Raw genomic sequence first — 49,366 nt, forward strand, 5'->3', positions numbered from 1 at the left:
ATCATCACCCGACCCGGCGCCCACCGCTCCACCACATCCGGCGGACACGCCTCAGCAGCCACCATCAACGCCGACACCGAGGTCAACTCCGCTGGATCCAAAACACCCACCGCAGAAGGTGTCTGACTGAGCACCGTCACCCGCTCAGCAACAACCAACGCCTGTAGCTCCCCAGGCGAACGCGTCACCGACTCGGGCACCACCACCAGCCGCCCACCATGCAGCAGCGCACCCCAGATCTCCCACACCGAATAATCGAACGCCAACGACGAACACGCCGCCCACACCTGCCGCGGCCCCAACCCGACACCCACATCCAAACCATCGAACAACCGCGTCACGTTCTGATGCGTAACCGCAACCCCTTTGGGCGTCCCCGTCGTCCCCGACGTATAAATAATGTGCGCCACATCATCAGGAGCCGGCACCGGCAACGCAGCACACGACTGCGCCCCGATACGAGGATCATCAACCTCCACCACCGGAACACCCGATCCAGCCAACCGCTCACCGAACGCACCCATGGTGACCACCACCACCGGCCGGGCATCAGCCAGCATGAACTCAACCCGAGTATCAGGATGCGCAGGATCAATCGGCAAATACGCCGCGCCAGACTTGAACACACCCAAGATCGCCACCACAGCCTGCGCCGAGCGCTCCAGCATCAACGCAACACACTCACCAGGCCCCGCACCATACTCGGACAGCAAGTGCGCCAACCGATTCGACGCCTCATCCAACTCCCGATACGACAGTGCACAGCCAGCAAAACAGACCGCCACCGCCTCCGGAGCACGAGCAACCTGGGCTGCAAACAACTCAGGAATCGAAGACTCCACCACCGACTCCGACAGCACCCCCCGATGACCAACCTCATCCAGACGCGCACAATCAGCCGCATCCACCACATCCACGGTCGCCAACGAGCCGTCCGGGGCGGCGGCCATACCGGTCAGTACCCGCTCCAACCGCGCCGCCAGATCGGCGACTTCAAAATTGGAGAACGGCTGAGCGCGGCCCATGGTGCTGAGGAACACCTGGTCTCCGGTGACGGAGAACACGAACCCGAAACCGCCCACTACGCCGGCGTTCGTCAATGATGCCGAAGCTTCCGCGCCGCCGAAGTCCAACGTGAACGATGACGGGAGGAAGTTGACACTCACCCGGTTCGCCATCTGCCCCGCTGCCCGCGGGTTGACCTTGCGCTCGAGCGCGTGCACTGGGAACCGTTGATGCGCCAGGGCTTCCTGTATACGAGTCTCGACGTGGTCGATGAACTCTGAGACCGACGATGCCGGTGAGACTTTCAGCACCAGCGGAACAACCCCCGCGACCATCCCGGGCAGGGTCCGCGACTCCGGGCTGACTCGCCTGCTGACGGGGAAGTCGAGGACTACGTCCGAACTCTCCGCACACCATCCATGGACGAGAAGGGCACAGGCTGCGGTGATCACCACCGATCGAGGAACGTTCTTCGAGTCTGCCAGTGCGTCAACATGACCGAGCACATCCGGGTCCAAGCCCACTGACTCAGAGTGTCCGTGGGCGTGCGGGCGGTCCGCCGGCTCCGCCGGCCAGTAGCTAGGTCCGTTCTCCGGTGGCAGGTTTTCATTCCAGTACGCCTGGTCGTCGAGATAGTCGGTGGAGGCTTCGTAATCCGCCTCGCACCCGATCAGATCGGACAGCGACCCGAAGATCGCGGCCGGAACCGGAGCACCCGTGACCGTGGCGGAGTAGACCGACGCCAGCCGTGCACCGAGCAGCGCAATCCCGGTACCGTCCAGCACGATGTGGTGGCAGCATGCGATCAGGAAGTGCTCATCGTTTCGCGTCTGAAACAGCGCAAAACGAAACAGTGGCCCGTCGAAAGGCATCGGCGTCTGCTGGATCGACGATGCCAGCGCACGGGCCTCCCGCACAGGATCGGCCGCGCCGCGCACATCGTGGAACGCGAGCTCCACGTCGGGATCGTCGACCGGCTTCTGGAAGACCTGTCCCTCTTCCTCGAAAAAGGTCGCCCTGACCGGCTCGGCTTCCCGCATCACTCGGCGGATTGCCCACTCGAGTGCGTCCCGGTCGATCGCGCCGGTGATTCTCACCCATAACCCGAGCAGCCACTCCGCATCGGATTTGGCAACGTCATGCGCGAGCCATATGTCGAGCTGTGTGCGTGTTACCGGCAGCGATTGCTCGTCCAGCTGCATCGGACTCTCCCACCGCGAGATGTACTAGCTAGCCCCCCGGGCGTTGGATCTGTCAGAGCCCTCAGCCCTGCGCCAGCCTGTCGCGCAGGCTCTTCGGCCGGATATCCGGCCAGTTCTGTTCGATGTAGTCCAGACACGAAGCGCGGTCCGCTTCGCCGAATGCCACCTTCCACCCGGCAGGAACGTCGGCGAAGGTCGGCCAGAGACTGTGTTGCTCCTCGTCGTTGATCAAAACAAGAAAGCGGCCATTGTCGTCGTCAAACGGGTTGATGCTCACCTGGTTCTCCCCACCTCGAGTTGACCAGTGAAAATCGTTCAACGATACGGATACGAAAGCACTCCCCCGGCAGTTATCGCGTCCGCGTTGTCTCTCTCCTGTGGCCCACTCCAGCTATGTCGTGACTAGTTGCAGGGCGTCAGCATATCCACTTCTTCTTGACGGGGGTGCAGAAATCGACAATACCCGCATAATCTGTTGCTGCGTCCCCGCCATTCGACTTCTCCATCCAGCCACCGGTCACAGCTGAGCAAATCGATACCGGATTTGGCGAAGTCCGGTACCGGCCGGCCCGGCGCACAAGTTTCCAGTGGTGCCGACGCGTGGGATTCACCGACGGTCGATGCGGCAGCACCCGCCCCGGCCCGGAACGGCCCATCGCGCAGATGCACAGCGGTAGTGGAATGTGAAGTGCCGCCGGCCGCAGTCCAGATTGCGAACCTGACAGGCCTCCCATCTGCGCAGAATATCTCCGCCATACGCGACTTCACCGCGGATTGGATCAACGAGCACGCCTGATCGAGGGCCCACCTTCCAGGGGCATCGGCAGCGATGACGGTCCGACGCAGACCCCGCTCGCCGGCCAGGAATACCACATCGGTGTAGTTCCATCTAGCGAAGCGGTGCGCCTCCAGCTGCCGGTCGCCGACGGCATCATCGCAGGCGATCCGAGCGACCTCGCCACGGACAGCCGCCAGTCAGCAAACTCAACTGGACATAGGATGCGACGCTGGATGCGGATAGCACGGCTTATTTGAAGACTGTTTGAGTTAGCCATGTGCGAGCCGCATCGTCAGGAATACTTGCAATCAAGATCGCCTTGACCAAAGCTTGCGGATGCAAACAATAGCGACTTTTTGACGACAGCGAACACCCAGTAACTTCACAACTCTGTCAAAAGTATCCGGGAAGCCGGACGCTGGTACTTGACTAGAGAAATAAACGGGCCCCTACGGATTTCGTCGTGCAATTGTTGAGCGCTTGCTTGAAATTCTCCAAACAGAGCGTAAACCTTCAGCTCACGCTTGCCAGAACAAACGGCAAAACCTCGCTCGCACCGGCGTCGCGCAGCGTTCTGGCGGCCATCGTCAACGTCCAGCCGGTGTCGGTCATGTCGTCGACCAGCAGCACCGGCCCCTTCGAATCGAGTTGCGGACTTTCCCACGCACCGTCCAACGCCGCCACCCGATAGGCCGAATTCGCCGCGGTCACCGGGCGGTGCGCTGCGCTGTAGGCCAGGATTCCCAGATTCGTGAGCCGCCCGATCTCGGCCAACCGCTGCACCGTCGACGAGATCAGCCGTGGATGCGTGCACGAGTCCAAACCCATCACCGCGACCGGGCGCTGATCCCAATCCCAGGCCTTGAGCACCTCGACAGCCGCAGCCACCACCTCGTCAGGTACGTCGCCGTCAGGTTCGGCCAGCAGACGCCGTAGCCGCGCTCCCCAACCCAGGTCGGTCAGCCGGCCGATCGCCCGCCCCGGCGCGGCTCCGTCAGCGATCCGCCCGGACAGGGCCACACCCAGGGCGGCCAGCCCGGACGGCCACTGCTTGCGTGGCGCCACCAGCACACCGGGCCTGGACAGTCGTCGCGCGGTGTCGGTGAGAACATCGTGCGCCACCGCGCCCGATAACCGTTGCCCGGTGCAATTGTCACAACGCCCGCAACGCGCATCGGGGGCCAGCTCAGGATCGTCGAGTTGGCCGCGCAGGAACGCCATCCGGCAGCCTTCGGTGACCTGATAATCCAGCATGGCCTGCTGCTCGCGGCGGCGAGCCTGGTCCAGTGCCCGGTACCGTGCTTCGTCGTAGTCCCACGGCACCCCGGTGGCGATCCAGCCGCCTTTCACCCGGCGCACCGCCCCGTCGACGTCGAGCACCTTGAGCACCATCTCCAAGCGGGATCGGTTGAGATCGACCAGAGGTTCCAACGCCTGCGTGGACTGCGCGCGGTCGGTCTCCAACGCACCAATGACGTTGCGCACCATGGATTCCGACGGGAATGCCACCGACGCGAAGTAGCGCCAGACATCCTGGTCTTCGGTGCCGGGCAGCAGGATCACCTCGGCACTCTCGGTGGCGCGACCGGCACGCCCCACCTGCTGGTAGTACGCGATCGGTGACGAGGGCGCCCCGAGATGCACGACGAAGCCCAGGTCCGGTTTGTCGAAGCCCATGCCCAACGCCGACGTCGCCACGAGCGCCTTGACCTGGTTACCGAGGAGGTCGGCCTCCAACTGTTCCCGTTCGCCTGCGTCGGTGGTTCCGGTGTAGGCCGCCACCTTGTGGCCGCGGTCGGCCAGCAATGCCGCCACGTCGTGAGCCTGGGCAACGGTCAACGTATAGATGATGCCCGAGCCGGGCAGCGAGTCGAGATGCGCGGCGATCCAGGCCGCCCGCTGCGCCGGCGTGCCCACCTCGACGACCGACAGCCGCAGCGACTCACGATCCAAACCGCCGCGCAGCACCAAGGTGTCGGTACCACCGACCCCCAATTGCGCTGCGACGTCGCCGACCACCCGGTCATTGGCAGTCGCGGTGGTGGCGAGAACCGGTACCTGCGAACCCAATTCGCCGATCAAGGTACGGATGCGCCGGTAGTCCGGCCGGAAATCGTGCCCCCAGTCGGAGACGCAGTGCGCCTCGTCGACCACCACCAGACCCGCATCGGCGGCCAGGGCAGGCAGCACCTGGTCACGAAAGTCGGGATTGTTGAGGCGTTCGGGGCTGACCAACAGCACGTCGAGCTCCCCGTCGGCGACCTGTCGGTGAATCCCGTCCCACTCCGTGACGTTGCCGGAGTTGATCGTGGCCGCCCGTACGCCGGCACGCTCGGCAGCGGCCACCTGGTTGCGCATCAAGGCCAGCAGCGGGGAAACGATGACCGTCGGCCCACGGCGGGAGGCCCGCAGCAACTTGGCCGCGATGAAATAGACGGCGGACTTCCCCCACCCGGTTCGTTGCACCACCAGGGCCCGCCGCCGCTGGACCACGAGCGCCTCGATGGCCGCCCATTGGTCATCGCGCAACCTCGCGGCGGGCCCGGCCAGCTGTTCGAGGATTGTCTGGGCCTGTTCGCGGGTTGCCATGATCCCCATGATGCCCGGCCCGACCGACACGGCTCGTCACGGCAATCTGCTAATCACGTCGCTTAACGGCCACGGGCAGGTACTCGATCCGGTACACGTTGTTCCATGCAAACTGGGGGGTATGTAGGGCGCGTCGGCCGTTTGGCGGTAGCCCTGGGTGTGGGATCTGCGGTGGCCATGGGACTCGGATGCGGGGTGGCCGTAGCCGACCCGACGAACTCGTCGACGTCGTCGAATTCGTCGACGTCGTCCGGCTCGGCGGCGAAGGGCAGCACGGGCTCGAAAGTGCCCAAGAATTCGAAAGCGGCCAAGGCCCGAATCAAGACGCCGCGGCGAGCGAAATCGAAGTCCGCGAATCACGAGACCGCGGACGACCACGAAACCACAGACGACACCGCGCTGACACCGCGCGAAGGTGTCGACAAATTGGGGGCCACACTCCGCACCGCCGTACAGGATGCAATGGGTGCGGTCGGCATCGATCGTCGCGAAGCCAAGGTTTCGACGCAGCACGAAACCAAACGCGAAACCGATCCTGTCCGGCGTCTGCTCCCGAAACCGGTCACACCACCACCGACGGATATCGACGACGCGCCCCAACCCGACATTCAGCAGGAGACGCCCGAACGCCCTGACCCGGCAGCCCTCGACATCCAGGCGATCACCGCCGTCCCGAAGTCCGCGCTCACCTCCGGGATGCGCACGGTATCGGCGGTGATGACGGCCGCGCGCCCCCAGCCCGCGGCGCCGGAACCCATCGAGGTCGGCCAGGACACCGTGACCGACGCGGTCTCCACGGTGATCAACACCGTGCTCAATCCCTTTTCGCTGAATTCCACGCCCGACGCTCCGACCGAACCGCCCACAGCATGGGCCATGCTGGCCTTCGCCCGCCGCGAGTTCGAGCGTGCGTTCCGTCAGCCCCAGGATCTCTTGACCCAGGTGAGCACGCTGAGCTCCGCTGTCACCCAGGCGGGTCCAGTGGCGTTGGCGCCCGGCATCGTCGTGCCCCCGGAACTCGCCGACCACGTGATCGCCACGCCCGGCCCGTCGCTGACCGACCAGATCACGGTCTTTGGGATGGAGGCGCTCAAGCAGGTCTCCCAGGCCATCGGCGTCAACATCACGATGAAGCTGGGCGAGCTCATCACCACGCCCACCCCGCCCTGGTTCACCACCATCGGACTGGATGTCACCAAGGACACCTATGCGGGCGGTGATGTCTGGGTGATCACCCCGCCCAATCCCACGGACGAGGTGGTCATCGCGGTACACGGCAGTGGATTCGTCTACGACCCCAACATCATTCACTGGATGGACTACACCCAGATGGCCCGCGAGACCGGTGCCACCGTCGTGGTACCCCGCTACCCGCTGATCCCCGACGGCGGCACCGCGGAGAACTCGGTACCGCAGCTGGCCGATTTCATCGCGGCGCAGGTCCAGGAGCATGGCGCCGAGAACGTCAGCATCTACGCGGATTCGGCCGGCGGCACGCTCTCGACTCTGGCCGTGCAGAAGATCGTCCGCGGTTGCAATGGCGATTCGAATTGCCTGGCGGACAAAGTGCCGTCGCGCATGGTGCTGCTGTCGCCCGGTCTCAGCGGCCCGGACATCTATACCGATCCCAACGTGGAGTTGGTGAACGACCCGGTCGCGTGGCTCACCGAGGAAGACAAGGAGTACTACGCGCAGTGGTCCACCGGGCCCGAAGAGCTTTGGAATGCCATGCTCGGCCCGACCGAGGGGATGCCCCCGACCACGATCTACATCGGCTCGCGCGAATCATCGGCACCGGGCGTGTTGCTCTACGCACAGCGGATGGTCGACGCCGGCGGCGACGTCGACGTGGTGATCGGGATGGGCCAGATCCATGATTGGGCGCAGGGCGGCCCGATCTCGATCAACTCACAGTCGGCCAACTACCGCGACGACATCTACCATCAACTCGGCATCGTCGAGGACACAACCGAGACCGCGACCGTCGCAGCGGTGAGCCAACCGGCGGGGACCCCCGGCGCGATCGCCCTCGCACCAGGCATCGTCCTGCCGGGCAGCCTCGTCGACAACGTCGACGTGACCGACGGCCCGTCCTTGTTCGACCAGGTGACCGTGATGGCGTTGACAGCATTGCGGGAGATCTCCGCGGTCATCGGTGTCGACATCACGACGAGCCTCGGTGGCGGGATCGCCGTGCCCGATCCGCCGCGGATCCTGACCCTCGGCCTGGATGTGCAGCCGACGGAATACACCGCCCGCGACGCCGATGGTGTCGAGCAGACCTGGCAGGTCTGGGAGATTTCGAACCCCGGAGCTGACTCCGACGAGCACGTCATCGCGTTTCACGGAGGCGGATTGGTTACCCCACCCACCATCTTTCATTGGCTGGACTACGCCCAGATGTCACGCAAGACCGGCGCGACGGTGATCGTGCCGCGCTACCCGCTCATCCCTGACGGCGGGACCGCCGACAACACCATCCCGCCGGCGGCAGATCTCATCGCTGCTTACGTCACCGAGCACGGCGCGGAGAACGTCAGCGTGTACGGGGAATCCTCCGGTGGAATGATCGCCATGCTCGCGGTACAGAAGATCGCGCGCGACTGCGCGGGCGACACCCAGTGCCTCAGCAGCCGGATGCCGTCGCACATGGTGCTCAGCTCACCTGCCTTGGCCGATCCCGACTTCTCCACCGACCCGAATGTGGTCCTGGTGAACGATCCGCTCTACGGGGTCCCGATGTCTGACAACGGCTTCGCGCAGTGGCAATCGCAGCAGCATCCTGAACTGTCCGACACATTCCTCGGGCCGGTCGAGGGCCTGCCACCGACCACGATCTACATCGGGACGCGCGAGGTCATCGCGCCCGGCGCGTTGAAGTTCGCCAAGCTGATGGACGATGCCGACAGCGACGTGAGTGTCGTGATCGGGATGGGCCAGATGCACGGCTGGGCCACCCTCCCGATCAACTCGCAGTACGCCAACTACCGCGACGGCATCTACCAACAGCTCGGCGTCGTCTCCGAGGGAGACGACGCCGAGACCGTCAGTGTTTAGGCCTTCGCCTTTTCGGCTTCCTGCTCGCGCTTGATCTCCAGAGCGATGTCGATCAGCTGGTCTTCCTGACCACCGATCAGCTTGCGCTGGCCGACGCGCAGCAACAGTTCGTGGGCGGGCACCCCGTAGCGTTCGCCCTGGCGCACGGCGTGCTTGAGGAAGCTGGAGTACACCCCCGCATAACCCATCACCAGCGCGTTGCGGTCCAGCAGGCACTCGGCCGGCATCGCCGGGGCGACGACTTCTTCGGCGGCATCGGCGATGTCGAAGAAGTCGATGCCGGTCTTCACACCGATCTTGTCGAACACCCCGACCAGCGCCTCCACCGGTGCGTTGCCCGCGCCCGCACCGAACCGACGACACGACCCGTCGATCTGCTTGGCACCGGCGCGCACGGCCTCGACCGAGTTGGCCACACCCAGCCCGAGATTCTCGTGGCCATGAAAGCCAACTTGGGCATCCGATCCTAATTCAGCGACCAGCGCCGAGACCCGGTCAGCGACACCTTCGAGCACCAGGGCGCCCGCCGAATCCACCACATAGACGCACTGGCAGCCGGCATCAGCCATGATGCGGGCCTGCTTGGCCAGCTTCTCCGCAGAGATGGTGTGGCTCATCATCAAAAACCCGACGGTCTCCAGGCCCAGCTCACGGGCGAGCCCGAAATGCTGGATCGACACATCGGCCTCGGTGCAGTGGGTCGCGATGCGGCAGATCGAGCCACCGTTGTTCTGGGCTTCCTTGATGTCTTCCTTGGTGCCCACACCGGGCAGCATCAGGAAGGCGATCTTGGCTTCCTTGGCCGTCTCGGCCGCCAGCTTGATCAGCTCCTGCTCCGGAGTCTTGGAAAACCCGTAGTTGAAGCTCGACCCGCCCAGGCCGTCGCCGTGGGTCACCTCGATGACCGGGACACCGGCGGTGTCCAGGGCCGCGACGATCGCGCCGACCTCGTCCTTGGTGAACTGGTGCCGCTTGTGGTGCGAGCCGTCGCGCAACGACGTGTCGGTCATCCGCACGTCCCAGGCGGGATTGAAGAAAACGTCTTGGATGCTCATGCTTGCGCACCTCCCGTAACCGCTGAAGCCAGGTCTTTGGCGATTTCCTCGCCGACCTTGGTCGCCGCCGCGGTCATGATGTCCAGATTTCCAGCGTAGGGCGGCAGGTAGTCGCCTGCACCCTCCACTTCCACGAACACGGTGACCAGGTGGTTTCCACCGTTGACCACGGACGGTTCGTCGAACTGCGGTTCGTTGAGCAGCCGGTAGCCCGGCACGTAGGTCTGTACCTCGGCCACCACATCCTTGATCGAGGCGGTGATCGCGGCGTGATCGGCATCCTCGGGGATCGCGCAGAAGATCGTGTCGCGCATGATCATCGGCGGCTCGGCCGGGTTCAAGATGATGATCGCCTTGCCGTTCTTCGCCCCACCGATGTTGCGCACACCCGCGCTGGTGGTCTTGGTGAACTCGTCGATGTTGGCGCGGGTACCCGGACCGGCCGAAGCCGACGACACCGACGCCACGATCTCGGCGTAGGGCACGTCCACCACCCGCGACACCGCGTACACCATCGGGATGGTGGCCTGGCCACCGCAGGTGACCATGTTGACGTTGGGGGCGTCGAGGTGCGCGCGCAGGTTGGCCGGCGGGATGACGCCGGGGCCGACGGCAGCGGGGGTCAGGTCGATCGCCCGGATGCCGGCCTCTTCGTAGCGCGGGGCCGCATCGCGGTGCACATAGGCGCTGGTGGCCTCGAACACCAGATCCGGCTTCTCGGCCTGGGCCAGCAGCCAGTCCACACCCTCATGGCTGGTTTCCAGACCGAGCTTGCGCGCCCGGGCCAGACCCTCGGATTCCGGATCGATGCCGATCATCCAACGTGGCTCGAGCCACTCCGAACGCAGCAACTTGTACAGCAGGTCGGTGCTGATGTTGCCCGACCCGACGATGGCGACTGATGCCTTTTCAGCCATATTCGGCTCCCTAAACTCGAAACATCATTCGAAAGAAAGATGCACTGAACCTAACCCGGCGAAGTCAGCGACGAAATCGCTGCCCGGAGGTGCATCTATCGCACGCGTGCACGAGCCCGGCAACACGATGTCACCGGCCTTCAGACGCACTCCGAAGCTCTCCACCTTGCGGGCCAACCAGGCCACCGCGGTGACCGGATTTCCCAACACCGCATCGCTGCGTCCCTCGGCCACGACCTTGCCGTGGTTGGTCAGGACGGCATCGATGTTGCGAATGTCGATGTCCTTGGGCGAGACGCGCGCCTCACCGAGCACCCAACCGGCGCTGCTGGCGTTGTCGGCGATGGTGTCGCACAACTTGATCTGCCAATTGGTGATACGCGTGTCGATCAACTCGATCGCCGGGGCGAACGCGGCCGTCGCGGCCAGCACATCCTCCTCGGTGCACCCGGCGCCGGGCAGATCGTCGGCCAGGATGAACCCGACCTCGACCTCGACGCGGGGGTACAGGAACCTCGACGACGGCACCGGCACGTTCTCGAACACCTCCATCTCGTCGAGGAGATGGCCGTAATCCGGCTCGTCGACACCCATCATGTCCTGCATGGCCTTGCTGGACAGACCCACCTTGTGACCGATGACGCGTGCCCCTTCGGCGACCCGCTGACGGATGTTGATCAGCTGGATCTCGTAAGCATCCACCACATCGATGTCGGCGTACCGATCCGTCAACGGCGTCATCGGGACCCGGCTCCGCTCGGCCTGGGCGAGATCGGCCGCGAGCTCGTCGCGCACCTCGACACTAAGCATTCTGGTGAATTCCCCTCGCTTCTTTGACCGGGGCGGTTGTTGGATTGCCCGGCAATTCTATAACGTGTTCTACATGACTGGACAGGAGTACGGTGCGTTCGACGTAGTCGTGGTAGGAAGCGGGGCTGCCGGCATGGTCGCCGCCCTCACCGCTGCCCACCAGGGCCTCTCGACAGTAGTCGTAGAAAAGGCCCCGCACTATGGAGGTTCCACTGCGCGGTCAGGTGGCGGGGTGTGGATCCCGAACAACGAGATCCTCAAGCGTGACGGGGTCAAAGACACCGCCGACGCCGCCCGCACCTACCTGCACAAAATCATCGGTGACGTGGTGCCCGCCGAGAAGATCGACACCTATCTCGACCGCTCGCCCGAGATGCTGTCGTTCGTCTTGAAGAACTCGCCGCTGAAGCTGTGCTGGGTGCCCGGGTACTCCGACTACTACCCCGAGACGCCCGGTGGCAAGCCCACCGGCCGCTCGGTGGAGCCCAAGCCGTTCAACGCCAAGAAGCTCGGGGTTGACGAGAAGGGCCTGGAGCCGCCGTACGGCAAGGTGCCGATGAACATGGTGGTGATGCAGCAGGACTACGTCCGGCTCAACCAGCTCAAGCGCCATCCCCGCGGCGTGCTGCGCAGTATCAAGGTCGGCGTCCGCTCCGTCTGGGCCAACGCCACCGGCAAGAACCTGGTCGGCATGGGCCGCGCGCTCATCGCACCGCTGCGCATCGGCCTGCAGAAGGCCGGTGTCCCCGTGCTGTTGAACACCGCCCTCACCGACCTCTATATCGAGGACGGCGTGGTCCGTGGCATCTACGTTGCCGACCCCCGCGACAGTTCCGCTGAGCCGAAACTGATCCGGGCCCGCCGTGGCGTGATCCTGGGTTCGGGTGGCTTCGAGCACAACGAGCAGATGCGGGTGAAGTACCAGCGCGCCCCGATCACCACCGAGTGGACCGTGGGTGCGGCCGCCAACACCGGCGACGGCATCCTGGCCGCCGAGAAGCTTGGTGCCGCACTCGAATTCATGGAGGACTCATGGTGGGGCCCGACCGTCCCACTGGTCGATTCACCGTGGTTCGCCCTGTCGGAACGGAACTCCCCCGGCTCCATCATCGTCAACATGGCCGGCAAGCGGTTCATGAACGAGTCGATGCCCTATGTCGAGGCCTGCCACCACATGTACGGCGGCGAGTACGGTCAGGGCCCCGGCCCGGGTGAGAACATCCCGGCTTGGCTGATCTTCGACCAGCAGTACCGCGACCGGTTCATCTTCGCGGGCCTGCAACCCGGACAGCGCATTCCGAAGAAGTGGCTGGAGTCCGGCGTCATCGTCAAGGCCGACACCCTGGCCGAGCTGGCCACCAAGACCGGCCTGCCCGCCGAGGCGTTCGCCGCCACCGTCGACCGGTTCAACGGCTTCGCCCGCTCCGGGGTGGACGAGGACTTCCACCGCGGCGAGAGCGCCTACGACCGCTACTACGGCGATCCGACCAACAAGCCCAACCCCAACCTCGGCGAGATCAAGCACGGCCCGTTCTACGCGGCCAAGATGGTGCCGGGCGACCTGGGCACCAAGGGCGGCATCCGCACCGATGTGCGCGGCCGGGCACTGCGGGACGACAACTCGGTGATCGAGGGGCTCTACGCCGCAGGTAACGTCAGCTCACCGGTGATGGGTCACACCTATCCCGGCCCCGGTGGCACCATTGGTCCCGCCATGACGTTCGGGTACCTCGCGGCCCTCGATATTGCCTCTGCTGGAAAGGCCTGATATGCCGATCGACGTGGACAAGGCGCTCGCCGCCGACCTCGAACCCATCGAATTCTCGTGGACCAGTAGCGATATTCAGCTCTACCACCTGGGCCTGGGTGCCGGCGCCGATCCGATGGATGAGCGAGAGTTGCGCTACCTGACTGACAACACCCCGCAGGTGCTACCCACCTTCGGCAATGTCGGGGTCAGTTTCCACATGACCGAGGCGCCGACAGTGCAGTTCCCCGGCATCGACATCGAGCTGTCCAAGGTGCTGCACGCCAGCGAGGCGGTCAGTGTGCCGGGCCCGATCCCGACCAGTGGTACCGCGTCGTCCAAACAGCGATTCACCGAGATCTGGGACAAGGGCAAGGCCGCCGTCATCGTCAGCGAATCCACGGTGACCGACGAGTCCGGCACAGTGCTGTGGACCACCAAGCGGTCGATCTTCGCCCGCGGCGAGGGCGGTTTCGGCGGCGAGCGCGGACCGGCGACCTCGACCGAATTGCCCGACCGCGCACCGGATATCGAGATCGCATTGCCGACTCTGCCGCAGCAGGCTCTGCTCTACCGGCTGTGCGGTGACCGCAATCCGCTGCACTCCGACCCGGCCTTCGCTGCGGCGGCGGGTTTCGACCGGCCGATCCTGCACGGGTTGTGCACCTACGGCATCGGCTGCAAGGCGATCGTGGACAACCTGCTCGACGGCGACGTCGCCCAGGTGGCGTCCTACGGTGCGCGTTTCGCCGGCGTGGTGTTCCCCGGCGAAACCTTGCAGGCCAACATCTGGAAAGAGGACGGCAAATTCATCGGCGTGCTCACCGCACCGTCGCGCGACAACGCCGTCGTGCTCTCGGGCGTGGAGCTCGTCCCGGCTTAGCCGTCGTCTCGCCCGCTCTATCTCCACCAGGCTGGTCTCCACCAGGTTTGTCTCCACCCGGTTTGTCACGCTGGAGTGGCTGTCGACCTCGACAGCCACTCCAGCGTTGCATTGACGGGCCATTTTTCGGCAATGCCCTTGGCGGCCACCGTCTTTGTCACGCCAGAGTGGCCCTCGTCGTCAAGAGCCACTCTGGCGTGACAAAGTGAAGCCAAGGCGCCTGACCAAACCCCCATTACCACAGACACGCAGCACCGTCACCTGTCACGCCAGTGTGGCTGTGGACAACGAGCGTCACGCCAGCGCCTGTGGATAACTGATGTGACAGCGATCGCGTTGCGCTGCACACTCTGTCGCCATGGGGGAACCATTTGTCGGCAGTAAGGCCGTCGCCAACGGCGAGGTACGCAAGAGCGCACTACGCACCAAGTACACCAGGGTGTTTCGGGATGTCTACGTCAGCCCAGGCACTGAACTGACGCCGCTCATCCGCGCCCGGGCCGGCTGGTTGTGGTCCCGCGAACGCGGCATCGTTGCCGGGAACTCGGCCGCGGCAGTTCACGGCGCGAAGTGGGTCGACCTCGACGCCCCCTTTGAGCTTCTCCATTCAAACCGCAATCCGCTTGCCGGACTGCAGGTTCGGACCGAGGCGATAGAGGACGACGAAATTGTCTGGGTCGACGGGATCCCGATCACCTCGGTAGCGCGCACGGCACTCGACATCGGCTGTTGGTATCCACGCGACGACGCCGTCGCCGCGCTCGACGCCCTGGCCCGCGCAACCGATCTCAAAGCCGCCGACGTTGAGCTGTTGACGCACCGCTACGCCCGTCGCAGAGGCGTCCAGCGGGCCCGCAGCGCCGTGGCCCTGATGGACGCCGGCGCCCAGTCTCCCCAAGAAACCTGGTTGCGGCTGGTCCTCATCGATGGGGGTTTGCCCCGACCACAGACGCAGATCCCGGTTTTCGACGGCCCCGGTGACCCGTTCGCCTACCTCGACATGGGTTGGGAGGACATCAAAGTCGCAGCCGAGTACGACGGAGAGCAGCATCGGGCCAGCAGTTGGCAGTATGGCTGGGATCTCAGACGAGCCGAGCGGATCCAACGCCAAGGTTGGATCAATGTCCGGGTCTCCGCCGGGGAACGCAGAGACAATGTCCTGCGTCGGGTTCTCGCCGCGCGGGCCAGTCGACTGTCACGCTAGCGCGACCGTCGAACGCGGCCGCCACTCTCGCGTGACAATGGTGACAGCCTGCACCCGACGTCCACGCCCAATGTCACGCTGGAGTGCCTGTCGGAATCGACAGCCACTCCAGCGGGACAAAGTGGGGCACAAGGCCGACAAAGTGGGGCGTAAGACCTGGCGAGTGCGGCACTCAAGGCACTCAAGGCACTCAAGGCCTGACAACCAGGGCCACAAGGCGTGACCGAGCACGACAAGTCGGCGCAAAGCCTGGTGTGAAGGCCTACATCCGCTTCCAGAGATCGTCCCCACCGGAATGCCGCGGCGCCTCGGGTGCCACCGGAACCGGGCCGGGAGCCGGCTGGCTCGGCGCGGGCGCAGCGGGCGGCGCGGCCGCAGCCGGCGGAGCCGACGAGGCCGGGGGCGCCGAATGCGGAGCCGACGACGCAGCCCCATCGGTGCGGTTGTTCAGCTGGGACTCACGCTGATCCAGGCCCGCGTCGCGGCGATCCTGGGCTGCCTGGCGGTCGTTCTGCTGCGTCTCGCGATCGTCCTGCTGCTTGTCGCGTTCGTCGAGCTTGGCCTCACGTTCCCCTTGCTGCTGTTGCGCATTCGGAGCGCCGGGACCACCAGGGCCATTCGCACCGCCGGGACCGCCGGCGCCGGGGGCACCGCCCTTTTCCGCGCCGCCACCCTGGGCGCCCTCCATGGCCTTCATCAACGGCTCCATCAACGAGCTGAACTGCCCGCCCATCTGGCCCGCCATCTGCGCCGGCTGACCGGCCATCTGGCCCATCTGGCCCATCTGGCCCATCATCTGACTGAGCTGCCCGATGCCCTGGCCGCCGGCATCGTCGGCCTTCTCGTAGGCGCCCTGCGCGTCGGAGAGCTTGCCGTTGAACATCTCTTCCTTGGCCTTCAACGCCGTGATGTTCGTGGTCAACGACGCGGCCAACGTTGGCAGGAGCCCGGAGACGAACGTGCTCATCGCATCTTCGCCGGCCTGAATCGATGGCATCTCCGGCATCTCGACCTGGGCGGAGTTCCACCCGAGGCTGCCGGGCGTCTGGAACAGGTCACCACCCATCGATGCGCCCTCTCTCCCGCGGAGACACATCACCAATCGTCATCGTCTTCGCCCTCCCCCATGTCGTATTCCAGCCCGGCCGGCACGACCAGCCCGGACGTGGTGCCCCCGCCACCGCCGGCGCGTTGACCGCCGCCCATCATGCCCATACCGCCGCCCATGCCACCGCCCATCGCGTTGGCAGCGGCCACCGGCGCGACTCCACCGACCACCGCGGCGCTGGCGCCAGGGTCAACCGATACCGGAGCGGTACCGCCGACCATCTTCGCCAACAACGGGGTCTGCGGGCTGCCGCCGCCCGACCCGCCGGGCAGGCCGGCGGCCTTCATCAGGCCGGCTCCACTGCTGGGGCCGGACCCGCCGGCCAGGGGATGGTTGGAGAACGCCGAGAACGGGCTGGGACCGCCACCGGTTCCCTTGCCGCCCGACCCCAGCATCGACGTCAACTGCTGCAGGGGCTGAGTAAGCTGCTGCAGCGGCTGGGAGAGCTGCTGCGGAATCTGACTCGCCATCTGTGGCAGCTGGCTCAACATCTGCGGCAGCTGGCTGACCAGCTGCAACATCTGATCGGCCCCCTTCTGCGCGGCCTGCTGCGCCTGGGCCGTCGGCGGCGTGCCGACCTGCGGCAGGTTGGCGATCGTGCTCAGGCTGCTGGCCGCCTCCGTGGAGGCAGCCGACACCGTCGCGATGTTCTGTGACAGCCCGGCCTTGATCCGGCTCTCGATCAGCTGCTGCGCATTGGGGAACAGCGCCGCCACCTGCTGCAACATGGTGACCTCTTGCTGCACCTCTTCGGCAACCGCGTTGACCGCGGTCTTCGTGCTCACCACCGTTGCGGCGATGGTGTGCAGCGCGGTGGCGATGGCCGTGGCCTGCAGGCCGTTGGCCTCGTGGCCACCGATCATCGTCGTGGCCTCACCCGATGCGGCCAGCGAGGCCGGGCCCAGCCACTCACCGGTCAGCTTCGAGAGCTGGCTGGTTTGCTGCGGGACGACGTTTCCGCTGATGTTGGTGCCCAGCTTCGTGTACGACGCGGCAGCCGCGGTGAGCTGGTCCTCATCGAGATTCGGCCATGCCGGACCCTGCAACGTCTGAGACCCGTACGGGCTACTGTCGCGCGGCATCCCCATGCCACGGCCCCCTTCTACGCGTGGTGCACATCCGGAGCAAACATTACCGTGCCGATCAGCGGTGGCAATGCACCATTTATCCCAAGATCAATCCGGATGTCGGCACGCCGGTGCCCGCGGTCACCAGAACGTGCTCGACGCCGTCCACCTGGTTTACCGATGTCTCGCGTAATTGACGCACACCTTCGGCGATGCCGTTCATGCCGTGGATGTAGGCCTCCCCGAGCTGACCACCGTGGGTGTTGATCGGCAGCCGACCCCCGATTTCGATGGCACCGCCGGCGATGAAGTCCTTGGCCTCGCCCTTGCCGCAGAACCCGAGTTCCTCGAGCTGGATCAGGGTGTAGGGGGTGAAGTGGTCGTAGAGGACCGCCGTCTGGATGTCTTCCGGCGACAGACCACTCTGCTGCCAGAGCTGACGGCCGACCAGGCCCATCTCCGGCAGGCCGAGTTCATCGCGGTAGTAGGAGTACATGGTGAACTGATCGGCGCCGGCACCCTGGGCGGCGGCCTCGATGATCGCCGGCCGGTGCTTGAGGTCCTTGGCCCGCTCGGGGGTGGTCACCACGATGGCCACCCCGCCGTCGGTCTCCTGGCAGCAGTCCAGCAGACGCAGCGGCTCGGCGATCCACCGGGAGTTCTGGTGGTCCTCGATGGTGATCGGCTTGCCGTAGAAGTGCGCCTTTGGATTGTTCGCGGCATGCTTGCGGTCGGCCACCGACACCGCACCGAAATCCGCACTGGTGGCGCCATATTCGTGCATATAGCGCTGGGCGATCATGGCCACCGACGCGGCCGGGGTGCTCAGCCCGTGCGGGTAGGACCAGCTGTACTCCACCCCACGCGAGTCGGCGTTGACGGTCAGACCGGTCATCACCTGGCCGAACCGGAACTCCGAGCGCTCATTAAAGGCCCTGTAGGCGACGACCACCTCCGCGACACCGGTGGCCACCGCGAGCGCGGCCTGCTGCACGGTCGCGGCCGCGGCACCGCCGCCATAACCGATCTGGCTGAAGAACTTCAGGTCCCCGATGCCGGTGGACCTGGCCACGGCGGTCTCCAGGTTGGAGTCCATCGTGAACGTCACCAGGCCGTCGACGTCGGAGGGCGCCAAGCCGGCGTCGTCGAGGGCGTCGAGCACCGCCTCGGCGGCCAGCCGCAACTCACTGCGGCCGGAGTTCTTGGAGAAGTCGGTCGCGCCGATACCGGCGATCGCCGCTTTGCCGGACAAGCCGCTCATGCCTTTTCTCCCAAAGTCAGTGTGGCAGTGGCGATGACGTGATCACCGAGGCTGTTGGATCCGGTCACCTTGACCGTCACGACATCGTCCTCGATCGCGGTCACCTCACCGCGGAAGGTGACGGTGTCATACGCGTACCACGGCACGCCGAGACGCAGACCGATCGAGCGGATCCGCGACGACGGCCCGGCCCAGTCGGTCAGATAGCGCTGCACCAGGCCGGTATCGGTCAGGATGTTGACGAAGATGTCCTTGGATCCCTTGGCCTGCGCCTTGTCCCGGTCGTGGTGCACGTCCTGGTAATCGCGCGTCGCGATCGCCGTGGACACGATGAACGTCGGATCACCGTAGAAGGACAGTTCGGGCAGCTTCTGGCCGACCGCTGCGACGGGGGCGCTCACTTGACTGATCCTTCAGCGGCCGACCACGCGTAAAGGGTCCATGCCGGGCTGACATCGCTGTCCGGGAAGTCGATAAAGGTTGCGCGCACAGGCATTCCGATCTGCACCTCGTCGATGTCCACGTTGCGCAGCTCGCCGAGCATGCGCACACCTTCTTCCAGTTCCACCAGCGCGATGACGAACGGCAGGGTGCGGCCGGGCACCTTCGGTGCGTGGTGCACGACGTAGCTGAACACCGTGCCGTTGCCGGAGGCGACGACATAGTCGTCCGGCGTGACCGGGTCCTGGTAGTTCTTCCACACCGCGGGCACCGGCGGATGCTGCAACGAACCGTCGGGCCGCTTCTGGATGCGCAGCTCGTGGGCATTCACGCCGTCCCAGAAGAACTGGGTGTCGCGCGACGAGGACGGACGCATCAGCTTGTCCGGATCGAGATCCGCCGGAACCTCGGCGGCCGCATCCTGATTGCCCTTGTCAGCCGGCTTGAACTTCATGATCCGCCAGGCCATCTCGGCGACTTCTTCATCGCCGACAGTCCAGGTGATCTTCTGGTTGACGAAGTACCCCTCGCCCAGTGCGGTCTGCTTGGGGCCGACGACGTCGGTCACCTCCGCGCTGATCGACACCTCCTCACCCGGTTCCAGGTAGCGGTGGTAGGTCTGCTCACAGTTGGTGGCGACCACACCGACGTACCCGGCGCTGTCGAACAGTTCCATGATCGCGCCGAGGGGATCGTCGTCGGGCCGTTCCCCGCTCAACCCCAGCATGGTCCACACCTGGATCATCGCCGGCGGGGCGACGATGCCGGGATGCCCGGCTTCCTTCGCGGCGACCTCGTCGACGTAGATCGGGTTCTTGTCGCCGATGGCATCGACCCAGTGGTGAATCATCGGCTGGTTCACCGGATCCCGGCCCTGCCGCGGCTTGCTGCGGCCCAAAGAGGTGAGCCGGTCGATACCGGCCTGCAGATCTGTCATCGGGTCACCCTCGGCACCTTCAGTCCGGATGCGGCGATCATTTCGCGCATCACCTCGTTGACACCGCCGCCGAACGTGATGACCAGGTTGCGCTTGGTCATCTTGTCCAGCCAGACGAGCAATTCCGCGGTTTCGGGATCGGCTGGGTTGCCGTAACCACCGACGATCTCCTCGGCCAGGCGGCCGACCTCTTGCAGACGCTCGGTGGAGAAGACCTTGGTCGCCGCGGCGTCGGCCACCGCGATGGTCTCGCCCGAGGCCGCGACCTGCCAGTTGAGCAGCTCATTGATCCGCCAGATCGACTTGATCTGTCCCAGAAGCCGTTTCACGGCGTCCTGCTCGATCGGGGTGACGCCATCCGAACCCGGCTTCGACGCCCAGGAGTGCACCTGGTCGTAGATGCCGCCGATCCGGCCGGCCGGCCCCAGCCCCACCCGCTCATGGTTGAGCTGGGTGGTGATCAGCTTCCAGCCGCCGTTCTCCTCGCCGACCAGCATGTCGGCCGGTACCCGAACATCGTTGAAGTAGGTCGCGTTCGTGTGGTGGGCACCGTCGGACAGGATGATCGGCGTCCACGAGTAGCCGGGGTCCTTGGTGTCGACGATCAGGATCGAGATGCCCTTGTGCTTGGCGGCATTCGGGTCGGTACGGCAGGCCAGCCAGATGTAGTCGGCGTCATGGGCGCCGGTGGTCCACATCTTCTGCCCGTTCACGATGTATTCGTCACCATGGCGTACCGCAGTGGTGCGCAGCGAGGCCAGATCGGTGCCGGCGTCGGGCTCGGAGTAGCCGATGGCGAAATGCACGTCGCCGGAGAGGATGCCGGGCAGGAACTTCTTCTTCTGTTCCTCGGTGCCCAGGGCTTGCAGGGTGGGCCCCACGGTCTGCAGCGTCACCATCGGCAGCGGGATGTCGGCGCGGTTGGCCTCGTTGATGAAGATCTGCTGTTCGACCGGGCCGAAACCGAGGCCGCCGTACTCCTTGGGCCAGCCGACACCGAGCTTGCCGTCGCTGCCCATCCGCTTGATCACCGCACGGTAGGCCTCGTTGTGCCGGTCGGACTCCATCGCCTTCGCCTCTTCGGGCGTGATGAGAGTCGAGAAGTATTCCCGCAGTTCGGCTTGCAGCGCCCGCTGTTCGGGGGTCAGATCGATGAACATTAGGCTCCCACCAGGTCGAGACGATACGACGGACCGCCCAGCAGCCGGGTCAGGTCCTTGATCGAGGAGTAGTAGCGGTCCATCGGGTAGGTGATGTCCATACCCATACCGCCGTGCAGGTGGTGGCACAGCCGCATGGCCGGCGCCGCCTGCGAGGTCGCCCAGTAGCCCAGGATGGCCAGGTCCTCGTCGGCGTCAAGGCCTTCGGACAGCCGCCATGAAACCGAGGTGGCGACCAATGAGATTGTCCGCGAGGCGATATAGATCTCGGCCAGCTGCGCGGCCACGGTCTGGAACGTCGACAGCGGACGGCCGAACTGTTCGCGGGTGGCCACGTAGTCGGCGGTCAGCCGCAGCGCGCCGGCGACCAGGCCGGCCACGAATGCTCCGGTGGTCGCCAGCACCAGTTCGTTGACGCGGTGGGCGGTGGCGCCGTCAAGGACGTCGTCGGCACTCACCGCGACATCGGCGAATGTCACCGCGTATTCGTCGGAACCGTTGGCGGTCGGGGTCTTGGTGATCGTCACGCCGGCGGCGTCCGGTGCCACCACGACGACGCCGGTGTTGGTGCTGACCACCAACCACTTGGCGGTTTCGGCATACGGCACACCGATTTTGGTGCCGTTGAGCTTGCCGTCGGCAAGGCTGGTCTCGGGCCGCTCGGGCAGGGAGTGTCCCGGCTCGTTCAGCGCCGCCGAGAGCACCGCACCCGTCGCGACCCCGGACAGATACCGGTCCTGCTGAGCATCGGAGGCCAGGTCGAGCAACGGCACCAGGCCCAGCCCCAGGGTGGCCAGCGCCGGGCCGGTGGTGCCGTGTCGACCGATCTCGGTCAGCGCGGTCGACACCTCGGGCAGGCCCAGCCCGTCACCACCTAGGCGCTCGGGCACTCCCAGTGCTGCCACACCCCCGGAAACCAGTGCGTCCCAAGTGTTGTCACGGTCCAGAACAGAGGTCACCACATCGGCGACGGCCTGCTGTTCCGGGTTCGGTGTGAAATCCACCCGAATCCTCCTTGATCCGTTAGGCGGTCAGTAGCTCAGTGTGCGACCGGGCACTTGCCGGTGAAGTCGACCTCCCAGTGCTTGATGCCGTTGAGCCAGCCGGACTTCAGCCGCTCGGGATCGCCGATCGGCTTGAGGTCGGGCATGTGGTCGGCGACGGCGTTGAAGATCAGGTTGATCGTCAGGCGGGCCAGGTTCGCCCCGATGCAGTAGTGCGCACCGGTGCCGCCGAAGCCCACGTGCGGGTTGGGATCACGCAGGATGTTGAACGTGTAGGGGTCCTCGAACACGGTCTCGTCGAAGTTCGCCGACCGGTAGGACATCACCACACGCTCGCCGGCCTTGATCTTGACGCCGGCGATCTCGGTGTCCTCGCTGGCGGTGCGCTGGAAGGCCGAAACCGGGGTGGCCCAACGGATGATCTCGTCGACCGCGGTCTTCGGGCGTTCCTTCTTGAACAGCTCCCACTGATCGGGGTTCTGCGAGAACGCGATCATGCCGTGGGTGATCGAGTTGCGGCTGGTCTCGTTGCCGGCCACCGCGAGCATGATGACGAAGAAACCGAACTCGTCGTCGCTGAGCTTCTCACCGTCGATGTCGGCCTGGATCAGCTTGGTGACGATGTCGTCGGTCGGGTTCTTGCCCCGCTCCTCGGCCATCTTCATGGCGTAGCTGATGACCTCGAACGAGGACATGGCCGGGTCGACGTCGGCGTATTCGGGATCGTCACCGGCGGTCATCTCGTTGGACCAGCGGAACAGCTTGTCGCGATCGTCCTGGGGCACGCCGAGCAGCTCGGCGATGGCCTGCAGCGGCAGCTCGCAGGACACCTGCTCGACGAAGTCGCCCGAGTTGGAGGCCGCGGCGTTCTTGGCGATCTGCTGGGCCCGGTTGTTCAGCTCGTCCTCGAGGCGCGAGAGCGCGCGCGGGGTGAAGCCGCGCGAGATGATCTTGCGCAGCCGGGTGTGGTGCGGGGCGTCCATGTTGAGCAGGACGGCGCGCTGCAGGTCGACGGCTTCGCGGGTCATCTCCTGCGGCCAGACCGGGATCGCACCGTTCATCGCGCTGGAGAACACATCGCTGCGCAGGGAGACGTCCTTGACGTCCTCGTGCCGGGTCACCAGCCAGTAGCCCTTGTCGCCGAAGCCTCCGGTGCCGCCGGGCACGTCGACCCAGCGAACCGGCTCGGCCTTACGCAGCTCGGCGAGCTCCTTGACCGGCAGACCCTTGAGGTTGAGGTCGGAATCGAGGAAGTCGAAGTCCTGGGGGATGTTGGGGCAGCCCATGTCTGTCACTCCTTGGTGTCTGTAGCAAGCCGTGCGGGTAGCCAGCAATGCTTGAAACAACGTGGTCTAGTACCAATTGAGACCATTGAAACACGGCTTGACCGCAGATCAAAGGCAGTGATACATCGCCGCTTGTCAGAGTAATGAAACGTGTTCTAGCCTGGCTCCATGGGTAACCCTGTCATCGTTGAAGCCACCCGCAGTCCCATCGGCAAGCGCAATGGCTGGCTGTCCGGCCTGCACGCCACCGAACTGCTGGGCGCGGTCCAGAAGGCCCTCGTCGAGAAGGCCGGCATCGACGCGGGGAGCGTCGAGCAGGTCATCGGCGGCTGCGTCACCCAGTATGGCGAGCAGGCCAACAATGTCACCCGGCAGTCCTGGTTGATCGCCGGTCTGCCCGAACACGTCGGCGCCACCAGCATCGACTGCCAGTGCGGCAGCGCCCAGCAGGCCAACCATCTGGTCGCCGGCCTGATCGCCACCGGCGCCATCGACATCGGCATCGCCTGCGGCATCGAGGCCATGAGCCGGGTCGGTCTGGGCGCCAACGGCGGCGGCGCCCGTGCCGCCTCCTGGGACATCGACCTGCCCAATCAGTTCGAGGCCGCCGAGCGGATCGCCAAGCGCCGGGGAATCACCCGCGCCGACGTGGACGCCCTGGGCCTGGCCTCGCAGGCACGCGCCAAGCAGGCCTGGGCCGAGGGCCGCTTCGATCGGGAGATCTCCCCGATCGAGGCGCCGGTCATCGACGAGAACAAGCAGCCGACCGCCGATTGGAACACCGTCAGCCGGGACCAGGGTCTGCGCGACACCACCGCCGACGGCCTGGCCGCACTGAAGCCGGTGATCGAGGGCGGTATTCACACCGCGGGTACGTCCTCGCAGATCTCCGACGGTGCGGCCGCGGTGCTGTGGATGGACGAGGACAAGGCGAAAGCGCTGGGTCTCAAGCCGCGCGCCCGCATCGTGGCGCAGGCCAACGTCGGCGCCGAGACGTACTACCACCTCGACGGCCCGGTGCAGTCCACCGCCAGGGTGCTGGAGAAGGCCGGGATGAAGCTCGGCGACATCGACCTGGTCGAGATCAACGAGGCGTTCGCCTCGGTCGTGCTGTCCTGGGCCCAGGTACACGGCGCCGACATGGACAAGGTCAACGTCAACGGCGGCGCCATCGCCCTGGGCCACCCGGTCGGGTCCACCGGCTCGCGGCTGATCACCACCGCGCTGCACGAGTTGGAGCGCACCGGCAAGTCCACGGCGCTGATCACCATGTGTGCCGGCGGCGCGTTGTCCACCGGCACGATCATCGAGCGGATCTGAGCCGTTCGGATGGCTTTCTCCGAAGCACAGCGCATCGCGGCGGCCCAGGCCTACATCGACGCGCTGGCCAGTCACGACGCCAGCGCGGTGCCGTTCGCCCCGCACTGCACCCGCACCGAGATCGGGCTCAAGACCGGATTTTCCGGTAAGCAGATGCGCCGCGACCTGGATCGGGGCCCGCAATACCGGGTGATCAAATCGATCTCGGCACCAGAGTTCACCGTCAACGGCGACGAGATCCGGGCCCGGTTCGAGCTGGTGACCAAGCCGTCGCTGGCCGGACGGCGCGTCGGCGCCCGCATCGACGAGACGTTCGTCATCCCGGAATCCGATGGTCAGATCCATCGGATCACCGCCAGCATCCGGCCCTTCCTGGCACGTTAAGGTCCAGCCATGCCCGAGACTCCCCGCCCGCTGTCCCCCAAGCAGATCGACCGCCTCAACGCGAAATCGACCGGCACCGCCATCAAGTGGATGTCGCGCGCCCAGACCTGGATCTTCAAGAAGACCGGCGGCCGCTTCGGTGACAAGTTCCTGCGCGGCGCCCAGGTCGGAATCCTGACGACGATCGGGCGCAAGTCGGGCGAGGCGCGCGACAGCCCGCTGCTGTATCTGCAGGAGGGTAAGCGCATCGTGCTGGTCGCCTCGCAGGGCGGCCGGGCCACCAACCCGATGTGGTACCTGAACCTGGTCGCCAATCCGAAGGTGAAATTCCAGACCAAGCGCGAGACGCTGGAACTCACCGCACGCGAAGCCACCGACGCCGAGCGTGACGAGTACTGGCCCAAGCTGGATGCCATGTACGCCGACTTCGCGAACTACCGGTCCTACACCGACCGCAAGATCCCGATCGTCATCTGCGATCCGGCCTGATCCTCCACGACGCGAGCGCCCCCTGGACTTTGCCCCGGGGGCGCTTTCCGTTTGCCGGGCGCCGCGGAGCTGGGTAATTACGCAACTGTCGGTAGCTGAATTGACGAGTGAACAGTTCTTTGATTATGTTCTGTGAGCCCGCACACAATCTGCGCCGGGTGAGCGTCAGCCCACATTTTCTGTATCCGATGGAGACCCTATGCAACGACCCAACCGACGCCGGGTTGCCGGTGCCGCGGCGACCACTCTGACGGCATGTTCCCTGTTCGCCGCCGCCACCCTCCCCGCCGCGGCAATGACCGTGACGTTCATCCGGCATGGTGAGTCCTACGGCAACTCCACCGGCCACATCGACACGTCGGTGCCCGGCCCGAACCTGACAGCGACCGGCGAGGCCCAGGCCGACGCCGTTGCCACTTATCTGCAATCGGAGGAATACACCGAGAAGTACGGGCCCGTCGACGCGATCTACGCCTCGACGATGATCCGCACCCAGCAGACGGCGAAGCCGCTCCATGACGCAACGGGAATGGACGTCACCATCCTCGGCTTCCCCAAGAACGACAACGCCGGGCAGAACATCGGAGTTCAGGAGATCAGTGCCGGCATCTTCGAGGGCCTGCCCGAAAGCGAAGGGATCGGCCGCATCGGCTACATCCTCGCCCCGCTGGCCTGGACTATGGGGCTACAGTTCGTCCCGGTCCCGGGCGGCGAGACCGGCCTGGAGTTCAACGAGCGCATGACCAACGCGTTGACCCAAGTCGCGGAGAACACGCCTGAAGGCGACGACCAGAATCAGAACGCCGCGGTGTTCTCGCACGGCGCCACCATCATGATGTGGACGATGATGAACGTCGACAACCCGAACCTGTTGTTGATCGTGCAGCATCCGTTGAGCAACACAGATGTCGTGGTCGTGGAAAGCAACGGCGAGGGTGGTTGGACCCTGAAGAGCTGGGACGGTCAAGAGGTCGGCGACGCCGACTATGCGACCAAGATGTTCGTCAACTTCCGGGACCTGATCGTGGCGCCGCAGAAGGCGGTGTACGACATGCGCATCCCGGTGCTGTCGTTCGACGCTCAGGCCATTGCCGAAGCCGGGGCACAAGGCGTGCAGGATGTCGGTGCGGCGACGGTGAAGTTCGTGAAGGACTCGATCACCGACACCGTCGACGCCATCACCGGCATCCCGGGCTCGCTGAAGCAGCCCGCCACCTCGCAGACTTCGAAGCAGGTGTCCACGCTCGCCGCCGCCGCGCCCGCACCCGCAGCCAAGGTTGCCGAAGATGCTGAAGGGGCCGACCTAGCGGCGACGGACGAGACCCATGTCCAGACACCGGCCGAGGGCACCGACAAGGACACCGGCAAGGTCGTCAGTCTCGCAAAGACCGATGCCGCAACGGATCTCACCGCCGGCAAGGAGTCCGGACCCGAAGCTCCGCGGGCCGTGGCACGCCAGACGGTCAGGGATGCCGTCTCGGATGCCCGCGACCAGGTGTCGTCCTCGGTGCACAAGCTCCGGGACACGGCCAAGAAGGTGACCGGTCAGGACAAGAAGGCCGGCACCGAGGCGTCGGACAACGATTCCACCCACAAGAAGGCGACGCCCAAGAAGGCCAACGCCCACAAGAAGCCCGCGAAGAAGGAGAGCAAGAAGAACGCCGCCTGACCCGCGAGCAGACGCAAAACTGCCCCAAATCAAGCGATTTGGGGCAGTTTTGTTGAGGCACCTCCCGCTTGCGGGGGACTGCTCGGCGGAAGAACTCGGCGGGAAAAGTCAGGCGCCGTAGACCGGTACCGCGGGGCGCGCCTTGGCCAGCAGGTCGGTGACGACCGGGCCCAGCTCGGCCGGATCCCACTTCGCGCCCTTGTCGATCTCGGGGCCGTGGGCCCAGCCCTCGGCGACGCGGATCTTGCCGCCCTCGACCTCGAAGACCTTGCCGGTGACGTCCTTCGACTCCGCGCTGCCCAGCCACACCACCAACGGCGAGACGTTTTCCGGCGCCATGGCATCGAAGGCCTGGCCCTGGGTGGCCATCATGTCGGCGAACACGGTTTCGGTCATCCGCGTCCGGGCCGACGGTGCGATGGCGTTGACGCTGACGCCGTAGCGGCCCATCTCGGCAGCGGCCACCAGGGTCAGTGCCGCGATGCCGGCCTTGGAGGCACTGTAGTTGGCCTGGCCGACACTGCCCTGCAGGCCGGCACCGGAGCTGGTGTTGATGATGCGGGCGTCAACAGTGTTGCCCGCCTTGGACTGTGCGCGCCAGTAGGCGGCAGCATGCTTCATGGTGGCGAAGTGCCCCTTGAGGTGCACCGCGGTGACGGCGTCGAACTCCTCCTCGGAGGTGTTGGCGAACATCCGGTCCCGCACGATGCCGGCGTTGTTCACCAACACGTCGAGCCCGCCGAACGTATCGACCGCGGTCTGGATCAGGGCCTCGGCCTGCGCCCAGTCGGCGACGTTGGAGCCGTTGGCGACGGCTTCGCCTCCGGCCGCGACGATCTCGTCGACCACGCCCTGGGCCGCGCTCCCACCACCGGCCGGCGAACCGTCCAGGCCCACCCCGATGTCGTTGACCACGACGCGCGCGCCCTCGGCGGCGAACGCCAGCGCATGTGCGCGTCCGATGCCGCCCCCGGCACCCGTCACGATGACCACCCGGCCGTCGAGAAGTCCCATGTGAGTGTGTCTCCTTCTATTTGATATCTGCAGTAGTGGTCGACAGGTAATGCGGCGGCTCGCCGCCACCGTGCACCTCGAGCGTGGCGCCGGAGATATAGGAAGCCGCGGCAGACGACAAGAATGCAGTGGCCCAGCCGATATCGGCCGGCTTGGCCAGCCGGCCGAGCGGCACGTTGCGCGAGATAGCCGCGATGGAATCGGCGTCGCCGTAGAACAGCTCGGACTGTTCGGTCTCGACCATGCCCACCACGACCGAGTTGACCCGGACCTTCGGCGCCCATTCCACGGCGAGCGTCGAGGTGAGGTTGTCGATGCCGGCCTTGGCGGCACCGTAGGCCGCGGTCCCCGGCGTGGGCCGGTGGCCGCTGACGCTGGAGATGTTGACGATGGAACCGCCGGTGTCCTGGGTCTGCATCACGGCATTGGCGTGGGTGGACACCGACAGTGCACCGATCAGGTTGAGCTCGATGATCTTGGTGCTGAACTTCGCCGACGCGTCGGCGGCGAGCACGTACGGCGAGCCACCGGCGTTGTTGACGACCACATCCAACCGGCCGTGCTTGGCCACGACGGCCTCGATCAGCCCGGCCACCGAGGCGTCGTCACGGATGTCACAGCTGTGGAATTCGTACGGCGATCCTTCTACCGGGCGGCGTGCGCAGGTCACCACGGTGGCGCCCTGACCGGCGAAAACCGCACTGATTCCAGCGCCAACCCCTCGCACTCCGCCGGTTACCAGGACCACCTTGCCGGCCAAACTCAAATTGATCGCACCGGCTTCTGGCGTATCGGTCACTGTGCTAGCGTACCAAGCAAGTGCTTGCTTAGGTAGCGACCCCTCCAGGAAGTGGATTGATGACGATCACCACCAAGACAGTCGAGCCGGGCATCGTCTCGGTCACCGTCAACTACCCGCCGGTCAACGCCATCCCGTCACGCGGCTGGTTCGAACTCGGCGACGCGATCACCGCCGCCGGCCGGGACCGCAGCACCCACGTGGTGATCCTGCGGGCCGAGGGCCGCGGCTTCAACGCCGGCGTGGACATCAAAGAAATGCAGAACACCGAGGGCTTCACCGCCCTGATCGACGCCAACCGCGGCTGCTACCACGCGTTCAAGGCCGTGTACGAGTGCGAGGTCCCGGTGGTCGCTGCCGTCAACGGCTTCTGCGTGGGCGGCGGGATCGGCCTGGTCGGCAACTCCGACGTGATCGTGGCCTCCGACGACGCCAAGTTCGGGCTGCCCGAGGTGGAACGCGGTGCGCTGGGTGCCGCCACCCACCTGTCCCGGCTGGTCCCCCAGCACCTGATGCGCCGGCTGTTCTTCACCGCCGCCACCGTCGACGCCGAGACCCTGCACCACTTCGGCTCGGTGCACGAGGTGGTGCCGCGCGCGGAGCTCGACGAGGCCGCCCTGCGCGTGGCCCGCGACATCGCCAGCAAGGACACCCGGGTGATCCGGGCTGCCAAGGAAGCGCTGAACTTCATCGACGTGCAGCCCGTCACCGCGCGGTACCGCATGGAGCAGGGCTTCACCTTCGAACTCAACCTGTCCGGTGTGTCCGACGAGCACCGTGATGCGTTCGCCGGCACTGAGAAGGGATCCAAGTGAGCGACAAGAGAACAACTCTCGACGAGGCCGTCGCCTCGATCGAAAGCGGGATGACCATCGGCATCGGTGGCTGGGGCTCGCGACGCAAGCCGATGGCGTTCGTGCGCGCTCTGCTGCGCACCGACGTCAAGGACCTGACCGTGGTCACCTATGGCGGGCCTGATCTGGGCCTGCTGTGTTCGGCCGGCAAGGTCAAGCGCGTCTACTACGGTTTCGTGTCGCTGGACTCGCCGCCGTTCTACGACCCGTGGTTCGCCAAGGCCCGCACCACCGGTGCGATCGAGGCCCGCGAGATGGACGAGGGCATGCTGCGCTGCGGCCTGCAGGCTGCCGCCCAGCGGCTGCCGTTCCTGCCGATCCGCGCCGGTCTGGGCAGCGACGTCCGCGCGTTCTGGGGCGACGAGCTCAAGACCGTGCGCTCGCCGTATGAGACCGACAATGCCTACGAGGAACTGATCGCGATGCCCGCGCTGAACCTCGACGCGGCCTTCGTGCACATGAATCTCGGTGACGCCCAGGGCAATGCGGCCTACACCGGTATCGACCCGTACTTCGACGACCTGTTCCTCATGTCAGCTCAGCGCCGCTTCCTGTCGGTCGAGCGCGTGGTGTCCACCGAGGAACTGGTCAAGGCCGTGCCGACGCAGGCCCTGCTGATCAACCGGATGATGGTCGATTCGGTGGTGGAGGCACCCAACGGCGCGCACTTCACCACCAACGAGCCCGATTACCGACGCGACGAGAAGTTCCAGCGCCATTACGCAGAGGCCGCCGGTTCCGACGAGACCTGGGCCGAGTTCGTCAAGACATACCTGTCGGGCAGCGAGGCCGATTATCAAGCCGCCGTTCGGAAGTTCGCCGAGGCACAGAAGGAGGCCGCCAAGTGATTGCCGTGACCCGCGCCGAGGTGTGTGCCGTCGCCTGCGCCGAACTGTTCCGCGATGCCGGCGAGATCATGGCCAGCCCCATGACCACCGTCGTCCAGATCGGTGCCCGACTGGCCCGGCTGACCTTCTCCCCCGACATCGTGCTGACCGACGGTGAGGCCCGGATCCTGGCCGACACCCCGGCGATCGGCGCCCCGTTCACCGTCGAGGGCTGGATGCCGTTCAACCGGGTCTTCGAGACCCTGGCCTGGGGCAAGCGCCACGTGGTGATGGGCGCCAACCAGATCGACCGCTACGGCAACCAGAACCTGTCGGCGTTCGGGCCGATTCAGCACCCGACCCGACAGATGTTCGGCGTCCGCGGCGCGCCCGGTAACAGCATCAACCACGCCACCAGCTACTTCGTGGGCAACCACTCCAAGCGGGTGTTCTGCGAGTCGGTTGACATCGTGTCCGGAATCGGTTGGGACAAGGTCGATCCGGCGAATCCCGCCTTCCGGTTCGCCAACATCTACCGGGTGGTGTCCAACCTGGGCGTGTTCGATTTCAACGGCCCCGACCACCAGATGCGCGCGGTGTCGCTGCACCCCGGCGTCGAAGCTCAGCAGGTGGCCGACAACACCTCGTTCGAGGTACACGGCCTGCAGGAGGCCGAGACCACCCGGCTGGCCACCGACGAGGAGCTCAAGCTGCTGCGTGAGATCATCGATCCGAAGTCGCTGCGCGACAAAGAGGTCAAGGTCTAGAGAATGGGCAAGCTCAAGACTCCGCTGACCGAGCTGGTCGGCATCGAGCATCCCGTCGTGCAGACGGGGATGGGCTGGGTGGCCGGTGCACGGCTGGTCGCGGCCACCTCCAATGCCGGCGGACTCGGCATCCTGGCGTCGGCGACCATGACGCTGGAGGAACTGCAGACCGCCGTCACCAAGGTCAAGGCCGCCACCGACAAGCCCTTCGGCATCAACATGCGTGCCGATGCGGGCGATGCCGGTGCGCGCGTCGACCTCCTGATCCGCGAAGGAGTCAAAGTCGCCTCCTTCGCCCTGGCCCCCAAGCCCGAGCTGATCGCCAAGCTCAAAGACGCCGGTGTCGTGGTGATCCCGTCGGTCGGCGCGGCCAAGCACGCCAAGAAGGTGGCCGGCTGGGGCGCCGACGCGGTGATCGTGCAGGGCGGCGAGGGCGGTGGCCACACCGGTCCGGTCGCCACCACGCTGCTGCTGCCGTCGGTGCTCGACGCAGTCAAGGACACCGGCATGCCGGTGATCGCCGCCGGCGGCTTCTTCGACGGCCGCGGCCTGGCCGCCGCCCTGTCCTACGGTGCGGCCGGTGTTGCGATGGGCACCCGGTTCCTGCTGACCTCGGATTCCACCGTGCCCGACGCGGTCAAGGAGCGGTACCTGCAGGCGGCGCTCGACGGCACCGTGGTGTCCACCCGGGTGGACGGCATGCCGCACCGGGTGCTGCGCACCGGCCTGGTGGAGAAGCTCGAGAGCGGTTCGCGGGCGCGCGGATTCGCTGCCGCGGTCGGCAACGCCCAGAAGTTCAAGAAGCTCTCCGGAATGACCTGGCTGTCGATGGCCAAGGACGGCTTGGCCATGCGGCACGGCAAAGAGCTCACCTGGTCGCAGGTGGTGATGGCGGCCAACACTCCGATGTTGCTGAAAGCCGGTCTGGTGGAAGGCAATACCGACGCCGGCGTACTGGCATCGGGCCAGGTGGCCGGCATCATCGATGATCTGCCGTCATGCGCGGAGCTCGTCGAACGCATCGTGGACGACGCAGTGACGCATCTGCGTGCCGCCTCGTCGTTCGTGGTCGAGTAACCGGTCGGGACGGCGCGGCGTGTCGCGTGACCGGGATCTGAGACGTATGACCAAAGTGACCGCAACCAAGTAACGGGCACCCTGAACCGTTCGCGTGTGAAGCGCCAGGGCGGAAAAACCGGGGTTCTACCGCCACAGCGCTTCGCACGTGAAGCGCTAGACGTTCGCGGGCGGCTCGGAGGCCGTCGTCTGACCGAAGTGACCGGTGACCAAGTCGACCGACACGGCACAGTGGAGGTATGGACATCCGTCGCCTCCACCACCCGCTGGTCCGGCACGCCGCCCAAGGACTGCACACCTTCAACAGCAGGCATCCGTGGAGCCACAATGACCACTTCCACGGCTGGATCCTGGCGAACCTGCCGGCCCGCCGTGTCGCCGCAGTCGACATCGGTTGCGGCCAAGGTGTATTGGTGGCGAAACTCGCCGAGCGTTTCGAGCATGTCCACGGCACTGACCTGGACGCGGGGATGCGCATCGAAGCCGCCCGACGGACCGCCGCGCTGGCCAACGTCACGATCGACGACCGCCGGCTCGACGAGCTCGCGGGCCCCGTCGACCTGATCACCATGGTGGCGGTACTGCATCATCTCGACGTCGAGCAGGCGCTCACAGACGTGACCAGGCTCCTGGCGCCCGGCGGACGGTTCCTGGCCGTCGGCCTGGCCGCACCGGGTTCCCTCCGCGACACCGCCTGGGATCTGGCGTCGGCGGTGACGAACCCGATCATCGGCGTGATCAAACACCCGCGGCCGGTGTCCGGCGGCCCGGTGCCGCCGCCGTTCCCGGTTCGCGATCCAGAGCTCGGTTTCGACGCGCTGCAGGCGATCGTCGCCGCGACACTTCCCGGTGCGGTGATGCGCCACCGGCTGGCCTTCCGGCACACCATCGTATGGACGAAGCCGGCGCTGCCCTGACGATCCGACGACGTGTTACCGCGGTGATAAATCCTGGACGGTTTCTCCGGCTCTGTTAACGCCGTCACCACAATGTCGCGCACCCGGCATTTTGCCCGGATTGCCAACGATCGTCGCAGGTAGACAGGGAAAAACCGGGGTCTCGACGGACCTCCCACATCACCGCCGTGTTCCTGCGGAATGACTGGTGGGTTAACGCAATTTCACAGCGCCTCGCACCGCTGCGTGCGTTCTTTTGAGGCGCCCTCAACCGCCCTTACGCTCGTGATTCAACAGCTCGGAGGGACACATCGTGGTCGATTCACATGCGGGTAGCCAGACACCTGCCGATGCCTTGCTGCGCCTGGGCAAGTACTTCCACCGCGGCGAGATCTCCGCCGATCACCGGACCCTCCACAAGATCGGCGGACGATCGGCCGACGACTTCTACCGCGACCGGTGGGCCCACGACAAGGTCGTCCGCTCGACCCACGGGGTCAACTGCACCGGATCCTGCTCGTGGAAGATTTACGTCAAGGACGGCGTCATCACCTGGGAGTCGCAGCAAACCGACTACCCGTCGGTCGGTGCCGACAAGCCCGAGTACGAGCCGCGCGGTTGCCCACGTGGTGCGTCGTTCTCGTGGTACACGTATTCCCCTGCCCGCGTGCGCTATCCGTATGTGCGCGGTGTCTTGCTCGAGTACTACCGCGAGGCCAAGGAGCGGCTCAAGGACCCAGTGCTGGCCTGGGCCGACATCGTCGAAGACCCGGAAAAGTCCCGCAGCTACAAAGCGGCCCGCGGCAAAGGTGGGTTCGTCCGGGCCGAATGGTGGGAGGCCGCCGAGATGGCGGCGGCCGCCCACGTCCACACCATCAAGAAGTACGGACCCGACCGGGTGGCCGGGTTCTCCCCGATCCCGGCGATGTCCATGGTCAGCCATGCCGTTGGGGCACGGTTCATCTCGCTGCTCGGCGGGTCGATGCTGTCGTTCTACGACTGGTATGCCGACCTTCCGGTGGCCTCACCGCAGGTGTTCGGCGACCAGACCGACGTTCCCGAATCGGCCGACTGGTTCGACGCCGGCTACCTCATCATGTGGGGTTCCAACGTACCGGTGACACGGACCCCCGATGCGCACTACATGACCGAGGCCCGCTACCGCGGTCAGAAAGTGGTCGTGGTGTCGCCGGACTATGCCGACAACACCAAGTTCGCCGACGAATGGCTGCCCGCCCGCCCCGGCACCGACGCCGCCCTCGCGATGTCGATGGGCCATGTAATCCTCAAGGAATTCTTCGTCGACAGACAAACCCCGTATTTCACCGACTACGTGAAGAAGTACACCGACCTGCCATACCTGGTCACCCTCGTCGAGCGGGACGGGCGGACGTTGCCCGGGAAGTTCCTCACCGCAGCCGATCTCGGTGACACCGAGGAGGGGGCACACTCCAAGACAGTCCTGCTGGACCAGGCCGGACGCCCGGTGGTGCCGAACGGTTCGCTGGGGCACCGGTTCACCGCCTCCGGCGAGGGCCACTGGAACCTTGACCTCCACGGTGTGCACCCGATGCTGAGCTTGCACGGCTCGGCCGACGACACCGCCACGGTGGCCCTGCCCCGCTTCGACAGCGATGCCCCCGGTGTGCTGGAACGCGGCGTGCCGACCAGAATCGTTGCCGGCCACCGGGTGACGACCGTCTACGACCTGATGCTGGCCCAGTACGGCGTCGCCCGCGACGGGCTCCCCGGGCAATGGCCGTCGGGCTACGACGACGCCGACGAGCCGTACACCCCGGCCTGGCAGGAGCGGATCACCGGCGTGCCCGCGGCGGCCGCCGAACGCATTGCCCGCGAATTCGCCGACAACGCCGAACGTTCCAAGGGCCGGTCGATGATCCTGATGGGTGCGGGCACCAACCACTGGTTCCATTCCGATCAGATCTACCGCTCGTTTCTCACCCTCGTCATGCTCACCGGTTGCCAGGGAGTCAACGGCGGAGGCTGGGCGCACTACGTCGGCCAGGAGAAGTGTCGGCCGGTCACCGGTTGGTCCACACTGGCTTTCGGTGCGGACTGGCAGCGTCCGGCACGGCAGATGCAGGGCACAGTGTTCTGGTATCTGGCCTGCGACCAGTGGCGCTACGACCCGTTCACCTCAGAGGTGATGGCCTCTCCGCTGGCCGAAGGCCGCTTCTCCGGCCGCACCGCCGCCGACAACATCGCGCTGGCCAGCCGGCTGGGCTGGATGCCGAGTTACCCGACCTTCAACCGCAATCCGCTGGACCTGGCCGACGAGGCCGACCGGCTGGGCAAGAGCGCCGCGGACTACGTGGTGGACGGCCTCAAGACCGGACACCTGCAGTTCGCATGTGAGGATCCCGACGCCCCGGAGAACTTCCCGCGGTGTCTGACGGTGTGGCGGTCGAATCTGCTCGGCTCGTCGGCCAAGGGCAATGAGTACTTCCTCAAGCACCTGCTGGGCACGGATTCCGCGGTGGCCGCGCGCGACGAGGACGGGATCCGCCCGCAGGAAGTGCGCTGGCGCGACGAGGCACCCGTCGGCAAGCTGGATCTGCTGCTGTCCCTGGACTTCCGCAACACCAGCACCACCCTGTTCTCCGACATCGTGTTGCCCGCCGCCACCTGGTACGAGAAGCACGACCTGTCCAGCACCGACATGCACCCGTTCGTACACGCCTTCTCACCGGCGATCTCCCCGCCGTGGGAAACCAAGACCGACTTCGATGCGTTCCACCGCATCGCCCGCGGCTTCTCCTGGCTGGCCGAGAAGCATCTCGGTAAACGCAAGGACATCGTGGCGATGCCGTTGCAGCACGACAGTGCCGATGCCACCGCCCAGCCGGGTGGTCGGGTGCTGGACTGGAAAGCCGGTGAATGCGAACCTATTCCGGGTAAGACCATGCCGCGGCTGGTGATGGTGGACCGTGACTATCCGGCGATCGCCGAGAAGATGGCCGCGCTCGGACCGATGGTGGAAACCGTCGGGCTGACCACCAAGGGCGTGACCACCCACCCCGAAGCCGAGGTCGAGTACCTACGCGGCGTCAACGGCACGGTGGTCAGCGGTGTCGCGATCGGTCGGCCCTCGTTGGCCAAGGACACCCACGCCGCCGAGGCCATCCTCGCGCTGTCGGGCACCACCAACGGCCGGCTGGCCGTCGAGGGCTTCGAGGCGCTGGAGCGGCGCACCGGAACCGAACTGGTGGATCTGGCCAAAGAGAACGAGGGCAAGCGAATCACGTTCGCCGACACTCAGGCTCGGCCGGTGCCGGTCAACACCTCACCGGAATGGTCGGGCTCGGAGACCGGGGGCCGGCGCTACTCACCGTTCACGATCAACACCGAGCGGCTCAAGCCGTGGCACACGTTGACCGGCCGCCAGCACTTCTACCTGGACCACGACTGGATGAGTGAGCTCGGCGAGCAACTGCCCACGTTCCGGCCGCCGCTGGACATGACGGCGCTGTTCAACGAGCCTTCGGTAGGCAGCACAGCGGGAGACGCGACCGGCGGGTCCATCACGGTGCGATACCTGACGCCGCACTCCAAATGGTCGATTCACTCTGCCTACCAGGACAACCTGTACATGCTCACGCTGTCCCGGGGCGGCCAGTGCATCTGGATGTCGAATGTGGATGCCGCCAAGATCGGGGTCAAGGACAACGACTGGATCGAGTGCACCAACCGCAACGGCGTGGTGAATGCCCGCGCCATCGTCAGCCACCGCATGCCCGAGGGACTGGTGTTCATGTACCACGCCCAGGACAAGGCCGTCGACGTGCCGCGCACCGAGAAGAACGGCAAACGCGGCGGCATCCACAACGCGCTGACCCGAATCATGATCAAACCCACGCACCTGATCGGCGGCTACGCGCAGCAGTCGTTCGCCCTGAACTATCACGGGCCCACCGGAAACCAACGCGACGAGGTCACCACGATTCGTCGTCGCTCGCAGAATGTGGAGTACTGACACATGAGAGTCATGGCGCAACTGGCGATGGTGATGAACCTCGACAAGTGCATCGGTTGCCACACCTGCAGCGTCACCTGCAAGCAGGCCTGGACCAACCGCAGCGGCGTCGAGTACGTCTGGTTCAACAATGTGGAAACCCGCCCCGGCCAAGGGTATCCGCGCCAGTACCAGGATCAGGAGAAATGGAAGGGCGGGTGGACGCTGAACAAGCGCGGCAAGCTCACCCTGAAATCGGGCTCCCGGTTCAAGCGGCTGCTGAACATCTTCGCCAATCCCGATCTGCCCACCGTGTCGGACTACTACGACCCGTGGACCTACGACTACGAGAACCTGCTGTCGGCACCGGCCATGGACACCACGCCCGTGGCGCGCCCCAAGTCCCTGATCACCGGTCGGGACACCAAGGTGACCTGGGGCGCCAACTGGGACGACGATCTCGGTGGCGGCCCCGAGCAGGTGGGTCGGGATCCGTTGCTGGCCAAGATGAACAGGGCTGACGAGATCGCCGGCATATCCGAGAAGGTCAAGCTTGAGTTCGAGCAGACGTTCATGTTCTACCTGCCTCGGATCTGCGAGCACTGCCTCAATCCGGCCTGCGCCGCCGCGTGTCCGTCCGGGGCCATCTACAAGCGCTCCGAGGACGGCATCGTGCTGGTGGATCAGGACAAGTGCCGCGGTTGGCGGCAATGTGTCACCGGATGCCCGTACAAGAAGATCTACTTCAACCACAAGACCGGCAAAGCCGAGAAGTGCACGTTCTGCTACCCGCGCGTCGAGGTCGGTATCCCCACGGTGTGTTCGGAGACCTGTGTCGGGCGGCTGCGCTACATCGGTGTGATGCTCTACGACGCGGACGCGGTGCTGGAGGCCGCGTCGGTCACCGACGACAAGGACCTCTACCCGTCACAGCTCGGGGTGTTCCTCAACCCGCACGATCCACGGGTGATCGCCGAAGCCGAACGGGCCGGTATCTCTCCGGAATGGATTGAGGCGGCCCAGAATTCACCGGTCTATCGGCTGATCGTCGACTACCAGGTGGCGTTGCCCCTGCATCCAGAGTACCGCACGATGCCGATGGTCTGGTACGTGCCGCCGCTGTCCCCGGTGGTGGACATCCTCAAGGAGACCGGTCACGACGGCGAGAACAAGAACAACCTGTTCGGCGCCATCGACACGTTGCGCATCCCGGTCGAGTACCTGGCCGAATTGTTCACCGCCGGTGACGTGGGTCCGGTCCGGGCCGCGCTGCAGCGGCTGGCCGCCATGCGGGCCTACATGCGGGCCGCCAATCTCGGCGAAGAGTTCGACGAGACCATCCCGGATTCGGTGCGCCTGAGCGGCGACGAGATCGAGTCGATGTACCGGCTGCTGGCGATCGCCAAATACCAGGACCGTTACGTCATCCCGACCGGGGCCGGCTCGGATGCGCACCGTCTGGACGCGCTGGCCACCGGCTGCAGCCTGGACGGCGACGGCGGACCCGGGATGACCGCCTTCGACACCATGGTCGACAAGTTCCACCTCACCAACACCAACGATGCTGTCCCGCAGGGTGATCCGACCCGGGTCAACCTGCTCAACTGGGACGGCCGGAGCACAGACGGGTTGTTGCCGACGACATGAAGCTACTCACCCGCGCCCGCCGGACGGGTGCCGGCACCGTCCTGTCCGAGCGTCAGCAGCGGCTGGTGTGGCGCATGACCGCACTGCTGCTGGATTACCCGAGCGCCGAAACCGCCGAGCTCGTCGGCCAACTGGCCGATGTCGCCGCCGAGCTGCCGGAGCCGGCGCGGCGGCCGTTGACCGACTTCCTGTTGCGGTTCGGCGAGACGGACCCGATGCAGCGCGCGACGACGTACGTCGAGACATTCGACATGCGTCGGCGCAGCAGCCTGCATCTGACCTACTACGCCTACGGCGACACCCGCAAGCGCGGGATGGCCCTGTTGCGGTTCAAGCATGCCTACCGCCAGGCGGGCCTGGAGTTCGGTGAGCAGGAGAACGCCGAGCTGCCCGACTATCTCCCGATGGTCCTCGAGTTCGCTGCGACCGTCGATCACGCCCAGGGGGAGCGGCTCCTGGCCGAACATGTGCCGGTGCTGGAGCTGCTGCGACTTTCCCTGCAGGACAACGGGTCCTACTACACCGACCTGCTGGCTGCCGTGCTGTCCACGCTGCCCCCGGTGAACAGCGCCGATCGCCGGCGTATTGCGCAACTGGCCGCCGAGGGCCCGCCCGATGAGGATGTCGGCCTCGATCCGTTTGTGATGGACCCGGTGGTGACAGAAGGGGCGCGCCGATGAGCGCTTGCGCGAAGAGGAAACCGGCACGATGAGCGCTTGCGCGAAGAGGAAACAGGCACGATGAACACCTTGTCACTGAGCACCACGTTGTGGATGGTGCTGCCCTACATCGCGTTGACGTCGTTCGTGCTGGGGCATGTCTGGCGTTACCGTGCCGACCAATTCGGCTGGACCACCCGGTCATCGCAGGTTTACGAGAGCAGGTTGCTGCGGTTGGGCAGTCCGCTGTTCCACTTCGGCATCCTCGGGGTGCTCGCCGGACACGTCGGGGGCTTGTTGATCCCACAGTCGTGGACCGAGGCTGTCGGGGTCTCCGAGCACTTCTACCACCTGATGTCGGTGAGCCTGGGATCGCTCGCCGGGCTGGCCGTCGTGGCCGGGGTGGGCATCCTGCTGTACCGCCGGGTCACCGTCCCGGAGGTGCGCACCGCCACCACCCTCAACGACAAGCTGATGTACCTGGTGCTGCTCGGCGCACTGGCCACCGGGATGTTGAACACGCTGACCAATGTGTTCTCGACCTACAACTACCGCGAAACGGTGTCGCCGTGGTTCCGCAGCCTGTTCACCGGAAATCCGGCACCGGAGTTGATGGCCGACACCCCGTGGACGTTTCAGGCCCATGTGTTGATCGTGCTGGCGCTGCTGGGCTTTTGGCCCTACACCCGGCTGGTGCACATGTTCAGCGCGCCGATCGGCTACCTGGTACGTCCGTATGTGGTCTACCGCAGCCGCGATCCGCAGCGGGCCGGTAAGAACCGCTACGCCAAGGCCTGGGTGACACCGCAGGCTCCCCCGCAACGCAGCCGGTGGGTGTAACGCCCTGCACAATGAGGGTGATGAGCCACACCTCATGGCCGGAAGGCACCGTGTTCACCATCGGGCATTCGACGCTGCCGATGGAAGGCTTCGTCGCGGTGCTGCACAGCTATGGCATCGAACAATTGGCCGACATCCGCACGGTGCCCCGCTCGCGGCACAATCCGCAGTTCAACGCCGAGAACATGGCCGAGGAGCTGCCCCGCCACGACATCGACTACCTGCCGATGCCCGGCCTGGGCGGCCTGCGGCATACCCGCGCCGATTCGGTCAATACCGGCTGGCGCAACAAGAGCTTTCGTGGTTACGCCGACTACATGCAGACACCGGAGTTCGACCACGCACTGACCGAACTCATCCGGGTGAGCCGGACCGAGCGCACCGCGATCATGTGCGCCGAGGCGGTGCCCTGGCGCTGCCATCGGTCACTGGTGGCCGATGCGCTCACCGTTCGCGAAATTCCGGTCGTGGAAATACTTTCCGAGACCAGCCGGCGTGCGCACACCCTGACGTCCTTTGCCCACGTTGACGGCGACCGACTGACCTATCCGCCCTACCCGGAGTGACTCAGCTGCGCAGCCGCTCGGCGATCGCGGTCCGGGGTAGCTGGTTCGGGCTGGGATTGGTGACGATGATCCGTTCGGAATCCGGTCCACGCGCATCGAGGAACCGCACCCCGGTCGCCGCGTCGGTGTGGGTGTAGATCGAGGGGTCATACGCCCTGAGCCGCTCCCTGATCCGTTCGAGATCGGCCTCGCTGTCGGTTGACCAGATCAGGTGCTGTACTCCCAGCATCCCGAGCCCGCGTGACAAGAACGGCGCCTTGACGTGCAGGTAGATCTGAAAACCCTTGGGGGTCAACAGCAGCACCATGTCCTCGGCCTCGACCGAGACCCGGCAGGAGAACACGTCGCGGTAGAAAGCCACCGACCGGTGCAGATCGGTCACTCGCACCACACAGGACGCCACGGTCACGCTGATCTCGTTGTCCATCAAATGATTCCCTCCCCCGTCGAGCGTTCGACGGTCACCTTGACGTTCTTCATGATCGGCTGATCGCTCTGCGTACTGTGGTCACCGATCGCGCAGAGCACGTTCATCTCGGGCATGTAACCTGCTGCGCAGCCACGCGGAATGTCATAGCGCAGCGCGGTGTAGCGGCACAGCGAGCGGGTGCTGCCGTCCCGTGCGGTGGCCACGATGTCGACGTCGTCGAACTCCCCGATGCCGCGCTCGGTCATGTCCTCGGCGTTCATGAACACCAGGGTGCGCAGGTTCCTGACACCGCGGTACCGGTCGTTGTCGGAGTAGATCGTGGTGTTCCACTGGTCGTGGGACCGCAGCGTGGCCAGCACCAGGGTGCCGGGCGGCACCGCTGCGTCCGGCAGCTCGGCGGCGGAGAACTCGGCCCGCCCGGATGGGGTCAGGAAGATCAGCTCGCGGGCCGGCTGTTTGATCCGGAACCCCAGCGGCAGCCGGACTCTGCGGTTGAAATCCTCGAAGCCGTTGAGCACCTTGGCCATCGTGTCGCGAATCCGGTCGTAGTCCTCGACATACCAGCTCCACGGCGTCGGGCTGTGCGGCAGCGCGGCCGCCGCGATGCCGGCGATGATGGCCGGCTCGGACAGCAGATGGCGTGACGCCGGCTCTTTCATCCCCACTGACAGATGCACCATGCTCATCGAATCCTCCACCGAGGTGGACTGGACTCCCGCCTTCTGGTGATCCTTCTCGGTGCGGCCGAGGCAGGGCAGGATCAGCGCCCGCCGGCCGTGTACGACGTGGCTGCGGTTGAGCTTGGTGCTGACCTGCACGGTCAGCTCACACTTGCGCAGCCCGGCGAACGTGTAGGCGGTGTCCGGTGCGGCACTGGCGAAATTGCCGCCCATCCCGACGAACACCGCGATGTCCCCGCGGTGCATGGCCTCGATCGTGCCGACCGTGTCCAGGCCATGCTCGCGTGGCGGGTCGATGTGACAAACCTGGGCGAGCCGATCGAGAAATGCCGCGGTGGGCCGGTGGTCGATGCCGCAGGTGCGGTTGCCCTGCACGTTGCTGTATCCGCGCACCGGGGACGGCCCGGCCCCCTCGCGGCCCAGATTTCCGCGCAGCAGAAGCAGATTGACGATCTCGCGGACGGTGTCGACACCGTGTTCGTGCTGGGTCACGCCGAGGCACCAGCTGACGATGGTGCGGTCGGAGTCGCAATAGACCTTGGCCGCCTTGGCGATATCGGTGTGCCCTACCCCGCAGGCTGCTTCGATCTCGGCCCACGGCGTCGCTTCGCAGCGGGCGCGGTACTCGGCGAAGCCGGCCGTGTAACGCTCGATGAACTCCAGGTCGAGCGCCTTGGGATCGGTTCGTGCTTGTTCCAGAACAGCTTTCGCGATGCCCCGGATCAGCGCCAGGTCCCCGCCGATGCGGGGCTGCAGGTTCAGTGTGCTCGTCGGCGTGGACCGAAACGTCGCCATCCGCAGGAAATCGTGCGGGATGATGGTGCGCGTCGCGCCCGCCTCCACCAGGGGATTGATGTGCACGATCGCCGCGCCACGGCGGCTGACCTCAGCGAGCGTGGTCAGCATTCGCGGCGCGTTGGAGGCGGCGTTGACCCCGATGATGAAGAGGGCATCGGCGCACTGCCAGTCCTTCAGCTCGACGGTCCCCTTGCCGGTACCCAAAGCCGCCTGCAGGGCACGCCCGCTGGCTTCGTGGCACATGTTCGAGCAATCGGGAAGATTGTTGGTGCCCAGTTCACGAGCCATCAACTGGTACAGGAACGTTGCCTCGTTACCGAGCCGACCAGAGGTGTAGAAGGCGGCGCGGTTCGGGTCACCGAGGCTGTTCAGGGCCTGACCGACGAGGGCGAAGGCGTCGTCCCAGCTGATCGGTTCGTAGTGATCGGTCTCGGGGTTGTAGAGCATCGGCTCGGTGAGTCGCCCCTGGTCTTCCAGCGCGAAGTCACTCCAGGTCGCCAACTCCGAGACGGTGTGCCGGGCGAAGAATTCCGGCCCGACCCGCTTGTGGGTCATCTCCCAGGTGACGTGTTTGATGCCGTTCTCGCAGATGTCGAGCTTGAGACCTTTGCGGTCATCGGGCCAGGCGCAACCCGGGCAGTCGAACCCGCCGTCCTCGTGGTTCATCTTCATGATCGCCCGTGGCCCGTCGACGAGTTCGCGTTCCTCGATGAGTAGCTCGCCGACGCTCTTGGCCGCGCCCCACCCGGCTGCCGGGTGGTGGTACGGATGGAAGTGCTCGGTACTCCGCTCGGTCATGTGCCCAGTCTGCGCGCCGACGCACCGCACCGGGCGGGATTTGGGCCCCGGCGGGCGCTACAGATACCAGGCGGGCAGCTGATCGGGCCGCAGATCGGTGGGGTCGCCGGGGCGGCTGAGGGTGAGCGTGGCCCGCACGATTTCGGGCCGCTGCTGCAGCGCGTCGGAGATCGCGGCGAGCCGGGCGGCGACGTCGGATTCGATCGCGTCACCGATCAGATCGACCGCCGCGACCAGATAGATCCGGTCGGCGCCAACCCATTCCATGTGCAGGTAGCTGACCCGTTCGACCTCGCGATGCTCGAGCAATGCGAGCAGTGCGCCATTGCGGGCCAGCGGGGTGACCGCCTCCCCGGTCAGAAAGTCCATGTTCCGTCCGATCAGGAACATCGCGACACATCCCAGCAGCAGCCCGACCAGAATCGAGCCGATCGCGTCCCACATGGCATTTCCGGTCAGTTGATGCGCCAAGATGCCGGCGGCGGCGATGACGATGCCGACCAGCGCCGACAGATCTTCGGCGAACACTGCACGCAACATCGGGTTGGAGGTGACGCGGATGTAGCGCAGTGGGTGGATGCGGCGTTGCACAGCGCCGGTTCTGGTCTGCTGAAATGCCTGCCGGAACGACGTGCCCTCCAGCACCAGTGAGATCGCCAGCACGGCATAGGCCCAGCCGTACGAAGTGGCTTCGGCCTCGCCACCGAGCGAGGTGATCCCATGCCAGATCGACACCACCGCGCCGACGGTAAACAGCCCGAAGGCGGCGAACATCGACCAGATGTATCCCGCCCGGCCGTAACCCAACCGGTGCTGGGCGTCCGCCGGTTTCATCGACTTGCGGGTGCCGATCAGCAGAAACACCTCGTTGCCGGTGTCTGCCCAGGAATGTGCGGACTCGGCCAGCATCGACGCCGATCCGGTGACGGCCGCGGCGACGGTCTTGGCGACCGCGATGAGGACGTTGGCGCCCAGCGCGATCGCGACGGTCAGCAGGCTTTCGTCACGGGGTTTTGCGTCACGGGGTTGAGCGTCGGCCGGGCTCATGTGACCACACTCTCCCACCGGACCAGCAGACGCAAAAGCACCCCGAAACCGGCGTTTCGGGGTGCTTCGGCGTCTGTTCGCGGGGTGGGCTAGAGGCGCTCGATGATGGTGACGTTGGCGGTGCCGCCACCCTCGCACATGGTCTGCAGGCCGTAGCGGCCGCCGGTGCGCTCCAGGGTGTTGAGCATAGTGGCGAACAGCTTGGCGCCGGTGGCACCCAACGGGTGACCCAGCGCGATGGCGCCGCCGCTCGGGTTGACCTTGGCCGGATCGGCCTTGGTCTCCTTGAGCCAGGCCAGCACGACCGGCGCGAACGCCTCGTTGATCTCGACGGTGTCGATGTCGTCGATCGACAGGCCGGTCTTCTCCAGGGCGTACTGGGTGGCCGGGATCGGGCCGGTCAGCATCATCACCGGATCGTCGCCACGGGCGCTGATGTGGTGGATGCGGGCGCGGGGCTTGAGATTATGAGCTTCTACCGCGCTTTCCGAAGCCAGCAGCACCGCCGCCGCACCATCGGAGATCTGGCTGGCCAGGGCGGCGGTCAGCCGGCCGCCCTCGACCAGTGGCTTGAGCGAGGCCAGCTTCTCCAGCGTCGACTCACGCGGGCCCTCGTCCACGCCGAAGTCGCCGACCGGGATGATCTCGTTGTCGAAGTGCCCGGCCCGGATCGCGGCGAACGCCCGCTGGTGGCTGTTGTAGGCGAACTGCTCCATCTCCTCGCGGGAGATGTCCCACTTCTCGGCGATCAGCTCCGAGCCACGGAACTGCGAGATCTCCTGGTCGCCGTAGCGGTGCAGCCAGTTCTTGGATTCGTTTGTGGGCGAGGTGAATCCGAACTCCTTGCCGAGCACCATGGCCGAGGAGATCGGGATCCAGCTCATGTTCTGCATGCCGCCGGCCAGGATGAGATCGGCGGTGCCGGACATGATGGCCTGGGCGCCGAAGGAGATGGCCTGTTGACTGGAGCCGCACTGCCGGTCGACGGTGACGCCGGGAACGGACTCGGGGTAGCCGGCGGCCAGCCAGGTGAGGCGGCCGATGTTGCCGGCCTGTCCGCCGATGGCGTCGACGCAGCCGACGATGACGTCGTCCACCGCGCCCGGATCGACGTCGTTGCGGTCGAAGATGGCGCGGAACGCGTGCACGCCGAGGTCGATCGGGTGCACCTGGGCCAGCGAGCCGTTCTTCTTTCCGACCGGCGTACGCACGGCGTCGACGACATATGCCTGCGATGTTGAAGCCATGTTTTGTCTCCTTTGACCTAATCGGCGGCGACGATGCCGCCGAGGACGATGGCGAGGTATTGGCGGCCGACCTGCTCGGCCGTGAGCGGTCCGCCCGGTTGGTACCAGCGGACCGAGACCCAGGTGGTGTCGCGGATGAACCGGTACACCAGGTCGACATCGAGGTCCGGCCGGAACGATCCGTCGGCGATGCCCTGGTGCAGGATGTCCAGCCACATCTTGCGTTGCTCACGGTTGCGCTCGTCGACGAAGCCGAACTGCGACAGCGAGGACAGCCGCTTGGCCTCGTCCTGGTAGATCACGACCTGCGCGTGGCGATGTTCGATCGCCTCGAATGAGGTCATGAACAGGCCGGTGAGGCGCCCCAGCGGGCTGGCCTCCCGATCGAGGATCTGCTGGTAGCGGCCGAACAGCCAGTCGAGGAAGTCCTTGAGTACTTCCTCGACCATCTGCTCTTTGGACTTGAAGTGGTGATACAGGCTCCCGGACAGAATGCCTGCGGAGTCGGCTATATCACGCACGGTCGTGGCCTTGAGGCCACGTTCGGCGAACATCGTCGCGGCAAGGTCCAGAAGCTCATCACGTCTGCTTGCCGGCTGGCTGGGCGTATCCGCCATCGTCACAGCATAGCAACCAAGCGCTTGCTAGGTCACGTTCGGGCGTGCGGACACGGCTCATAGGTTCCGCATAGGCACAGCCAATGCTCACCCCATGACCGGGGCAGACGATTCAAACATGACTCAATTGGTGGTTGACACGCCCTACTCACCGATTTCGATTCGACCCGACGCCGTCGCAGTGGCCCGGGGACGCGGCGTTCCGGTAGTCGACGTGGTCGTGCCGGTGTACAACGAAGAGGCCGCACTGGCCGGGTCGGTCCGCCGCCTGCGCCACTACCTGACCGAGTCGCTCCCCTATCCGGCGCGCATCACCATCGCCGACAATGCCAGCGTCGACGACACCCCGCACATCGCTGCCCAACTCGCCGACGAGCTCGACGGCGTGCGCGTCGTCCGCCTGGAGCAGAAGGGCCGCGGTCGCGCGCTCCACACGGTGTGGTCGACATCCGATGCGCCGGTGCTGGCCTACATGGACGTCGACCTGTCCACCGACCTGGCCGCACTGCAGCCGCTGCTGGCCCCACTGATCTCCGGGCACTCGGACCTGGCCATAGGCACCCGGCTGGCCCGCGGCTCACGCGTCGTCCGGGGCGCCAAACGCGAGTTCATCTCCCGCAGCTACAACCTCATCCTGCGCTCCACGCTGGCGGCCAAATTCTCCGACGCCCAGTGCGGGTTCAAGGCGGTCCGCGCCGACGTGGCGGCACGGCTGCTCCCCCACGTCGAGGACACCGGGTGGTTCTTCGACACCGAGATGCTGGTGCTGGCCGAGCGGTCCGGGCTGCGGATCCACGAGGTTCCGGTCGACTGGGTCGACGATCCCGACAGCCGAGTGGACATCGTCGCTACCGCCACCGCTGACCTCAAAGGCATCGCGCGACTGCTGAAAGGCTTTGCCACCGGGGCGATCCCAGTGCGCGAGATCGGTGCCCAGCTCGACTCCGCCCGAGCCGCCGCACCGCGCAACCTGCTGCGCCAACTCGTGCGGTTCGGCACCATCGGCATCGCGTCGACCCTGGCCTACCTCCTCATCTTCAGCGCCCTGCACGCCGCCATCGGGGCGCAGGCTGCGAACCTGGTGGCCCTGTTGGTCACCGCGGTCGCCAACACAGCCGCCAACCGCCGGTTCACCTTCGGTGTCCGGGGCAGCGCAGGCGCAGCGCGTCACCACGCCGAAGGGCTCGTCGTTTTCGGTCTGGCACTCGCACTCACCAGCGGATCCCTCGCGGCGATCAACGCGCTCACCGCGCCCACACCGCACTGGCTGGAGCTTGGGGTGCTGATCATCGCCAACCTCGCCGCAACCGCACTACGCTTCACGCTGTTGCGCGGCTGGGTGTTTCACCCGAACCGCGACTGATATTCCCGACGCAAAGGGCCACTCATGACCGCCTTCACGGGTACCACCGAACCGGCCGCGACGGCGGACACCGATCGCGACCAGAGCGACCCCCGATGGGCGCGGTCCGCTCTGAGCGTGTTGTTGATCGCCACCGCAGCGTTCTGGTGCATCGGACTCGGCCGCAACGGCTGGGCCAACGCGTTCTATTCGGCTGCAGTGCAGGCAGGGACGAAGAGCTGGAAGGCCTTCCTGTTCGGCTCCTCTGACGCCGCAAACGCGATCACCGTCGACAAGCCGCCCGCGGCGCTGTGGCCCATGGAGATCTCGGCACGCATCTTCGGCGTGAACACCTGGTCCATCCTGCTGCCCCAGGTGCTGCTCGGCGTGGCCTCCGTCGCCCTGCTGTATGTGATCGTCAAGAAGCACTTCGGGCCGGGCGCGGGCTTGATCGCCGGAGTAACGCTGACGCTGACGCCAGTCGCCACCTTGATGTTCCGCTTCAACAATCCCGAAGCATTGCTGGTATTCCTGATGATCGCCGCCGTGTGGGCGCTGTTGCGCAGTGTGGACGACGGCCGGACCCGCTGGATTGTGCTGTGCGGGGCGCTGATCGGACTGGGGTTCCTCACCAAGCAGTTGCAGGTGCTACTGGTGCTGCCGGCACTGGCACTGACCTATCTGATCGCCGGGCCACCCCGACTGGGTGTCCGCGTGCTGCAACTTCTGGCCGGCCTTGCCGCGATGATCGCCGCCGCGGGCTGGTGGGTACTGCTGGTGGAGCTGTGGCCGAAAGACAGCCGGCCCTACATCGGCGGCTCGCAGAACAACAGTTTTCTGGACCTCACGTTCGGCTACAACGGGCTCGGCCGGTTGAAGGGCGGCGACACCAACTTTCCCGGTGCGCCACCGCCGGATCTGCCCGGCGGCTTCAGCCCATTCGGACATGCCGGTATCACCCGAATGTTCACCGGTGAATCCGGCGGACAGATCTCATGGCTGCTTCCCGCGGCATTGACCCTGCTGGTGGCCGGACTGATGGTGTGCGGACGCAGGCCGCGCACCGACGCCCAGCGCGCCCAGTTCCTGGTCTGGGGCGGATGGCTGGTCGGCAC

At 65.8% G+C, this 49,366-nt stretch carries 41 protein-coding genes; 20 read left to right on the forward strand and 21 right to left on the reverse strand.

From position 1 onward, the window contains the following. The 3 genes from FR943_RS23270 to FR943_RS23280 all read right to left on the reverse strand — a co-directional run. On the reverse strand, nt 1-2,207 hold a 2,207-nt coding region (locus FR943_RS23270; protein ID WP_217160650.1), incomplete at its 3' end, for an AMP-binding protein. 61 nt (nt 2,208-2,268) lie between these two features. Then, the gene (locus tag FR943_RS23275; RefSeq protein ID WP_217160651.1) at nt 2,269-2,484 is read right to left on the reverse strand and encodes an MbtH family protein; all 216 of its coding nucleotides are present in this window, start codon (nt 2,482-2,484) and stop codon (nt 2,269-2,271) included. A 1,014-nt stretch (nt 2,485-3,498) separates the two neighbouring features. Next, nucleotides 3,499-5,574: a RecQ family ATP-dependent DNA helicase gene (locus tag FR943_RS23280; protein ID WP_217160652.1), complete on the reverse strand. Its 2,076-nt coding sequence runs from the start codon at nt 5,572-5,574 to the stop codon at nt 3,499-3,501. Between the two features lie 177 nt (nt 5,575-5,751). Between FR943_RS23280 and FR943_RS23285 the strand changes: the two genes are divergently transcribed. Then, the gene (locus FR943_RS23285) at nt 5,752-8,631 is read left to right on the forward strand and encodes an alpha/beta hydrolase fold domain-containing protein (protein WP_246585233.1); all 2,880 of its coding nucleotides are present in this window, start codon (nt 5,752-5,754) and stop codon (nt 8,629-8,631) included. Here the strand turns inward: FR943_RS23285 and dmpG are convergent. Genes dmpG through FR943_RS23300 form a run of 3 tightly spaced genes read right to left on the reverse strand, consistent with a single transcriptional unit; the run spans nt 8,628 to nt 11,413 of the window. Next, a complete protein-coding gene (gene dmpG / locus FR943_RS23290) occupies nt 8,628-9,686 on the reverse strand; it encodes a 4-hydroxy-2-oxovalerate aldolase (RefSeq protein WP_217160654.1) in 1,059 nt (352 codons plus the stop codon). The two genes, FR943_RS23285 and dmpG, sit on opposite strands and share 4 nt — an antisense overlap. Beyond that, nucleotides 9,683-10,603 carry an acetaldehyde dehydrogenase (acetylating) gene (locus FR943_RS23295; protein WP_217160655.1) on the reverse strand — a complete coding sequence of 307 codons (921 nt, stop codon included), beginning with the start codon at nt 10,601-10,603 and terminating at the stop codon, nt 9,683-9,685. The genes dmpG and FR943_RS23295 overlap by 4 nt, the downstream gene beginning before the upstream one ends. Nucleotides 10,604-10,627: 24 nt before the next feature. Further along, nucleotides 10,628-11,413, reverse strand: a complete 786-nt coding sequence (locus FR943_RS23300) for a 2-keto-4-pentenoate hydratase (protein ID WP_217160656.1) — start codon at nt 11,411-11,413, stop codon at nt 10,628-10,630. A 73-nt stretch (nt 11,414-11,486) separates the two neighbouring features. Here FR943_RS23300 and kstD point away from each other — a divergent pair, with 73 nt between their 5' ends. The 3 genes from kstD to FR943_RS23315 all read left to right on the forward strand — a co-directional run bounded on the left by kstD (nt 11,487) and on the right by FR943_RS23315 (nt 15,247). Beyond that, a complete protein-coding gene (kstD, locus tag FR943_RS23305) occupies nt 11,487-13,181 on the forward strand; it encodes a 3-oxosteroid 1-dehydrogenase (protein WP_217160657.1) in 1,695 nt (564 codons plus the stop codon). Between the two features lies 1 nt (nt 13,182). Next, a complete protein-coding gene (chsH3, locus tag FR943_RS23310) occupies nt 13,183-14,043 on the forward strand; it encodes an enoyl-CoA hydratase ChsH3 (protein WP_217160658.1) in 861 nt (286 codons plus the stop codon). A gap of 358 nt (nt 14,044-14,401) precedes the next feature. Next, entirely contained in the window at nt 14,402-15,247 is an 846-nt protein-coding gene (locus FR943_RS23315) for a hypothetical protein (protein ID WP_217160659.1), read from the forward strand. A 262-nt stretch (nt 15,248-15,509) separates the two neighbouring features. Here FR943_RS23315 and FR943_RS23320 read toward each other — a convergent pair whose 3' ends face one another. The 8 genes from FR943_RS23320 to FR943_RS23355 form a co-directional block, all read right to left on the reverse strand. After that, on the reverse strand, nt 15,510-16,313 hold the full coding sequence (locus FR943_RS23320) for a hypothetical protein (protein ID WP_217160660.1): 804 nt from the start codon (nt 16,311-16,313) through the stop codon (nt 15,510-15,512). A gap of 29 nt (nt 16,314-16,342) precedes the next feature. Then, a complete protein-coding gene (locus FR943_RS23325; RefSeq protein ID WP_217160661.1) occupies nt 16,343-17,443 on the reverse strand; it encodes a hypothetical protein in 1,101 nt (366 codons plus the stop codon). 76 nt (nt 17,444-17,519) lie between these two features. After that, nucleotides 17,520-18,683: a 17-hydroxy-3-oxo-4-pregnene-20-carboxyl-CoA lyase gene (ltp2, locus tag FR943_RS23330; protein WP_217160662.1), complete on the reverse strand. Its 1,164-nt coding sequence runs from the start codon at nt 18,681-18,683 to the stop codon at nt 17,520-17,522. Continuing rightward, complete coding sequence (locus FR943_RS23335; RefSeq protein WP_217160663.1) at nt 18,680-19,084, reverse strand: MaoC family dehydratase; 405 nt, start codon at nt 19,082-19,084, stop codon at nt 18,680-18,682. The genes ltp2 and FR943_RS23335 overlap by 4 nt, the downstream gene beginning before the upstream one ends. Further along, a complete protein-coding gene (locus FR943_RS23340) occupies nt 19,081-20,061 on the reverse strand; it encodes a bifunctional MaoC family dehydratase N-terminal/OB-fold nucleic acid binding domain-containing protein (protein WP_217160664.1) in 981 nt (326 codons plus the stop codon). Before FR943_RS23340 ends, FR943_RS23335 begins: the two co-directional genes overlap by 4 nt. Further along, nucleotides 20,058-21,221 carry an acyl-CoA dehydrogenase FadE29 gene (gene fadE29 / locus FR943_RS23345; RefSeq protein WP_217160665.1) on the reverse strand — a complete coding sequence of 388 codons (1,164 nt, stop codon included), beginning with the start codon at nt 21,219-21,221 and terminating at the stop codon, nt 20,058-20,060. Before fadE29 ends, FR943_RS23340 begins: the two co-directional genes overlap by 4 nt. Further along, entirely contained in the window at nt 21,221-22,225 is a 1,005-nt protein-coding gene (locus FR943_RS23350) for an acyl-CoA dehydrogenase family protein (RefSeq protein WP_217160666.1), read from the reverse strand. Before FR943_RS23350 ends, fadE29 begins: the two co-directional genes overlap by 1 nt. 35 nt (nt 22,226-22,260) lie before the next feature. Continuing rightward, complete coding sequence (locus tag FR943_RS23355; protein WP_217160667.1) at nt 22,261-23,511, reverse strand: cytochrome P450; 1,251 nt, start codon at nt 23,509-23,511, stop codon at nt 22,261-22,263. Between the two features lie 168 nt (nt 23,512-23,679). Here FR943_RS23355 and FR943_RS23360 point away from each other — a divergent pair, with 168 nt between their 5' ends. From FR943_RS23360 to FR943_RS23375, 4 genes are all read left to right on the forward strand, one after another. After that, the gene (locus tag FR943_RS23360; protein WP_217160668.1) at nt 23,680-24,831 is read left to right on the forward strand and encodes a steroid 3-ketoacyl-CoA thiolase; all 1,152 of its coding nucleotides are present in this window, start codon (nt 23,680-23,682) and stop codon (nt 24,829-24,831) included. A 9-nt stretch (nt 24,832-24,840) separates the two neighbouring features. Beyond that, complete coding sequence (locus FR943_RS23365) at nt 24,841-25,215, forward strand: DUF8021 domain-containing protein (RefSeq protein ID WP_217160669.1); 375 nt, start codon at nt 24,841-24,843, stop codon at nt 25,213-25,215. Nucleotides 25,216-25,224: 9 nt separating this feature from the next. Beyond that, complete coding sequence (locus tag FR943_RS23370) at nt 25,225-25,704, forward strand: nitroreductase family deazaflavin-dependent oxidoreductase (RefSeq protein WP_217160670.1); 480 nt, start codon at nt 25,225-25,227, stop codon at nt 25,702-25,704. Nucleotides 25,705-25,903: 199 nt separating this feature from the next. Next, nucleotides 25,904-27,373, forward strand: coding sequence for a histidine phosphatase family protein (locus FR943_RS23375; protein WP_217160671.1), 1,470 nt, complete (start codon nt 25,904-25,906; stop codon nt 27,371-27,373). A 108-nt stretch (nt 27,374-27,481) separates the two neighbouring features. Here FR943_RS23375 and FR943_RS23380 read toward each other — a convergent pair whose 3' ends face one another. Then, entirely contained in the window at nt 27,482-28,387 is a 906-nt protein-coding gene (locus tag FR943_RS23380) for an SDR family oxidoreductase (RefSeq protein WP_217160672.1), read from the reverse strand. Nucleotides 28,388-28,403: 16 nt separating this feature from the next. Continuing rightward, complete coding sequence (locus FR943_RS23385) at nt 28,404-29,186, reverse strand: SDR family oxidoreductase (protein WP_217160673.1); 783 nt, start codon at nt 29,184-29,186, stop codon at nt 28,404-28,406. Between the two features lie 59 nt (nt 29,187-29,245). Between FR943_RS23385 and echA20 the strand changes: the two genes are divergently transcribed. The 10 genes from echA20 to FR943_RS23435 all read left to right on the forward strand — a co-directional run bounded on the left by echA20 (nt 29,246) and on the right by FR943_RS23435 (nt 41,292). Next, entirely contained in the window at nt 29,246-30,001 is a 756-nt protein-coding gene (echA20, locus tag FR943_RS23390; RefSeq protein WP_217160674.1) for a (7aS)-7a-methyl-1,5-dioxo-2,3,5,6,7,7a-hexahydro-1H-indene-carboxyl-CoA hydrolase, read from the forward strand. After that, nucleotides 29,998-30,888: a cholesterol ring-cleaving hydrolase subunit IpdA gene (gene ipdA / locus FR943_RS23395; RefSeq protein WP_217160675.1), complete on the forward strand. Its 891-nt coding sequence runs from the start codon at nt 29,998-30,000 to the stop codon at nt 30,886-30,888. The genes echA20 and ipdA overlap by 4 nt, the downstream gene beginning before the upstream one ends. Continuing rightward, nucleotides 30,885-31,634 carry a cholesterol ring-cleaving hydrolase subunit IpdB gene (ipdB, locus tag FR943_RS23400; RefSeq protein WP_217160676.1) on the forward strand — a complete coding sequence of 250 codons (750 nt, stop codon included), beginning with the start codon at nt 30,885-30,887 and terminating at the stop codon, nt 31,632-31,634. The genes ipdA and ipdB overlap by 4 nt, the downstream gene beginning before the upstream one ends. Before the next feature lie 3 nt (nt 31,635-31,637). Continuing rightward, entirely contained in the window at nt 31,638-32,711 is a 1,074-nt protein-coding gene (ipdC, locus tag FR943_RS23405) for a (3aS,4S,5R,7aS)-5-hydroxy-7a-methyl-1-oxo-octahydro-1H-indene-4-carboxyl-CoA dehydrogenase (RefSeq protein ID WP_217160677.1), read from the forward strand. 239 nt (nt 32,712-32,950) lie between these two features. Further along, the gene (locus tag FR943_RS23410; RefSeq protein WP_217160678.1) at nt 32,951-33,628 is read left to right on the forward strand and encodes a class I SAM-dependent methyltransferase; all 678 of its coding nucleotides are present in this window, start codon (nt 32,951-32,953) and stop codon (nt 33,626-33,628) included. Between the two features lie 292 nt (nt 33,629-33,920). Beyond that, nucleotides 33,921-37,601 (forward strand): nitrate reductase subunit alpha, encoded by a 3,681-nt coding sequence (locus FR943_RS23415; RefSeq protein ID WP_308170638.1) that lies wholly within the window; start codon nt 33,921-33,923, stop codon nt 37,599-37,601. Between the two features lie 3 nt (nt 37,602-37,604). Continuing rightward, the gene (gene narH / locus FR943_RS23420) at nt 37,605-39,227 is read left to right on the forward strand and encodes a nitrate reductase subunit beta (RefSeq protein WP_217160679.1); all 1,623 of its coding nucleotides are present in this window, start codon (nt 37,605-37,607) and stop codon (nt 39,225-39,227) included. Continuing rightward, nucleotides 39,224-39,907 (forward strand): nitrate reductase molybdenum cofactor assembly chaperone, encoded by a 684-nt coding sequence (narJ, locus tag FR943_RS23425; RefSeq protein WP_217160680.1) that lies wholly within the window; start codon nt 39,224-39,226, stop codon nt 39,905-39,907. Before narH ends, narJ begins: the two co-directional genes overlap by 4 nt. A 60-nt stretch (nt 39,908-39,967) precedes the next feature. Further along, complete coding sequence (gene narI, locus FR943_RS23430) at nt 39,968-40,726, forward strand: respiratory nitrate reductase subunit gamma (RefSeq protein ID WP_246585232.1); 759 nt, start codon at nt 39,968-39,970, stop codon at nt 40,724-40,726. 20 nt (nt 40,727-40,746) lie between these two features. After that, nucleotides 40,747-41,292 (forward strand): DUF488 domain-containing protein, encoded by a 546-nt coding sequence (locus FR943_RS23435; protein WP_217160681.1) that lies wholly within the window; start codon nt 40,747-40,749, stop codon nt 41,290-41,292. A gap of 1 nt (nt 41,293) precedes the next feature. On the opposite strand, the gene FR943_RS23440 is transcribed toward FR943_RS23435, so the two are convergent. From FR943_RS23440 to kstR2, 5 genes are all read right to left on the reverse strand, one after another. Then, nucleotides 41,294-41,719, reverse strand: coding sequence for a VOC family protein (locus tag FR943_RS23440; protein ID WP_217160682.1), 426 nt, complete (start codon nt 41,717-41,719; stop codon nt 41,294-41,296). Further along, a complete protein-coding gene (locus tag FR943_RS23445; RefSeq protein WP_217160683.1) occupies nt 41,719-43,998 on the reverse strand; it encodes an FdhF/YdeP family oxidoreductase in 2,280 nt (759 codons plus the stop codon). The genes FR943_RS23440 and FR943_RS23445 overlap by 1 nt, the downstream gene beginning before the upstream one ends. A gap of 57 nt (nt 43,999-44,055) precedes the next feature. Then, nucleotides 44,056-45,045: a cation diffusion facilitator family transporter gene (locus tag FR943_RS23450; RefSeq protein ID WP_217160684.1), complete on the reverse strand. Its 990-nt coding sequence runs from the start codon at nt 45,043-45,045 to the stop codon at nt 44,056-44,058. An 89-nt stretch (nt 45,046-45,134) separates the two neighbouring features. Then, nucleotides 45,135-46,292 (reverse strand): steroid 3-ketoacyl-CoA thiolase FadA6, encoded by a 1,158-nt coding sequence (gene fadA6 / locus FR943_RS23455; protein WP_217160685.1) that lies wholly within the window; start codon nt 46,290-46,292, stop codon nt 45,135-45,137. A gap of 17 nt (nt 46,293-46,309) precedes the next feature. Beyond that, a complete protein-coding gene (kstR2, locus tag FR943_RS23460; protein ID WP_217160686.1) occupies nt 46,310-46,909 on the reverse strand; it encodes a TetR/AcrR family transcriptional regulator in 600 nt (199 codons plus the stop codon). Nucleotides 46,910-47,027: 118 nt separating this feature from the next. On the opposite strand from kstR2, the gene FR943_RS23465 reads away from it, so the two are divergent. Together FR943_RS23465 and FR943_RS23470 are read left to right on the forward strand one after the other, a co-directional pair. Further along, nucleotides 47,028-48,272 carry a bifunctional glycosyltransferase family 2/GtrA family protein gene (locus FR943_RS23465; protein ID WP_217160687.1) on the forward strand — a complete coding sequence of 415 codons (1,245 nt, stop codon included), beginning with the start codon at nt 47,028-47,030 and terminating at the stop codon, nt 48,270-48,272. A gap of 24 nt (nt 48,273-48,296) precedes the next feature. Then, nucleotides 48,297-49,366 (forward strand): ArnT family glycosyltransferase (locus FR943_RS23470; protein WP_217160688.1); only part of this gene is annotated, 1,070 nt, incomplete at its 3' end.

Origin of the sequence: [Mycobacterium] fortunisiensis, from assembly GCF_019050325.1 — a bacterium.
Classification (GTDB): domain Bacteria; phylum Actinomycetota; class Actinomycetes; order Mycobacteriales; family Mycobacteriaceae; genus Mycobacterium; species Mycobacterium fortunisiensis.

Bases quoted from the DNA above. Each gene is read 5' to 3' on its own strand.
- ipdC (WP_217160677.1), top strand. From the start codon at position 31,638: ATGGGCAAGCTCAAGACTCCGCTGACCGAGCTGGTCGGCATCGAGCAT.
- FR943_RS23325 (WP_217160661.1), bottom strand. From the start codon at position 17,443: ATGGGGATGCCGCGCGACAGTAGCCCGTACGGGTCTCAGACGTTGCAG.
- fadA6 (WP_217160685.1), bottom strand. From the start codon at position 46,292: ATGGCTTCAACATCGCAGGCATATGTCGTCGACGCCGTGCGTACGCCG.
- FR943_RS23410 (WP_217160678.1), top strand. From the start codon at position 32,951: ATGGACATCCGTCGCCTCCACCACCCGCTGGTCCGGCACGCCGCCCAA.
- FR943_RS23450 (WP_217160684.1), bottom strand. From the start codon at position 45,045: ATGAGCCCGGCCGACGCTCAACCCCGTGACGCAAAACCCCGTGACGAA.
- FR943_RS23300 (WP_217160656.1), bottom strand. From the start codon at position 11,413: ATGCTTAGTGTCGAGGTGCGCGACGAGCTCGCGGCCGATCTCGCCCAG.
- echA20 (WP_217160674.1), top strand. From the start codon at position 29,246: ATGACGATCACCACCAAGACAGTCGAGCCGGGCATCGTCTCGGTCACC.
- chsH3 (WP_217160658.1), top strand. From the start codon at position 13,183: ATGCCGATCGACGTGGACAAGGCGCTCGCCGCCGACCTCGAACCCATC.
- FR943_RS23340 (WP_217160664.1), bottom strand. From the start codon at position 20,061: ATGACAGATCTGCAGGCCGGTATCGACCGGCTCACCTCTTTGGGCCGC.
- FR943_RS23355 (WP_217160667.1), bottom strand. From the start codon at position 23,511: ATGGGCTGCCCCAACATCCCCCAGGACTTCGACTTCCTCGATTCCGAC.
- ltp2 (WP_217160662.1), bottom strand. From the start codon at position 18,683: ATGAGCGGCTTGTCCGGCAAAGCGGCGATCGCCGGTATCGGCGCGACC.
- narI (WP_246585232.1), top strand. From the start codon at position 39,968: ATGAACACCTTGTCACTGAGCACCACGTTGTGGATGGTGCTGCCCTAC.
- fadE29 (WP_217160665.1), bottom strand. From the start codon at position 21,221: ATGTTCATCGATCTGACCCCCGAACAGCGGGCGCTGCAAGCCGAACTG.
- FR943_RS23280 (WP_217160652.1), bottom strand. From the start codon at position 5,574: ATGGCAACCCGCGAACAGGCCCAGACAATCCTCGAACAGCTGGCCGGG.
- FR943_RS23375 (WP_217160671.1), top strand. From the start codon at position 25,904: ATGCAACGACCCAACCGACGCCGGGTTGCCGGTGCCGCGGCGACCACT.
- kstD (WP_217160657.1), top strand. From the start codon at position 11,487: ATGACTGGACAGGAGTACGGTGCGTTCGACGTAGTCGTGGTAGGAAGC.
- FR943_RS23285 (WP_246585233.1), top strand. From the start codon at position 5,752: ATGGGACTCGGATGCGGGGTGGCCGTAGCCGACCCGACGAACTCGTCG.
- FR943_RS23295 (WP_217160655.1), bottom strand. From the start codon at position 10,603: ATGGCTGAAAAGGCATCAGTCGCCATCGTCGGGTCGGGCAACATCAGC.
- FR943_RS23370 (WP_217160670.1), top strand. From the start codon at position 25,225: ATGCCCGAGACTCCCCGCCCGCTGTCCCCCAAGCAGATCGACCGCCTC.
- FR943_RS23365 (WP_217160669.1), top strand. From the start codon at position 24,841: ATGGCTTTCTCCGAAGCACAGCGCATCGCGGCGGCCCAGGCCTACATC.
- FR943_RS23440 (WP_217160682.1), bottom strand. From the start codon at position 41,719: ATGGACAACGAGATCAGCGTGACCGTGGCGTCCTGTGTGGTGCGAGTG.
- dmpG (WP_217160654.1), bottom strand. From the start codon at position 9,686: ATGAGCATCCAAGACGTTTTCTTCAATCCCGCCTGGGACGTGCGGATG.
- FR943_RS23320 (WP_217160660.1), bottom strand. From the start codon at position 16,313: ATGGGTGGTGACCTGTTCCAGACGCCCGGCAGCCTCGGGTGGAACTCC.
- FR943_RS23360 (WP_217160668.1), top strand. From the start codon at position 23,680: ATGGGTAACCCTGTCATCGTTGAAGCCACCCGCAGTCCCATCGGCAAG.
- FR943_RS23435 (WP_217160681.1), top strand. From the start codon at position 40,747: ATGAGCCACACCTCATGGCCGGAAGGCACCGTGTTCACCATCGGGCAT.
- narH (WP_217160679.1), top strand. From the start codon at position 37,605: ATGAGAGTCATGGCGCAACTGGCGATGGTGATGAACCTCGACAAGTGC.
- FR943_RS23465 (WP_217160687.1), top strand. From the start codon at position 47,028: ATGACTCAATTGGTGGTTGACACGCCCTACTCACCGATTTCGATTCGA.
- FR943_RS23380 (WP_217160672.1), bottom strand. From the start codon at position 28,387: ATGGGACTTCTCGACGGCCGGGTGGTCATCGTGACGGGTGCCGGGGGC.
- narJ (WP_217160680.1), top strand. From the start codon at position 39,224: ATGAAGCTACTCACCCGCGCCCGCCGGACGGGTGCCGGCACCGTCCTG.
- FR943_RS23445 (WP_217160683.1), bottom strand. From the start codon at position 43,998: ATGACCGAGCGGAGTACCGAGCACTTCCATCCGTACCACCACCCGGCA.
- FR943_RS23315 (WP_217160659.1), top strand. From the start codon at position 14,402: ATGGGGGAACCATTTGTCGGCAGTAAGGCCGTCGCCAACGGCGAGGTA.
- kstR2 (WP_217160686.1), bottom strand. From the start codon at position 46,909: ATGGCGGATACGCCCAGCCAGCCGGCAAGCAGACGTGATGAGCTTCTG.